General features: G+C 45.5%; 52 protein-coding genes (2 of these 52 cut by a window edge). 20 read left to right on the top strand and 32 right to left on the bottom strand.

What is annotated here, in order from left to right; translation table 11 throughout:
* The 5 genes from BQ5809_RS08660 to BQ5809_RS08640 all read right to left on the bottom strand — a co-directional run.
* Positions 1-275 carry the 5' portion of an iron chelate uptake ABC transporter family permease subunit gene (locus BQ5809_RS08660; RefSeq protein ID WP_003786007.1) on the bottom strand. Its footprint begins 676 nt before the window's first position, so 275 of the gene's 951 nt are visible here — the first part of the coding sequence; it begins with the start codon at positions 273-275; its stop codon lies off the left edge, out of view.
* Between the two features lie 61 nt (positions 276-336).
* Complete coding sequence (locus BQ5809_RS08655) at positions 337-705, bottom strand: hypothetical protein (protein ID WP_003786009.1); 369 nt, start codon at positions 703-705, stop codon at positions 337-339.
* Positions 706-750: 45 nt separating this feature from the next.
* Positions 751-1,713 carry an ABC transporter permease gene (locus BQ5809_RS08650; RefSeq protein ID WP_003786011.1) on the bottom strand — a complete coding sequence of 321 codons (963 nt, stop codon included), beginning with the start codon at positions 1,711-1,713 and terminating at the stop codon, positions 751-753.
* A gap of 173 nt (positions 1,714-1,886) precedes the next feature.
* Positions 1,887-2,906, bottom strand: a complete 1,020-nt coding sequence (locus BQ5809_RS08645; RefSeq protein ID WP_003786012.1) for a siderophore ABC transporter substrate-binding protein — start codon at positions 2,904-2,906, stop codon at positions 1,887-1,889.
* Positions 2,907-3,017: 111 nt separating this feature from the next.
* Complete coding sequence (locus BQ5809_RS08640) at positions 3,018-5,057, bottom strand: TonB-dependent receptor domain-containing protein (RefSeq protein ID WP_003786014.1); 2,040 nt, start codon at positions 5,055-5,057, stop codon at positions 3,018-3,020.
* A gap of 210 nt (positions 5,058-5,267) precedes the next feature.
* Between BQ5809_RS08640 and BQ5809_RS08635 the strand changes: the two genes are divergently transcribed.
* Positions 5,268-6,677 carry a leucyl aminopeptidase gene (locus BQ5809_RS08635; protein ID WP_003786017.1) on the top strand — a complete coding sequence of 470 codons (1,410 nt, stop codon included), beginning with the start codon at positions 5,268-5,270 and terminating at the stop codon, positions 6,675-6,677.
* 169 nt (positions 6,678-6,846) lie between these two features.
* Here the strand turns inward: BQ5809_RS08635 and rfbD are convergent, their stop codons facing one another.
* Together rfbD and rfbA are read right to left on the bottom strand one after the other, a co-directional pair.
* Complete coding sequence (rfbD, locus tag BQ5809_RS08630) at positions 6,847-7,773, bottom strand: dTDP-4-dehydrorhamnose reductase (protein ID WP_003786019.1); 927 nt, start codon at positions 7,771-7,773, stop codon at positions 6,847-6,849.
* Positions 7,774-7,848: 75 nt separating this feature from the next.
* Positions 7,849-8,724 carry a glucose-1-phosphate thymidylyltransferase RfbA gene (gene rfbA, locus BQ5809_RS08625; RefSeq protein ID WP_003786021.1) on the bottom strand — a complete coding sequence of 292 codons (876 nt, stop codon included), beginning with the start codon at positions 8,722-8,724 and terminating at the stop codon, positions 7,849-7,851.
* Positions 8,725-8,807: 83 nt separating this feature from the next.
* On the opposite strand from rfbA, the gene rfbC reads away from it, so the two are divergent.
* From rfbC to BQ5809_RS08600, 5 genes are all read left to right on the top strand, one after another.
* Positions 8,808-9,350, top strand: a complete 543-nt coding sequence (gene rfbC / locus BQ5809_RS08620; RefSeq protein WP_032827635.1) for a dTDP-4-dehydrorhamnose 3,5-epimerase — start codon at positions 8,808-8,810, stop codon at positions 9,348-9,350.
* 75 nt (positions 9,351-9,425) lie between these two features.
* On the top strand, positions 9,426-9,980 hold the full coding sequence (locus tag BQ5809_RS08615; RefSeq protein WP_032827636.1) for a pseudouridine synthase: 555 nt from the start codon (positions 9,426-9,428) through the stop codon (positions 9,978-9,980).
* A 158-nt stretch (positions 9,981-10,138) separates the two neighbouring features.
* Positions 10,139-10,825: an acyltransferase family protein gene (locus BQ5809_RS08610; protein ID WP_003786027.1), complete on the top strand. Its 687-nt coding sequence runs from the start codon at positions 10,139-10,141 to the stop codon at positions 10,823-10,825.
* A 404-nt stretch (positions 10,826-11,229) separates the two neighbouring features.
* Complete coding sequence (argS, locus tag BQ5809_RS08605; RefSeq protein WP_003786028.1) at positions 11,230-12,936, top strand: arginine--tRNA ligase; 1,707 nt, start codon at positions 11,230-11,232, stop codon at positions 12,934-12,936.
* A gap of 330 nt (positions 12,937-13,266) precedes the next feature.
* Positions 13,267-14,112 (top strand): transporter substrate-binding domain-containing protein, encoded by an 846-nt coding sequence (locus BQ5809_RS08600; RefSeq protein ID WP_223877564.1) that lies wholly within the window; start codon positions 13,267-13,269, stop codon positions 14,110-14,112.
* 177 nt (positions 14,113-14,289) lie between these two features.
* Here BQ5809_RS08600 and BQ5809_RS08595 read toward each other — a convergent pair whose 3' ends face one another.
* The 3 genes from BQ5809_RS08595 to BQ5809_RS08585 all read right to left on the bottom strand — a co-directional run bounded on the left by BQ5809_RS08595 (position 14,290) and on the right by BQ5809_RS08585 (position 16,384).
* Complete coding sequence (locus BQ5809_RS08595) at positions 14,290-14,736, bottom strand: ExbD/TolR family protein (RefSeq protein WP_003786034.1); 447 nt, start codon at positions 14,734-14,736, stop codon at positions 14,290-14,292.
* A gap of 3 nt (positions 14,737-14,739) precedes the next feature.
* Complete coding sequence (locus tag BQ5809_RS08590) at positions 14,740-15,399, bottom strand: MotA/TolQ/ExbB proton channel family protein (RefSeq protein WP_032827637.1); 660 nt, start codon at positions 15,397-15,399, stop codon at positions 14,740-14,742.
* Positions 15,400-15,460: 61 nt separating this feature from the next.
* Positions 15,461-16,384, bottom strand: coding sequence for an energy transducer TonB (locus tag BQ5809_RS08585; protein ID WP_003786038.1), 924 nt, complete (start codon positions 16,382-16,384; stop codon positions 15,461-15,463).
* Positions 16,385-16,696: 312 nt separating this feature from the next.
* Here BQ5809_RS08585 and BQ5809_RS08580 point away from each other — a divergent pair, with 312 nt between their 5' ends.
* The 9 genes from BQ5809_RS08580 (at position 16,697) to aroC (ending at position 25,343) form a co-directional block, all read left to right on the top strand.
* Entirely contained in the window at positions 16,697-17,227 is a 531-nt protein-coding gene (locus tag BQ5809_RS08580; protein ID WP_003786039.1) for an inorganic diphosphatase, read from the top strand.
* Positions 17,228-17,356: 129 nt separating this feature from the next.
* Positions 17,357-18,766, top strand: a complete 1,410-nt coding sequence (gene dnaB, locus BQ5809_RS08575) for a replicative DNA helicase (RefSeq protein ID WP_003786040.1) — start codon at positions 17,357-17,359, stop codon at positions 18,764-18,766.
* Positions 18,767-18,799: 33 nt separating this feature from the next.
* A complete protein-coding gene (locus tag BQ5809_RS11460; RefSeq protein WP_003786041.1) occupies positions 18,800-19,303 on the top strand; it encodes a pilus assembly FimT family protein in 504 nt (167 codons plus the stop codon).
* Between the two features lie 241 nt (positions 19,304-19,544).
* Positions 19,545-20,159: a type IV pilus modification protein PilV gene (gene pilV / locus BQ5809_RS08565; protein WP_003786042.1), complete on the top strand. Its 615-nt coding sequence runs from the start codon at positions 19,545-19,547 to the stop codon at positions 20,157-20,159.
* A gap of 20 nt (positions 20,160-20,179) precedes the next feature.
* Positions 20,180-21,244, top strand: coding sequence for a PilW family protein (locus tag BQ5809_RS08560; RefSeq protein ID WP_003786043.1), 1,065 nt, complete (start codon positions 20,180-20,182; stop codon positions 21,242-21,244).
* Positions 21,245-21,277: 33 nt separating this feature from the next.
* Positions 21,278-21,886: a pilus assembly PilX family protein gene (locus BQ5809_RS08555; protein ID WP_003786044.1), complete on the top strand. Its 609-nt coding sequence runs from the start codon at positions 21,278-21,280 to the stop codon at positions 21,884-21,886.
* A 6-nt stretch (positions 21,887-21,892) separates the two neighbouring features.
* Positions 21,893-22,378: a type IV pilin protein gene (locus BQ5809_RS08550; protein WP_003786045.1), complete on the top strand. Its 486-nt coding sequence runs from the start codon at positions 21,893-21,895 to the stop codon at positions 22,376-22,378.
* Positions 22,379-22,501: 123 nt separating this feature from the next.
* Positions 22,502-24,166: an AMP-binding protein gene (locus tag BQ5809_RS08545; RefSeq protein WP_003786047.1), complete on the top strand. Its 1,665-nt coding sequence runs from the start codon at positions 22,502-22,504 to the stop codon at positions 24,164-24,166.
* 79 nt (positions 24,167-24,245) lie between these two features.
* Positions 24,246-25,343 carry a chorismate synthase gene (aroC, locus tag BQ5809_RS08540; protein WP_003786049.1) on the top strand — a complete coding sequence of 366 codons (1,098 nt, stop codon included), beginning with the start codon at positions 24,246-24,248 and terminating at the stop codon, positions 25,341-25,343.
* 174 nt (positions 25,344-25,517) lie between these two features.
* Here the strand turns inward: aroC and tyrS are convergent, their stop codons facing one another.
* Both tyrS and yihA read right to left on the bottom strand, forming a co-directional pair.
* Positions 25,518-26,816 (bottom strand): tyrosine--tRNA ligase, encoded by a 1,299-nt coding sequence (gene tyrS, locus BQ5809_RS08535; RefSeq protein WP_003786050.1) that lies wholly within the window; start codon positions 26,814-26,816, stop codon positions 25,518-25,520.
* Between the two features lie 71 nt (positions 26,817-26,887).
* The gene (gene yihA, locus BQ5809_RS08530; protein WP_003786053.1) at positions 26,888-27,517 is read right to left on the bottom strand and encodes a ribosome biogenesis GTP-binding protein YihA/YsxC; all 630 of its coding nucleotides are present in this window, start codon (positions 27,515-27,517) and stop codon (positions 26,888-26,890) included.
* A gap of 142 nt (positions 27,518-27,659) precedes the next feature.
* Here yihA and BQ5809_RS08525 point away from each other — a divergent pair, with 142 nt between their 5' ends.
* Together BQ5809_RS08525 and BQ5809_RS08520 are read left to right on the top strand one after the other, a co-directional pair.
* Positions 27,660-28,289 (top strand): c-type cytochrome, encoded by a 630-nt coding sequence (locus tag BQ5809_RS08525; protein WP_003786055.1) that lies wholly within the window; start codon positions 27,660-27,662, stop codon positions 28,287-28,289.
* A 74-nt stretch (positions 28,290-28,363) separates the two neighbouring features.
* The gene (locus BQ5809_RS08520) at positions 28,364-28,675 is read left to right on the top strand and encodes a hypothetical protein (protein ID WP_003786058.1); all 312 of its coding nucleotides are present in this window, start codon (positions 28,364-28,366) and stop codon (positions 28,673-28,675) included.
* Between the two features lie 66 nt (positions 28,676-28,741).
* Here BQ5809_RS08520 and BQ5809_RS08515 read toward each other — a convergent pair whose 3' ends face one another.
* A complete protein-coding gene (locus BQ5809_RS08515) occupies positions 28,742-30,127 on the bottom strand; it encodes a DEAD/DEAH box helicase (RefSeq protein ID WP_032827638.1) in 1,386 nt (461 codons plus the stop codon).
* A gap of 391 nt (positions 30,128-30,518) precedes the next feature.
* On the opposite strand from BQ5809_RS08515, the gene BQ5809_RS08510 reads away from it, so the two are divergent.
* On the top strand, positions 30,519-31,370 hold the full coding sequence (locus tag BQ5809_RS08510) for a transporter substrate-binding domain-containing protein (RefSeq protein WP_003786062.1): 852 nt from the start codon (positions 30,519-30,521) through the stop codon (positions 31,368-31,370).
* A 62-nt stretch (positions 31,371-31,432) separates the two neighbouring features.
* Here the strand turns inward: BQ5809_RS08510 and BQ5809_RS08505 are convergent, their stop codons facing one another.
* The 11 genes from BQ5809_RS08505 to BQ5809_RS08455 form a co-directional block, all read right to left on the bottom strand.
* Positions 31,433-31,918: a PaaI family thioesterase gene (locus BQ5809_RS08505; RefSeq protein WP_003786063.1), complete on the bottom strand. Its 486-nt coding sequence runs from the start codon at positions 31,916-31,918 to the stop codon at positions 31,433-31,435.
* A gap of 75 nt (positions 31,919-31,993) precedes the next feature.
* Entirely contained in the window at positions 31,994-32,842 is an 849-nt protein-coding gene (gene ygfZ / locus BQ5809_RS08500; RefSeq protein ID WP_003786065.1) for a CAF17-like 4Fe-4S cluster assembly/insertion protein YgfZ, read from the bottom strand.
* 81 nt (positions 32,843-32,923) lie between these two features.
* A complete protein-coding gene (locus tag BQ5809_RS11160) occupies positions 32,924-33,130 on the bottom strand; it encodes a hypothetical protein (protein WP_003786066.1) in 207 nt (68 codons plus the stop codon).
* Between the two features lie 175 nt (positions 33,131-33,305).
* A complete protein-coding gene (gene mfd / locus BQ5809_RS08490) occupies positions 33,306-36,686 on the bottom strand; it encodes a transcription-repair coupling factor (RefSeq protein ID WP_003786069.1) in 3,381 nt (1,126 codons plus the stop codon).
* Positions 36,687-36,780: 94 nt separating this feature from the next.
* Positions 36,781-37,458: a DedA family protein gene (locus tag BQ5809_RS08485; protein ID WP_003786071.1), complete on the bottom strand. Its 678-nt coding sequence runs from the start codon at positions 37,456-37,458 to the stop codon at positions 36,781-36,783.
* An 81-nt stretch (positions 37,459-37,539) separates the two neighbouring features.
* Positions 37,540-38,871: a phosphoglucosamine mutase gene (glmM, locus tag BQ5809_RS08480; protein WP_003786074.1), complete on the bottom strand. Its 1,332-nt coding sequence runs from the start codon at positions 38,869-38,871 to the stop codon at positions 37,540-37,542.
* Positions 38,872-39,006: 135 nt separating this feature from the next.
* Entirely contained in the window at positions 39,007-40,332 is a 1,326-nt protein-coding gene (deoA, locus tag BQ5809_RS08475) for a thymidine phosphorylase (protein WP_003786076.1), read from the bottom strand.
* Positions 40,333-40,427: 95 nt separating this feature from the next.
* Positions 40,428-40,829: a hypothetical protein gene (locus tag BQ5809_RS08470; RefSeq protein ID WP_032827639.1), complete on the bottom strand. Its 402-nt coding sequence runs from the start codon at positions 40,827-40,829 to the stop codon at positions 40,428-40,430.
* Position 40,830: 1 nt separating this feature from the next.
* Positions 40,831-41,367 carry a DUF456 domain-containing protein gene (locus BQ5809_RS08465; RefSeq protein WP_003786081.1) on the bottom strand — a complete coding sequence of 179 codons (537 nt, stop codon included), beginning with the start codon at positions 41,365-41,367 and terminating at the stop codon, positions 40,831-40,833.
* 164 nt (positions 41,368-41,531) lie between these two features.
* Entirely contained in the window at positions 41,532-42,698 is a 1,167-nt protein-coding gene (locus BQ5809_RS08460) for an NnrS family protein (RefSeq protein WP_003786083.1), read from the bottom strand.
* A gap of 97 nt (positions 42,699-42,795) precedes the next feature.
* Positions 42,796-44,262: a DegQ family serine endoprotease gene (locus BQ5809_RS08455; protein ID WP_003786085.1), complete on the bottom strand. Its 1,467-nt coding sequence runs from the start codon at positions 44,260-44,262 to the stop codon at positions 42,796-42,798.
* A gap of 105 nt (positions 44,263-44,367) precedes the next feature.
* Here BQ5809_RS08455 and BQ5809_RS08450 point away from each other — a divergent pair, with 105 nt between their 5' ends.
* On the top strand, positions 44,368-44,751 hold the full coding sequence (locus tag BQ5809_RS08450) for an MFS transporter (RefSeq protein ID WP_003786086.1): 384 nt from the start codon (positions 44,368-44,370) through the stop codon (positions 44,749-44,751).
* A 164-nt stretch (positions 44,752-44,915) separates the two neighbouring features.
* On the opposite strand, the gene BQ5809_RS08445 is transcribed toward BQ5809_RS08450, so the two are convergent.
* From BQ5809_RS08445 to BQ5809_RS08420, 6 genes are all read right to left on the bottom strand, one after another.
* A complete protein-coding gene (locus tag BQ5809_RS08445) occupies positions 44,916-46,490 on the bottom strand; it encodes an AlwI family type II restriction endonuclease (protein WP_003786087.1) in 1,575 nt (524 codons plus the stop codon).
* Entirely contained in the window at positions 46,483-47,391 is a 909-nt protein-coding gene (locus BQ5809_RS08440) for a DNA adenine methylase (RefSeq protein ID WP_003786088.1), read from the bottom strand. The genes BQ5809_RS08445 and BQ5809_RS08440 overlap by 8 nt, the downstream gene beginning before the upstream one ends.
* Complete coding sequence (locus tag BQ5809_RS08435; RefSeq protein ID WP_003786089.1) at positions 47,392-48,393, bottom strand: DNA adenine methylase; 1,002 nt, start codon at positions 48,391-48,393, stop codon at positions 47,392-47,394.
* Complete coding sequence (locus BQ5809_RS08430; protein WP_003786090.1) at positions 48,393-50,306, bottom strand: ATP-binding cassette domain-containing protein; 1,914 nt, start codon at positions 50,304-50,306, stop codon at positions 48,393-48,395. Before BQ5809_RS08430 ends, BQ5809_RS08435 begins: the two co-directional genes overlap by 1 nt.
* A 113-nt stretch (positions 50,307-50,419) precedes the next feature.
* Positions 50,420-53,071 carry an aminopeptidase N gene (gene pepN, locus BQ5809_RS08425; protein ID WP_003786091.1) on the bottom strand — a complete coding sequence of 884 codons (2,652 nt, stop codon included), beginning with the start codon at positions 53,069-53,071 and terminating at the stop codon, positions 50,420-50,422.
* A 48-nt stretch (positions 53,072-53,119) separates the two neighbouring features.
* Positions 53,120-53,785 carry a sulfite exporter TauE/SafE family protein gene (locus BQ5809_RS08420; RefSeq protein WP_003786092.1) on the bottom strand — a complete coding sequence of 222 codons (666 nt, stop codon included), beginning with the start codon at positions 53,783-53,785 and terminating at the stop codon, positions 53,120-53,122.
* Positions 53,786-54,005: 220 nt separating this feature from the next.
* Between BQ5809_RS08420 and BQ5809_RS08415 the strand changes: the two genes are divergently transcribed.
* Positions 54,006-55,346, top strand: coding sequence for an NCS2 family permease (locus tag BQ5809_RS08415; RefSeq protein WP_003786095.1), 1,341 nt, complete (start codon positions 54,006-54,008; stop codon positions 55,344-55,346).
* 97 nt (positions 55,347-55,443) lie between these two features.
* On the opposite strand, the gene BQ5809_RS08410 is transcribed toward BQ5809_RS08415, so the two are convergent.
* The gene (locus BQ5809_RS08410) at positions 55,444-56,295 is read right to left on the bottom strand and encodes a DUF4198 domain-containing protein (RefSeq protein WP_003786096.1); all 852 of its coding nucleotides are present in this window, start codon (positions 56,293-56,295) and stop codon (positions 55,444-55,446) included.
* A gap of 404 nt (positions 56,296-56,699) precedes the next feature.
* On the bottom strand, positions 56,700-57,671 hold the 3' portion of the coding sequence (gene glnE / locus BQ5809_RS08405; protein ID WP_003786098.1) for a bifunctional [glutamate--ammonia ligase]-adenylyl-L-tyrosine phosphorylase/[glutamate--ammonia-ligase] adenylyltransferase. 1,722 nt of this gene lie beyond the right edge of the window; 972 of the gene's 2,694 nt are visible here — the last part of the coding sequence; the start codon falls outside the window, past its right edge; it ends in the stop codon at positions 56,700-56,702.

Genomic DNA, 57,671 nt, shown 5'->3' with positions numbered 1-57,671 from the left:
CCGCCGAGCGCAAACACCAGCAGCGTTTGCAGAAAAATATACAGCGTATCAAAGCCCAACACAGATGGCGTGAGAATTGGATTATTCGTAATTGTCTGAAACAACATAGTGGACACGCCCACCGCATATGCAATCAGTAGCAACGCGCCCAATTTTTTCGCCCGAAGCGGCAGAATAAAATCCCACGCCCCCTGTGCGTTCCACGTCAAAAACAGCCCACACGACAGCAGCAACACCGCCGATAAAATCCAAATTAGTTTTAAATCTTTTGACATAATCCAATCCGTAGGTCGGATTCTTGAATCCGACAAATTCAAAGTTTCAGGCAGCCTGAAATTATTTTTGTTTCTTGTGTTGTTGTTCCGTTTGAAGTTGTACTTGGAGTTGTAATTGTGCTGTCAAAACTGCTGCAAACGTCATCGCACACATTACAGGGGCAAAAAACCAATACCCCCAGCCTATTGGGTTAAAATACCAAAACACGGCACAGGCAGAAATCAACATTATTGTAAAGATAATGGTAAATTGGCGTTTAGCAGTCCAATGCGATGGCAAGTAATATAAATTAAAAAAAATAGTCATGAAGATAATTGCCGCATATTCACGCAATACAGGGGTACGATTATTGCGTAACCATTCATTTAACAAACCGATTGCAATACCAAAAGCAGTAATGCTAACGTGTCGGATAATGATTTTAAACATACCATTATTTCCTTTCAGGCTGCCTGAAAATCTAAAACCCCAATTCTACCGTGCAGGCTGCCTGAAAAGTAGCCCCAAAAACAACACCGTCCCCAACACCCCAAACACCGTTGCCACAGGAATTTCAAACGGAAACACAATCACACGCCCCACAATATCACACAGCAACACCAACACCGCCCCCAACAACGCCACAGCAGGCAAACTCGCACGCAGCTTATCGCCTAACAAACGGCTCACAATATTCGGCACAACCAGCCCAATAAACGGAATATTTCCTACCGTAACCACCACCAACGACGTAATCAACGCCACAATCACCAGCCCAGCCCACAAAATCACATTGCGGTTAATCCCCAAATTCACCGCCACCGACTCGCCCAAACCCACAATCGTCAGTTGGTCAGCAATCAAATACGCCACCACAGCCAACGCCCCCGTCAGCCACAGCAATTCATACCGCCCCAACAACACGCCCGAAAAATCGCCACTCTGCCACACGCTAATCAGTTGCAACATATCCGTTTCATACGCAATAAACGTGTAAACCGATTCAATCACGCCACCAAAAATAATTCCCACCAACGGCACAAGCAGTTGCGCGGTGGGCGGTAATTTCCGAATCATCGCCATAAACAACAACATACCCAACAACGCTGCCACCGCCGCCACCGACATTTTCGTCAATAAAGCCGCGCTCGGCAGCAGCAACGACATCAGCAACAGCCCCAAAATCGCACTCTGACTCGCTCCCACCATAGACGGCTCAACAAAGCGATTTTTCAGCAAAATCTGCATAATCATGCCCGCCACGCCCATAGACGCACCTGTCAGCAAAATCGCAAACGTACGTGGCAAACGGCTGATTAACATCACTTGCGTGGAATCGTTCAGGCTGCCTGAAAACACATTCGCCCAAGAAAAATTCGCCACACCAATGGATAAACTAGCGAAAAATAAAATAATCGTGAACAAAATGGATAGGGTGTAAAGGGATTTTGTGGACATAGGGTATTCCGTGAAATAGTAGGCTGAGTCGCGAACCAGCCTAGATTTTGTCGTGTACTTTCAGGCTGCCTGAAATATTGATTCCATTTGAAGAATAGTGCGCGTAGCATACCCTACGCAACGCTTTCAGGCAGCCTGAAACCTATCAGGCTGCCTGAAAATTTATCGCAAAACTACTTAGCCGCTTTAAATGCATCGGCTGCCTGTTTCGCCGCGATTTGCAACTGACGCGCACCGCCAGCCGCCAAATAGGTACCGCTATCCAAATACACCACTTGACCTTTTTTCCAAGCAGTCGTTTCGGCAATTAACGGATTATTCAACACATCTTTCGCCGCTTGACCTTCTTCGCCAATCGCCGCGCCACGGTCTAACACAAACAACCAATCAGGATTTTTCTCTTTCACATACTCAAACGATACAGGCATACCATGCGAACCTTCTTTCATGTCCGCGTCAACCGCAGGAATGCCAATATCTTGGTGCAACCAACCGCCCAAGCGAGAATTCGGACTTTGTGCAGACAATTTACCGCCGTTCACAATCAACACTAAACCTTTGCCTTTGCCTTGCGCTGCCGCTTTTGCGTCTGCAAATGCTGCGTCAATGTCCGCTTTCAATTTATCCGCTTCCGCTTGTTTACCGAAAATTTGCGCGAATGCGTCAATACGTTCTTTGCTGCTTGCCAACAGATTTTTTGTATCTGCTGTCATTTCAATCGTAGGCGCGATTTTATTCAGCTCATGAATCGCCTTATTCGCGCGGCTGCCTGTAATAATCAACTGCGGCTGAAACGCGTTCAATGCTTCATAATTCGGCTCGAACAACGTGCCAACGTGCGCCGCTTTTTCCACCACAGGTTTCAAATATTCAATGTTTGATTTGTCGATTGTCGCGCCCACATTCACGCCCAACGCAGTCAAAGTATCCAACATACCGTAATCATAAACCGCGACATTGGTTGGATTTTTGGGTACTGGGAAATCGCCACGCGCCGTTTTCACGGTAATCACTTCGCCTTTGATGTCGGTGTGGGGTTCAAGCGGTTTGTCGGCTGGTTTGCCATCTTGTTGTGGCGCAGATGCCGATGCCGATGCCGCAGGTGCGCTGCTGGCTGTATTTTGAGTTTGCTGACCACCGCACGCGCTCAACGCTGCTGCAACCAATAATGCAAGAATAGTTTTATGTGTCATGTTGATTTTGAATCCTATAAAAAAATCAAAAAATAGATGAATAAGCTGTATTCATTACGTTGGAAAGTGCAGGCTGCTTTTTATAACAACAAAAAGCAGCCTGCAACTTTTTTAGAATGTGTAGTTTACACCGACACGGAATTCACGACCAGCGCCAGGTAATGTGCTTATGTCGCGTTGTGAGTGTGGTTTGTAATTTTTGTTACCAATATTATTGACTGCAAAATTCACATTCATTTTGTCATTGTTGAATGGTTTCCAGTTTGCCGTAATATCGGTTACACCGTAGCCAGCTTTACCAGTCGTTGCCGGTTTTACTGTATTGTTTACCAAGAAGTAATTGTCTGATGCTTTTACTTTTTCAACTTGGCGGTGTTGAATACCGATTTCTACATTTGGATTAGCAAAACGGTATGATAAACCTGCTGTCCAAGTGCGACCGATTACAGAGGCATATTCAGGCTTGCCGGCTAAATTTTCGCCATAAAATTTAGGTTTGCTATGTGCCACACCTAAACGTGCTGTTAAATTATTCCAACGATAATAGCCTGATAATTCATAACCTTTGTTTTTAACTTTACCTGCATTGATGATTTCTTGGTCTTTATCGCTATGATTATTACGGGCAGTGGTTGTACCCAAAGCATCTTTAATGTTTTGCCAGAAGTATGCGCCTTCAAAACCATAATTTTGCGCACGATACGCAAAACCAATTTCCGTATTTTGAGCGCGTTCCGCTTTGGTATTATTTGCAATCGTTATCGTACCACGCGCACCGTGTGACAACAACGCATCGTGCATGCGTGGGCTGCGTGTTGCGTAATTGTGCAAGACATTGAAACTCAATTCGGGCGTAACTTGATAAATCGCGCTGATACTTGGGTTGATTGCACCATCATTGAGTTTTCTACCGCTCATGTCTTTAAAGCTAAAATGGTCGTAACGCAAACCAGTGGTCAAAGTCAATTTATCTGTTACATCGGTAATTGCCTCGGCATACACACCCACATCTTGTTTTTGTTGGTGAACCAAGCCAGCTATAAAGATTTGATTAGGTTTGATTTTTTGATTGCGATAATTCAAACCATATTTCAACAATACTTTGTCAGTAATTTGCGAGTCAAAATTCACATTTGCACCAATAGTTTCTGCTTTGGTTTTGGTTGAGCCAACATTGCGATTACCGCCAGCATAACCATTACCAGAGTCATTTGCTGACCAGCGACCATGTTCCAAACGATAAATATTAGCAGTGGCAGATTGTGCAAAGCCTAAATCTTTTGCAGTCCATTCAAAATTGGTTAAATCCACGCTCATTTTGCGTTCAGCAGGAGCCTGACGAGCCAAAGTCAAACCACTTGGGTTGAATGTAAATTCTTCACGTACCAAACGAGTGCCTTTGTGTTGCTCGTGCATGTGGCTTAATACAAAACGATGATTGTCAACAGTTGCGCCAATTTTCGCTAAATAACTGCCTTTATCCAATGCGCTGTATGGTACTTTATTTGAGCCATTAAGCGGACTTACATAACCTTTACCGCCTTTGTAGGCATTTTCTTTCACAATATTGCCAGCCAACAAATAATCAAACATACCGCTTTGACCAAACAATGCCAAGCCGTAGTTATGACCATCATTGCTGCTGTAACCTGCGTTAATTTTCGCGCCAAAATTTGGATTGCTGCTGTTTTTCAATAAATCGGCTGCATCCAACGTTTTCGCTACAATAGCACCATTGGTTTGACCAATACCAGCAGATGCACTACCTGCACCTTTTTGTACTGCCACAATTTTTACCAAAGCAGGGTCAAGCATATGGCGACCTTGGTGGTAGTGAATTTGGCTATCGCTATACGCATTGTTTACTTTTACATCAACCGAATTTTGACCCATGCCACGAATAAATAGATATTGTGAAGTGCCAGCACCTGCACCCATGCTTACAGACGCTTCATTTTTCAACACATCGCGCAATTGCGTGTCGGTGGTTTCGTTCATATTTTTCACGGTAATGCGGCGCGTAGAAGGCTCACCTTTTACTCGAATAGTTTGCAATTCTTGTGCAGGCTGCGCGGTTTCATCGGCAGCGTATGCCATACCGCCAAATAATGCCAAAGAAATTAAAGATAATTTAAAAATAGGCTGTTGCATCGTTTTCCAATCTAAAAAAGTAAATAAAAATAGTGATAAGAATTATCGTTTCTAATATTAAATTATTTTAACAATACTTGTCTAGACTTAAATACAAGTTATTTTCAATTAATTTGATTTAACGATTTCTTTTTTTGTGATACACAATATGGCTTGTCAGCAAAAGGGCGTATAATTCGCGTTTTCACGTTTTAACATTGGGAGAATACAATGCAATTTAGTGTGGTAAATCAGCCAAAAAATGGCGCGGCAACTTTGTTTGTTTGTACCGAAGCCAATCAATTAAACAATGAAAACGCCAAAATCGTGTTTCAAAGTTTGGGCGAAAAAGACAGTTTCGCCAGCGCAAACTTAATCGTTGCAGGCAGCCTGCACAATATTGCCGTGTTGCGTTTTGCCGATTTGAAAACCGAAACGCTGCAAAAAGGCGCGAAAGAAGTCGCTGCATGGTTGGTTAAACAAGAAAATGTGTCGGTAGATTTAAACCCATTCTGCGAAGTGGATAGCTCGCGCGCTACGGAAGCGTTGGTTGCGGCGATTGGCGAAGCCGCTTATCGTTTTGATTATTATAAAAAAGAAGTCAATCCTGCTAAATTGAAAAATGTGGAATTGGTTCACGCGAAACATGAAAAACAAGTGCAGGCTGCTTTGGCGCAAGCGCAAGCCTTGTTGTATGGTGTGAATTTGTGCAAGGATTTGGGCAACACAGGTTCTAATATTTGCACGCCGACTTATTTGGCAGAAACGGCGGCAAAAGAAGCGCAAGCCTTGGGCGCAGAAGCGAAAATTTTGGATAAAGATTATATTCAAGCCAATATGCCGTCATTTTGGGGCGTGGCAAAAGGCAGCGCACAAGAGCCAAAATTGTTGGAATTGCGCTATTTTGGCGCAGCGGATAAATCCATTGACCCGATTGTGTTGGTCGGCAAAGGTTTGACATTTGATAGCGGCGGCATTTCGTTGAAACCTGGTGAAGGCATGGACGAAATGAAGTACGATATGTGCGGTGCGGCAACCGTGATTGGCACGTTTATCGCGGCGGTTAAGGCGAAATTGCCGATTAACTTGGCGGTGGTTGTGGCAACTTGCGAAAATATGCCCGACGCTGGCGCATCAAAACCTGGCGACGTGGTCAAAGCAATGAACGGCACAACGATTGAGAATTTGAACACGGACGCGGAAGGTCGTTTGGTGTTGTGCGATGCGCTGACTTATGTGGAACAAAATTTCAAAGCCAAAGCCGTGATTGATGTGGCGACTTTAACAGGTGCGTGTATTATCGCGTTGGGGCATGTGGCAAGCGGTTTGATGTCCAACAATCAAGACTTGGCTGATGAACTGTTAGCGGCTTCGCGTGATTGCAATGATAAAGCGTGGCAGTTACCGTTGTTCACCGAATACAAAGAGCAACTGAAATCTAATTTTGCGGATATGCAAAACATTGGCGGTCGTCCTGCTGGCACGATTACCGCGGCGACATTCTTGGCGCATTTTGCGGAAAATTTGAATTGGGCGCATTTGGATATTGCTGGCACGGCTTGGAAATCAGGCGCGGCAAAAGGTGCGACAGGTCGCCCAATTCCGTTGTTGTTCCAATATTTGACGAATCAAGCGAAGTAAATTGGTAGCATAAAAAAGCAGCCTGCAATTTGTGTAAACATAAAGTGCAGGCTGCTTTTCTATATCATACAGTGAATTAAATTTAGATTAGTACAGCGTTGCCAACTCCCTTATGTACTAGCTGTACACGGCGGTCGTTGTCGCCTTGTCCTAATCTAAATTTAATCCACTATAAAACATAACGGTTTAAATTCAACAATGCCTTACGCCAATCGCTAGGCGCAATCCCAAAAGCAGCCTGCACTTTGCCGCAATCCAAACGCGAATTGGCAGGTCGTACCGCAGGGGTCGGGTAATCTGCAGTTGTGATGGCGTTGAGCGTGGGCGATTTGGCTAACACACCTTGCGCCACTGCTTGCACGAAAATCTCGCTGGCGAAACCGTGCCACGACACATAAGGGCTGCCTGAAAAATGGTACACGCCAAACAGTTCGTTATCTTTTTGATTCACAATCTGTTCTGCCATAACAATCAACGCCGCCGCGATGTCGCCAGCATAAGTCGGGCTGCCGAATTGGTCGGCAACCACGCCCAACGTGTCGCGGCTTGCACCCAAGCGCAGCATGGTTTTCACAAAATTGTTGCCGTGTTCGCCAAACACCCACGCGGTTCGCAAGATGATGTGGCGCGTGCAGGCTGCCTGAACGGCTTGTTCGCCAGCCAATTTGCTTTTGCCGTAAGTGCTTTGCGGTGCGACTGGGTCGGTTTCTCGGTAGGCGGTTTCGCCTTTGCCGTCAAATACATAGTCTGTGGAAATGTGCAAGACGATTGCGCCGACTTCTTGCGCGGCAAGGGCGAGATTTTCCGCGCCTGTGCAGTTAATCGCGTGAGCTAAATCGGGTTCGCTTTCGGCTTTGTCTACAGCCGTGTGGGCGGCGGCGTTGATGATGATGTCGGGGCGGAATGTTCGCGCTGCCTGAAAAACGGTTTCGCGGTTGGTAATGTCTAGTGTGGCGCGGTCGGCGGCGAAGATTTCGGCTTTGCCTTGTAATTGCGCGACTAATTGGCTGCCGACTTGTCCATTTGCACCTGTGATTAAATATTTCATTTTTTTGGATTTATATTGTGCAGGCTGCTTTGAAATAGAAAAACGCATTATAAACTGGTTGAATAGCAAAAGCAGCCTGCACTTTTCGTAAACCCGAAAAAAGTGCAGGCTGCTTTGTTTGAATTAAATTTCATTTTGAACCAAGCGCAACAAATACTGCCCATATTCATTTTTCTTCATCGGCTCGGCTAATGCGCGGATTTTGTCAGACGATAACCAACCATTGCGCCACGCAATCTCTTCCAAACACGCCACTTGCAGATTTTGCACATTCTGAATCGTGCGAACAAACGCCGCCGCATCGTGCAAACTTTCATGCGTGCCTGTGTCCAACCACGCAAAACCGCGCCCCAAAACCTGCACATTCAGGCTGCCGTCTTGCAAATACATCTCGTTGAGCGTGGTAATTTCCAATTCGCTACGCGCTGACGGTTTGACCTGCTTTGCCATTTCTACAACACGATTATCATAAAAATACAAGCCAGTAACGGCGTAATCCGATTTCGGTTTAGACGGCTTTTCTTCAATAGACAAAGCGCGTTGGTTTTCGTCAAATTCCACTACGCCAAAGCGTTCAGGGTCTTTCACTTGGTAGGCGAAAACCGTTGCGCCATGTTCGCGTTCTGCCGCTTCTTTCAGCATTTGGCTGAAATGTTGTCCGTAAAAAATATTGTCGCCCAACACCAAACACACGCTGTCATCGCCAATAAATTCTTCGCCAATCAAAAACGCTTGCGCTAAACCGTCAGGGCGAGGCTGAATCGCGTATTCAATATTCACGCCAAAATCGCTGCCATTGCCCAATAATCGTCGAAAACTGGCATTGTCTTCGGGCGTAGTAATCACAAGCATATCGCGGATTCCTGCGAGCATCAGTGTGGAAATTGGATAATAAATCATTGGTTTATCGTAAACAGGCAAAAGCTGTTTAGACGTGCCAAGCGTGGTGGGATACAGCCGCGAGCCTGTGCCGCCTGCTAATACAATGCCTTTGGTCATGGTTGGTTTACCTTGTTTAACAGAATACAGAATGACGCAGTTTATCAATATAATGCGGTTTTTTGTACAACAGCACCGCAATCATGAACATTTTGCCGACTTCTATCCTCGATATTAAATTGCTAGAACCCCAAATTTGGCGCGATGAACGTGGCTTTTTTATGGAAACGTTCCGTGATGATTGGTTTCGCCAACACGTTGCCGATTGCGCGTTCGTGCAGGAAAACCACAGCCAATCGAGCAAAAACGTGTTGCGCGGATTGCATTATCAAACCGAAAACGCGCAAGGCAAATTGGTACGCGCTGTTGCAGGCTGCATTTTTGACGTGGCGGTGGATTTACGTCGCAGTTCGCCCACGTTTGGGCAATGGGTTGCGGAAATTTTATCAGGTGACAACGCACGACAAATGTGGATTCCAGGAGGCTTCGCGCACGGATTTTATGTGTTGAGCGATGGCGCGGCGGTGGCATACAAATGCACGGATTACTACAACCCCAGCGCGGAACACACCTTGCTGTGGAACGACCCAGCAGTCAGCATAGATTGGCGATTGAATGGCAAGCCTGTGTTGTCGCCCAAAGACCAAGCAGGCAAACGGTTGGCAGATTTGGTTTTGTTTGCATGATAAAAGTGCAGGCGGCTTTTGGGTTGCGCTGCTATAATCGCGTTTTTTTATATCTATACAAAAAAGCAGCCTGCAATGTTAATCGCACTCAACAAACCCTATGGCATTATTTGTCAATTTTCGCCACACGAAAAACACCGCACACTCAAAGACTTGGTCAATGTGCCAAACGTCTATCCAGCAGGGCGGCTAGACACCGACAGCGAAGGCTTGCTGTTGCTAACCGATGACGGTAAACAGCAAGCGCGAATCGCCGACCCACGCAATAAAATAACCAAAACCTATTGGGCGCAATTGGAGGGTTCGCCCGATGCGGACAAATTGGCGCGTTTGCAGCAGCCATTGGATTTGGGCGATTTTGTCGCGCAGCCAGCGCAAATTCGTTTGCTCAATGAAAACGAAATCGCGCAAATTTGGACACGCAATCCGCCGATTCGCGAACGCAAAACCGTTCCCGATTTTTGGTTGCAAATCCAAATCCGCGAAGGCAAAAATCGCCAAGTTCGCCGCATGACGGCAAAAGCAGGTTATCCGTGTTTACGCCTAATCCGCGTAGGAATAGGGCGCGTGAATCTGTTTGATTTGGGGCTGGAATTAGGGCAATGGCAGGAATGTAAAATATTGCCGTGAATTTTATATTATAATAGACTTCCTGCGAAACAATAATCCCAATTTTTTAAAACACACTGAATTACAGGATTTAGCAAAATTCTAAAACCTAGAAAAATTGCGGTTTTGCAGGAAGTCTATTTTTTGTTTTTGTGTAATTTGGAAAAGAAATTTGTATAATGAAAAGGAACATTAGTTTAGATTTTTTTCGTGGAATTATGTCAATTGCTGTGGCATTGGGTCATTTTTTTCATTGGAATGGGCAAACAAGTAAGATGCCATTGTCATTTATATTGGCGGTTGATTTCTTTTTAGTGTTAAGTGGATTTGTGATTTCTGCCTCTGTTTTTAATAAAGAAAATTTTAATACGTATAAATTTATTAAAAGTCGGTATTTTCGATTGATACCTGTTTATTTATTTTGTGTGATTATTACACTTATTCCGCAATATTTTTTTGCAGAGAATTTTGTTAAGCCCAATTCATTAGATGTCATCAGGATTTTATCTATTGGCGAGATGTTGCCAATGAATAATTTGCGATTTATATATTTTGAACCATTAGGTATTTCATACACTATTTCTGCAGAGTTTTGGGTAGGTATTTTATTATTTCCATTAATATTTGTAATAAGGAAATATGCTAGTCAATTGTTATTACCAGTTTTGATAATATTCAGCCTATTTGCTTTTTTAAAGATAGTAAATGATACATCAGATTTTCTAAATATTCACTATGCGCTTGCTTATCCATTTATTACTTATGGTGTAATTCGTTGTTTATTAGACTATTCACTAGGAGTTATAGCGTATACTATTTTTGAACAACGAACAACTGGGCAACCGTGTTTCAAATTATTGTATTAGTTCTATGTTTCTTATTGTATAGAAAAATTAGTTACAATCGTGTGAATGAATTTGTATTTCCATTTATTTGTATGGTATTTATTATTTCTCTGGCACATAGGAGAGGTGTTATTTTCCATTGGTTTAATAATGGAGTAGGTCAATTTTTTGGTGATATTTCCTATCCAATGTATTTAATACATCCATTTTTTATCAATATATTTCAATGGACACATCAGGAGTTCAATTATTTAAATAGTTTATTTTATATTTTACTATGTGTTGTATCTGCATTCTTTATCCATAAATTTATTGAAAAACCTTGTATAATTTATTTTTCTAAACAATTATAATATAGTAATTTTCAAACTATATTGAAATGAGTATTGCCTTAAAATCTAGTTTTAACTTAAATTAAAAGTATTATGAAATTACAACAAACTTTATCTAATCAAATTGAACAAGCATTCGCGGTGGCTGGCATTTCAGGCAGCCCGATTGTGTTGCAGCCAGCCAAAGACGCGAAACACGGCGATTTCCAAATTAACGGCGTAATGGGCGCAGCGAAAAAAGCAGGGCAAAATCCACGCGAATTGGCGCAAAAAGTGGCAGACGAATTGCACGGTAAAGGCGCAATCGCCAGCGCGGAAGTGGCAGGACCGGGGTTTATCAATTTGCGTTTAGCGGCTGATTTTTTGGCGGAAAATTTAAATTCAGGCAGCCTGAATATTGAAAAAACGCCTAATCCGCAAACGGTTGTGATTGATTATTCATCGCCGAATTTGGCGAAAGAAATGCACGTTGGGCATTTGCGCTCGTCCATTATTGGCGACAGTTTGGCGCGTGTGTTGGCGTTTTTGGGGCATAACGTGATTCGCCAAAATCATGTGGGCGATTGGGGAACGCAATTTGGTATGTTGGTGGCGTATCTTGTTGAACAACAACAGGATAATGCAGAATTTAAATTGGCGGATTTGGAGCAATTCTACCGTAATGCGAAAGTGCGTTTTGATGAAGACGCGGCTTTTGCGGATTTGGCGCGTGAATATGTTGTGAAATTGCAGGGCGGCGATGCGGCGGTGTTGGCGTTGTGGCAGCAGTTTGTGGAAATTTCCTTGCAACACGCGGAAGCAGTTTACGCGAAATTGGGTTTGAAATTGCAACGTGCTGATGTGGCTGGCGAAAGTTCGTATAACGATGATTTGCAAAACGTGATTGATGAATTGACCGCGAAAGGTTTGGCGGTGGAATCGGACGGCGCGAAAGTGGTGTTTTTGGACGAATTTAAAAATAAAGACGGCGAACCTGCGGCGTTTATCGTGCAAAAACAAGGCGGTGGCTTTTTGTATGCGACAACGGATTTTGCGTGTATGCGTTACCGCGTGGGGAAATTGGGCGCAAATCGTTTGATGTATGTGGTGGATACGCGCCAAGATTTGCATTTTAAACAATTATTTAGCGCGTCTCGCAAAGCTGGCTGGCTGCCTGAAAATGTGTCGGCTGAATTTATCGGCTTTGGCACGATGATGGGCAAGGACGGCAAACCGTTCAAAACGCGCTCGGGCGATACCGTGAAACTGGTTGATTTGCTTGATGAAGCGGTGGAACGCGCAACGGCTTTGGTGCGCGAGAAAAACGCGGATTTGAGCGCGGAAGAAGTGGCGCAAATCGGCGAAGTGGTCGGCATTGGCGCGGTGAAATACGCGGATTTGAGCAAAAACCGCACGAGCGATTATGTGTTTGATTGGGACAATATGTTGTCGTTTGAAGGCAATACCGCGCCGTATTTGCAATACGCTTACACGCGCGTGCAAAGTGTGTTCAAAAAGGCTGGTGAATGGAATGTGCAGGCTGCCTTAAAATTGGAACAGCCGTTAGAACAACAACTTGCGGTGGAATTGTTGAAATTTGAAGACGTGGTGGCGAGCGTGGCGGAAACGTCTTATCCGCATTATTTGGCGGCGTATTTGTATCAGTTGGCGACGTTGTTTAGCCGTTTTTACGAAGCGTGTCCGATTTTGAAAGCACAAGGCGATGTGCGCGATTCGCGTTTGAAATTGGCAAAATTAACCGCCGAAACGATGAAAACGGGCTTGGATTTGCTCGGGATTGATGTTTTGGAAGTGATGTAAACCATTTAAAAAGCAGCCTGCACTTTGTATCAAACAGAGTGCAGGCTGCTTTTTATTGAATCAAAAATAGATAGAATTGTGAAAATATGCAAAAAAACGCAAATAATTCACTATTTAAAACCAGTTCAATCTGCTAAAATTATTGTGGTTATTAGCTTTATAGTGGATTAAATTTAGATTAGGACAAGGCGACAACGACCGCCGTGTACACCTAGTACATAAGGGAGTTGGCAACGCTGTACTAATCTAAATTTAATTCACTATATTTTGAGTGCGGCATGCGGATAATCAATCCATCTAACTTAAATTTAATCACGAAAGTTACCTACCATGAAAATGAAATATATCAGTGTATTATTTGCGTCTATGTTGGCTTTAAGTGCGTGTCAAAATGAATCAACACAGCAAAATACAGTAGCACCAAGTAGTTCAGATTCTTCACCATCTGCTGCATCAACTAAACCAACATCGGGAGGGGTAGACTTTACGGTAACCAATCCAAGTTGGCAGACTTATCTTGTAGGTTCGGAATTTGGTTATATGCCATTTGAATTTTCGGGTGATAAAGGTCAGCCAAATGGTTTTGAAATGGAGTTGTTGCACGCGGTTGCCAAAGCAGGGGAGTTTAATGTGCAAGTTGTGAATGCGCCATTTAATACGGTGGAATCTACATTAAACAATGGTAAATTTCATATGTGGGCATCGGGCTTGGGTATTGTGCCGGAACGTGCCGATAAAATGTTGATGAGTGAGCCGTTTTTGGATTTTCAACCAGCCATTATGATTTTGGATACGCCCGAAAACCAAGCGATTCAAAAACCAGAAGATTTGGCGGGTAAAACCATTGCGGTAAACAAAGGTGGTTTGGACAATATCGCGATTATTGAAGGTTTAAAAGGCAAGGCGGTACTATCGGATTCGTTCTATTTGTCGCTCAAAGAGATGTATGTGGGTAACACGGTTGCGGTGGTGGGTAATTCGCGTATTTTCCAATATTACAAAAAAGAGCGTGCCGATATTGCTATGCGCATTATTCCTATCGGCGAAGAAAAACAATACTTTGGTTTTGCGGTTAAAAAAGGTAATACCGAGTTAATGGACAAAATCAACCGCGGTTTAGCCAAAGCAAAAGCAGACGGCACATTGGACGCATTGACAAAAAAATGGTTTGAGTAATTGCGAACACAAAAAAGCAGCCTGCACTTTTATATTTGAAAGTGCAGGCTGCTTTTTTATCTATAGTGAATTAAATTTAGATTGGTACAGCGTTGCCAACTCCCTTATGTACTAGGTGTACACAGCGGTCGTTGTCGCCTTGTCCTAATCTAAATTTAATCCACTATATTTTACTGATTATTTTGCAGCATTTTCCACTTTGCCACGAATACCTACTTTGCTCAAACCCGCTTCGCGAGAGGCTTCCAAAATTTTGTAAACGTGTTCGTATGCGACCGAAGAATCGGCATCAATCGCCACGATGGTATCGGGGTCTTGCTTGGCAATTTCTTGTAAACGAGTTTTGATTGCTTCAAGATTAACTTTTTGAGTGGAATCTGCGCCAATCGCATAATCACCAGCGGCATCAATCGCAATTTCAACAGGTTTGATATTGTCGGTTGGTGGCGGTGTTTGCTGTCTACTGTTTGCGGTAGGCAAATTCAACGGGATTGAATGCGTCATCACAGGCATGGTAATCATAAACACAATCAGCAAAACCAGCATCACATCAACCAATGGGGTTACGTTGATGTCGCTCATTGGCGCATCGTCACCATCGTCATTCATTGAACCGAAAGCCATTTGTTACTCCTTTTCGTTAATCAGTTGAACGTGCAAATCGTGTGCAAAATTATGCAGTTCACGTGATAGCTTTTTGTTGCCACGAGTAAAGCAGTTGTAAGCCAACACCGCAGGAATCGCTACAAATAAGCCCAATGCGGTGGCTACCAGTGCTTCGCCAATCGGGCCCGATACTTCGGCAATGCTCATTTGTCCTTTTTGGCTGATGTTAATCAGCGCGTGGTAAATACCCCAAACCGTTCCCAGCAAACCAATAAACGGTGCGGTTGAGCCAATGGTTGCCAATGCAGTCATACCGCCATCATAGCTGTTCATGATTTTGCTGATGCTGTGGCGTAATTCGCGTTCCAAATAAGCATTTTTGGGCAAGCTGGCAGATAGAAGCGTTTGCTGCGATTCAGAAAAGCGGCGATTGGCAACAAAAGCATGAGCAGCCAAGTCGCTAATGGGCGATGGATTTTGTTTGGCAGCGTGTTCGGCATTGTCCAACGTTTTGGACGACCAAATGGCATCTAGTGCTGCGCGATTGGCTTTTTTGGCAGCAAAATGGCGAATAGAGCGCAACACAATCACAACCCAAGTGCAAATGCTCATTGCCACTAAAAATAAGAATACGCCAATGAGTACTGGGTCGCCTTGTTGAAATACTAAACCTAAATTCATGGTAATACTTTCTTTAAAAATAAAATAAATAATCAAGGATGCAGGCAGCCTGCACTTTAAATTAGTCTAATTTAAACTCGTATGATGTGGTAAATCGTGTTCTGACTTTCACACCATCAACTTCTTTGGCACGATAGCCTGCCGAGCGTGCGGCACGTTTGGCGGCGTTGTCCAGTCGTGCATGACCTGTCGATTTAATTACGGTTACATCGGATACTGTGCCATTGGGCTCAACTGTAACTGCGAGTTTAATGCTGCCTTCTTCGTCTGCATCTAGGGAAGCGGGCGGATAGGAAACGCTAGGCAAGCGCGTATAACCGCCATCAACAATCCCACCTGCGCCACCACCAGAAGAGCCTTGACCACTACCGCGCGCGCCTGTGCCAGAACCTGTTGCCGAACCGCCTGCATTGTTTTTGGGGGCTTGGCTATTTGGGTTACTGCCACCGCCGCCTGTTCCGCCTTCTTGGCGATGGACGGCATTAGCAGGTGCGCCACCTGCTGTATTGCTTGGTTTAAGCGGTGTTTCGGTTGTAGGTGTGGCAGGTTTATTAACTGGTTCAGTTGGTGTTGGAGGTGCAGGCTGCTTGATGGGTATTTCTGGTTTAGGCGGCGTAACCACAGGTTTGATTGGCTCAGGTTTGGGTTTGGCTTCCACCACATCGGCAGGCTTATCGTTACGCACTACTGCTTTGACTGTTGGCTCTGCTTTAACAACAGGCTCAGGTTTGGGCGGAGTAGGGGCAACAGGAGGAGGTGTGGGTTTGCTAACAGGTTCGGCTGGCTTGCTTTCTAACGATGCAGGTGCGCCGTCCGCAGCAGGCTGGTCGTTGCCATCTAGCGAACCTAAATCCACAAAAGTAAGATTGTCCACCGAAACGGGTTCTGGCGGTTTTCTAGCCTCCCATGCCAAAGCGATAATGCCTGCATGCAATAGGCTGACTACCAAAACCACAGATGGATTGAGTAGGCGATTGTTCTTCATAGGGCGCGATATTAATGCAAATTATTCCTGTTTGTAAACTGATTTTTTATAACAAATTTACATTTCAATCACAAAAAAGCAGCGTAAACCCTGTGCGAAGTTCCAGATTTGAATGCAGTTCAAAGTGATAGCATCGCAGGACGCGCAGATAATATTGAAATATTTTCGAGCGTCCGAGAAGTGCATCACGCAGGAATGCACCAAAGATGGAATTTTGCACAGGGTTTACGCTGCATAACAAAACTATGCTTTACGAACACCTTTCGTTATAATGCACTGCTTAATCATTTTTAATCACACAAGGACAAAATCATGGCAGATTTTAATCAAATTTTAGACGCAGGCGATGTGGACAACGGCATCATCAACGTAGTAGTAGAAATTCCAGAAGGCAGCACGCACAAAATCGAGTGGGACAGAAAACACGCTGTGATGAAATTAGACCGCGTAGAGCCACAAATTTTTGCCAAGCCAACCAATTATGGCTTTATTCCGCAAACGTTGGACGAAGATGGCGACGAATTAGACGCATTGATTATTACCAAAAACCCATTGCCAACAGGCATTTATATGGAGGCGCGTGTGATTGGCATTATGAAATTTGTAGATGATGGCGAAGTCGATGACAAAGTAGTCGTTGTGCCAGCAGATGACCGCGATGCAGGCAATGAAATCAAAACATTGGCAGATTTGCCTGCACAATTAATTAAGCAAATTGAATTTCATTTCAACAACTACAAAGCCTTGAAAAAACCAGGTGCAACCAAAGTGGAACATTGGGGCGATGTAGAAGAGGCAAAACAAGTTATTCGCGAATGTCAAGCGCGTTGGCAAGCTAAATAACCGTTGTCATGCCAAATAAATAGTCAAATAAAGTGCAGGCTGCTTTGATAATGGTTTAGCAACGAAGCAGCCTGCACTTTGTTTAGCAAGTGCCGTAAAATGTTAGTTTTCTATTAAAAAGGTTAATTTATGGAAAATTTAGAAGCTACGCATTCTGATGAAGAAATTCGCAGTTTGCATGTTCCGCCCCATTCGGTTGAAGCCGAGCAATCGTTACTGGGCGGCTTGTTGCTGAATAATGAAGCATTAGATAGCGTAGCAGATGTTGTAGATGAAAATGATTTTTATCGATACGAACACAAATTGATTTTTACGGCTATTTCCGCGTTGGGTGCAGCAGGGCGACCTGCTGACGTGATTACCGTTCAAGAAATGCTGGAAAGAAATAACCAGCTAGACAGCGTTGGCGGATTCGATTATTTATTGACGCTCGCACAAATTGTTCCGTCGGCAGCTAATGCGCGTCGCTATGCCGAAATCGTGCGAGAGCGTTCCATTATGCGTCAGTTGGCAGAAGTTGGAACAGAAATTGCTAGAAAAGCCTATAATCCGAAAGGAAAAACAGCAGACGAGCTGCTTGATGAAGCGGAAAATCAGGTTTTTCAAATTGCAGAAAGCACCGAAAAATCCAAGCAAGGTTTCTTGGAAATGCCCGATTTGTTACGCCAAAATGTTGCCAGAATAGATGTGCTATATCGCCGAGACAATCCAAACGAAGTTACAGGAACGGCAACAGGATTCAAAGATTTAGATGAAAAAACGTCGGGTTTGCAGGCTGGCGATTTGATTATTGTGGCGGGTCGCCCATCAATGGGTAAGACGGCGTTCTCAATTAACATTGCAGAGCATGTGGCGATAAACGAAAAATTGCCCGTTGCGATTTTTTCGATGGAGATGGGCGCAGCACAGTTGGTTATGCGTATGTTGAGTTCGGTTGGACGTGTTGACCAAAGTGTGTTAAAAAATGGCTCATTGCAGCGTGAACACTGGGAGCGATTAAATGAAGCGGTGGCAGAATTGACTTTTGCTCCCATGTTTATTGATGAAACTTCCGCTTTAACGGTGCTAGAAATCAGAGCTAGGGCGCGAAGATTGGCAAAAAAATTCAATGGCAAGCTAGGATTGATTATTATCGATTATTTGCAGTTGATGTCAGGTTCGGGTAGAACCGATAACCGTGCAGCAGAATTGGGCGAAATTTCAAGGTCGTTGAAAGCATTGGCAAAAGAATTGCAAGTGCCTGTTATTGCCTTATCGCAGTTGTCGCGCACCGTGGAACATCGAACCGATAAACGCCCAATGATGTCCGATTTGCGAGAATCAGGTGCAATCGAGCAAGATGCTGATTTGATTATGTTTATGTATCGTGATGAGTACTATACAAAAGAAAAAAGCGAATTTAAAGGCTTGGCGGAGTGTATTATTGGTAAGCATCGTAATGGTCCGACTGGGCGAATTTATCTCACCTTTTTGGGGCAGTTTACCAAGTTTGAGAATGCGGCATATATTCCAGAAAGTACTGCATCGTTAGAAGATTAAGAAAAGTAAATTATTTGAAAGTGTAAAATAGCTATGAATCAATATCAAAAATCCAAAGGCTTTACTCTGATTGAGTTGATGGTAACGGTTGCTATTATGGGTATAATGGCAGCGATTGCATTCCCAAGCATGAGCAACTTTATCAGCAATACGCGATTGACCAATCGTTCTCAACAGGTTGCCAATATATTCCGTTTTGCGAAAAGTGAATCGGTGCGTATGGGTGTGCCTGTTGTCGTATGTGGTGTTACTATTCGTTCTGATGGGCGTCATACAGGCGTGTGTAGTGATAATGCTATCCATAGCGGTTTGATGGCGTTTGCTGATAATGATCGTGACGGGAATTACACGGCAAATACAGATGTGGTGTTGAGAACAGTTAGCATCAATGGTAACGAGTCTGATGCAGCTGTACGTAAAATGAAGGTGGTACTTAATATTTGTAATTTTGCAGGTTCTGACTGCAAAGGTGGTTCAGATAGCAAGAATCAATTTGTTTTATGCCAAATGGTGCATTTGGTTATCGTACTGCTCTAGATACAAACCGAGCCAATTTTTTATCTCATGTAACCATGTCGCAAGCTTACTTGCGCGTTGCGATTTCTGATACAAAAAATAAGAATATTCAAGCTCGCTATGTAGTGGTATCTCCTAGCGGTTCAACAACTGTATGCAAGGCAGGGGATACGAACTACAAAGCATTTGACAGTGATAAGGCAAGCAGCGCAAAGCGTATCTGTGCAGCTGCATAATTTGATAATAACAGTTAGGAAAATAAATGAAAAATATGACTTATTTTCATACTAAATATTCAATGAAAGGTGCAACACTACTGGAAGTGATGATTTCCGTGTTGTTGCTGACCTTTGGTATTTTGGCATTGATGGCGGCGCAGTTGCGTTCTGTTGCAAGCATTAGTGAAGCGGAAAATCGCAGTATTGTGTCGCAGGCTGCAGAAGCGTTAGCAGAAGGCATGCAAATGAATGCAGTTCTGACTAAAAATGGAACGACTTATCGTCGTCGTTATTCTAATTATGTGCCAAAGAGTAAGCCATTGTATCCAGGCAGCGCAGTCACAGCTCCTACTTCTTTGAACAGAACAAATATTACAAAAGCAGAGCTGGCAGCAAAACATTTAGATGAATTTGAATATGTTTTGAGTACTCAATTACCGAATGTATCTGTGCTTGCATATGCGATTTGTTTAGATAAACCAGATGCAACTCCTCCTGTTTTGGGTGATGGCGGGGCATTGACCGATAATTGTGCACCAAACAATAATGAGCGTGACACCAATATGATTAAGATTGCATGGCGCATGGGTAATGCCAATGGAACGGACAATAATCAACAATCTACTACTTATACCTATATGTTAGAAGTAGGCAACTAATAGATACGGGAAATACTATAATGAATAAGCGTTTTATTTCAAAACCAAAAGGTTTTACTTTAATCGAATTTTTGGTTGCCAGTTCGTTAGCTATTATTGTGATTTCTGCTGCTGGCGGAACTTATTTCATGACGCGCAAATTGAGTGATAACACGCAAAAAAGACTGGATATTCAACAAAATTTGCGTAATGCAGCTTCTTTGCTCACACGCGATGCACGTAATGCGGGGACATTTGGTTGTTTTAATACGGCAATCGCCTCTGGTTTTCCTAATCTTGCCAATGCAAGGGTAAATGTTGGTGCAGCAAATCCAACACTTGTTATGAGTTCGACAAGTAATGAAGGCTATGGCGTGCGTGTGATTCCACAGGCAGAAGTGGCATCTAAATTTCCAGTTTCAAATGCTGTGACTGCTCAAAGTGATTTGTTGTTGTTGGTATACGGAAAAGGTTCGACAGGTGTAACACAAACTGTCGATGGAGGCAATCCAATGTCAACACTAAACATCAATAAGGCTGATAATGATGCTGATTTGAATCAGGCTTTTGCAAGTGGAGGCAATATAATTGTAAGTAGTTGCAAAGAAGCCGCGCTTGGGACATTAAATGGTGTTCATAACGTTGATACCACCCAATTGCGATTTGACCCAGCTATTAATCTGGTTGATATGAAAGATGAATCAGAACAGGCTCGTGGTGAGTTGGCAGTTTCACGTTTGTATGCTTCTGCCTATATGCTGGGCAGTGTAAATGGTAGTCAACCAGCTTTATTACGATTTGATTTGAACGGAAGCGGGCAGTGGCAAGGCCCTCAATTAATGGCAGAGGGTGTAACAAAAATGCAATTGTCTTTTGGTTATGTTGATGGCTGTACTAATCAAACTGCAGTAAATGGAAGTGAATTGAATAAAGAAACTTTCAGCCTCTCTAATAATTTAAGTAAGCAAATGTTGCCAGCATTGATTCGTTTGCATTTAAAATATCGTACATCTATTGATGATAGCAACAATAGCGAAACCGATTACTTTATTAATGCAACGGTGCGTGGCGGTAATACCTGTTCAACAGTAACGCCAAGTATTTAAGTTAGTTCAGCAAACAAGTAAATAAGGAATAATATGAAAAATATAATCTCTCGAAATCAACAACAAGGCTTTTCTTTGTTTTTTGTGATGATTTTAATGTTGGTTATTGCCTTTTTGGTGATTGTAACCAGTCAGTCATCAGTAACAGAGATGCGTATGAGTACCAACGAAGCTGACAGAAAATACGCATTATCTTTGGCAGAAACAGGTCTGCGAGATGGTGAGTACTTTATTAAAAACGTAGTAGATAAACAAACAGAAACTATTTTTACCGCAGGTTGTAAAGATGGTTTATGTTTGCCAGTAAAAGGTAGCTATTCAGACGGTCATGCGAATGCTCCGTTTAAGTTTGATAAAAGTGCTTCTTCTGATTATCAAGCGTGGACTCGTTGTGCATCAGGTACCGCATCAACCAATCCTGATAGTTGCACGGGAAAAACTGTATTAGACGATGGCTGTGGGAATACCTGTAAAACGACTAATGATAAAAAAACGCATTATGTGATTGAATATTTGGGCGTTCGTACAGATTTGAATTCTTCTGGTACAGAATACGACCATTTTCGAATCACTTCTCGCGCACGTGGTCAAAATAAAGATACAGTGGTTACGCTGCAAAGTTATGTTGAATTATTACGGTAATACGATATGAAGATAAAAAACTCAGGATTCACATTGGTTGAAATGATGGTGGTGATTGCCATTATTGGTATTCTTGCTGCGATTGCATTGCCGTCATATCAATCTTCTGTTGAAAAGACGAATTTGGCTGATGCCAAACGCTATATGACTGAAATACGTCAGCAACTGGAAGCGCAAAAATTGAGCGATACCAATTACAGCCGAGGTAGTGCAGCAGGTTTGAAAAATAAATATGAGCTGTTTATAGATAATGCTATTGAAAAAAATATTCCAAGTTCAATGAAAGACAAATACACCTTTGGTCGTAATGCGGTAGTGGTTAATAATAAAGGTAATCAGGTGTCTATCTATATGCAGGCTAGACCTCGTGTATCTAGTTATAAATATGCTGCTTATATGACGGAAAAAGGTGATGTATTGCGTTGTCCAAAAGCGTCTATTTCTAGTGCAACACCAGCAGTTATGAAACCATCTGGGTGCGAAGTGTTTTAAATTAATGGATAAACCGAATTTTGTGATAGTGCAAAATTCGGTTTTTTTGTGGGAAAAGCAGCCTGCACTATTTTTTGTTATAATTGTCGTTTAATTTATAGCTTGTTTATACAAGGAAATAATATGGAAAAAATTTGGTTATCTAGCTACGAGCAAGATGTGCAAGCAGAAATTGATGTGCTGCATTATCGTTCTATTGTGGATGTAATCGATAGAAGTATTGAGCAATATAGCAATCAAATTGCGTTTTACAATATGGGCGCGGAGTTGAGTTATGCTGAAATTGGGCATTTATCTGACCAATTTGCATCGTATTTGCAAAATGTGCTCAAATTGCCACGTGGTGCGCGTGTAGCAGTGATGATGCCCAATATTTTGCAATATCCTATTGCGGTGTTTGGTATTTTGAAAGCGGGCATGGTGGTGGTAAACACCAATCCGCTCTATACGCCACGCGAGTTGGAACACCAATTAAATGACAGTGGTGCAAGTGCGATTGTGGTCTTGGAAAATTTTGCCAATACGCTGGAATTGGTGTTGCCACGCACACAAATCAAGCACGTTGTTATCGCCAATGTGGGCGAAATGCTCGGCACATTCAAAGGCATGTTGGTTAATTTTGTATTGCGTAAAATCAAAAAAGCCGTGCCGAATTATCAAATTGTGCAGGCTGCTTCGTTTAAGCAAGCTTTGTTGCAAGGCGCACAGCATGTTTTTGAAGTAGTTGATTTAACGCGAGATGATTTGGCATTTTTGCAATACACAGGCGGAACAACAGGTGTGGCAAAAGGTGCAATGCTCACGCACGGCAATATTTGCGCCAATATGCAACAAGGTGGCGAATGGATTAAGCACAAATTGGAAAGTGGCAAAGAAACTGTGATTGCCGCTTTGCCGCTGTACCATATTTTTGCGCTAACGGTTAATTTATTGCTGTTTTTTCAAGCAGGTGCAAAAAGCATTCTTATTACCAATCCAAGAGATTTAGATGCGTTTATCAAGGATTTGCAAAAACACCCTATCAGCGTGTTTATTGGTTTGAATACGCTGTTCCGTGGTCTGCTTAATAAACCAGAATTCAAGCAAGTGAATTTTGCAACATGGAAACTGGTTGTCGGCGGTGGCATGGCAACACAACAAGCAGTGGCGGAAGAATGGTTTAAAGTAGTGGGAATACACGTGGTTGATGCTTATGGCTTGACCGAAGCTAGTCCAGGTGTGTGTGTTAATCCTTTGAATTTAAACGATTATTCTGGCGGTATTGGCTTGCCATTGCCTAGCACCGATGTGCAGCTACGAGATGGACAGGGCGGCGAAGTAGCGATTGGCGAAGCAGGGGAGTTATGGATTCGCGGTCCACAAATCATGCGCGGTTATTGGAATCGTCCAGATGAAACGGCAAAAGTCATTGACCAAAATGGCTGGCTGGAAACAGGTGACATTGCGGTGATGGACGAAAAAGGCTGGCTCAAAATCGTGGATAGAAAGAAAGATTTGATTGTGGTATCGGGTTTTAATGTCTATCCAAATGAAATTGAAGACGTGGTGGCGCATCACCCCAAAGTGCAAGAAGTCGCTTGCGTGGGCGTGAAAAGCGAAAAAACAGGCGAGGCGTTAAAATTGTTCGTAGTCAAAAAAGATGCTTCATTGACCGAGCAAGAGCTGATTGAGTTTTGTCGCACGCAATTAACAGGCTACAAAGTGCCGCGCGATATTGAGTTCCGCGATGAATTACCCAAATCCAATGTCGGCAAAATTCTACGCCGAGAATTGCGCGACCAATCTTAATCATCAATTATTTAAGTGCAGGCTGCTTTGTAAACGGCAAGCAAAGCAGCCTGCACTTTTTTGTACAAGGAATTTCAATATGGCAGGCAACACATTTGGACAACTGTTTACCGTAACCACATTTGGCGAAAGCCACGGCGTGGGCTTGGGCTGCATTATTGACGGCTGCCCACCCAATTTATCATTGAGCGCAGACGACATTCAGCGTGACCTAGACCGCCGCAAACCTGGCACAAGTCGCCACGTTACTCAACGACGCGAAGCCGATGAAGTGGAAATTTTATCGGGCGTGTTTGAAGGCAAAACGACTGGTACGCCCATCGCGCTGCTGATTCGCAACACCGACCAACGCAGCAAAGACTACGGCAACATCGCCCAACAATTCCGCCCAGGTCATGCCGATTACACCTATTGGCATAAATTTGGTATTCGTGATTATCGCGGTGGCGGACGCAGTTCGGCGCGTGAAACCGCAGCGCGAGTGGCGGCTGGTGCAGTCGCCAAAAAATGGCTCAAAGAACAATTTGGCACAGAAATCATTTGCTGGGTAACGCAAGTAGGCGAAAAAGCAATAGCGTTTGAAAGCGAAGAGTTCATTTCGCAAAATCCATTTTTTGCTGCCAACCAATCGCAAATCGCGGATTTGGAAGCATATATGGACAGTGTTCGTAAATCGTTGGACAGCGTGGGCGCGAAGTTGCACATTGAAGCGCGAAACGTGCCAGTAGGCTTGGGCGAACCTGTTTTTGACCGTTTGGACGCAGAAATCGCCTACGCGCTAATGTCGATTAACGCGGTAAAAGGCGTGGAAATTGGCGACGGTTTTGATGTGGTAGCACAACGTGGTAGCGTGCATGGCGATGAATTGACACCGACTGGCTTTAAATCCAACCATTCAGGTGGCATTTTGGGCGGCATTTCCACAGGACAAACGATTACCGCCAATTTTGCGATTAAGCCGACTAGCTCCATCGCTACGCTACGTCAAAGCATTGATATTGACGGCAATGCGGTAGAAATCGCTACACACGGACGACATGACCCTTGTGTCGGTTTACGCGCTGCGCCGATTGCAGAAGCGATGCTGGCGTTGGTATTGATTGACCACGCATTGCGACATCGTGCACAAAATGCCGATGTGGTTGTGAGTACGCCTGATATCACACGTTTAGGCTAATTTTAAGATATAGTGAATTAAATTTAGATTAGTACAGCGTTACCAACTCCCTTATGTACTAGATGTACACGGCGGTCGTTGTCGCCTTGTCCTAATCTAAATTTAATCCACTATAACAAAGCAGCCTGCACTTTAATTGGTAAAAGTGCAGGCTGCTTTTGTATCATCTATTTGTTATCGCCAAACCAACAAAGCGTGATTGCGTTTGCCGCGTTTCACAATCGTGTACTTGCCAAAACGCTTGTGCTCATCGGTTAGCATAAATTTGTCATCGGGTTTTTCGGGTGCGTGGTTTGGATTGTTTTCCGCCACCGCCGTGCCGTTAATCAACACCGCGCCACTTTGCACAAAGCCACGCGCTTCTTTGTTGGATTGCGCCAAACCAGCCTGCACCAACGCTTCTACCACGTTCAAATTGCCCGATACTTCAAACGCTGGCAAACCGTCCAACGCCAACTGTGCGTAATCTTGTTCGGTCAAACCGCTTTCATCGCCCGAAAACAGGCTTTGCGTGATGCGTTGCGCCGCTTCCAACGCAGCTTCGCCGTGGATTAAACGAGTCATTTCTTTGGCTAAAATACGTTGTGCTTCGGGTTTTTTGCCGCTGGCTTTGTCGTTGGCTTCAATTTCATCAATCTGTTCAACGGTCAAGAATGTGAAATATTTTAGGAATTTATAAACGTCTGCGTCCGCCACTTTCAACCAAAATTGATAGAAGTTGTAAGGCGATGTTTTTTTTGCGTCCAACCAAACTGCGCCGCCTTCGGTTTTACCGAATTTTGTGCCGTCTGCTTTGGTTACCAAAGGCAAAGTCATGCCGTGAACCGATTTTTGATTCAAGCGGCGTGTCGTTTCTGTTCCCCAAGTGATGTTGCCCCATTGGTCAGAACCGCCAATTTGCAGTTGCACATTGTGGCGTTTATTCAATTCCGCAAAATCATAGCCTTGTAATAGGGCGTATGAAAATTCGGTAAACGAAATGCCTTGGTCTTCGCGTTCAATGCGTTGTTTTACCGATTCTTTTGCCAACATCGCGTTCACGGAAAAATGTTTGCCGATGTCGCGCAAAAAATCCAAACAGTTCATTGCACCGAACCAGTTGGCGTTGTTTTCCATAATCGCTGGGTTTGCACCGTCAAATTTCAAGAACGGTTTGAGCTGGTCGCGAATGCTGTTTACCCAACCTGCCACCGTTTCGGGCGTGTTCAAACTGCGTTCCACCGCTTTAAAACTTGGGTCGCCAATCATGCCAGTTGCGCCGCCAACCAATGCAACAGGCGTGTGTCCTGCGTTTTGGAAACGGCGCAACACCAGCACAGGCAATAAATGTCCGATGTGCAAACTATCGGCGGTTGGGTCAAAACCGCAATACAGCGCGATTTTTTCGCTGTCCAGCAATTTGGATAATTCGTTGATGTCGGTGGTTTGGGCGATTAAGCCGCGAGCTTGTAAATCTAAAATTAAGGCGTTCATATCAAAGTAATCACATAAAAAATAAAAAAGTGCAGGCTGCTTTTGCTGCAAAAATGCGCATTATACGCGATTTACGCTTGGTCTTCTGCTGTTTCGGGTGCAGGAAGTTGGCTAAACCACGCTTGCACCACTTGCTCCACTTCGTCTATGCCTTGTTTTTTGAGACTGGAAAACAGCTGCACCGAAACGGTTTGGCGTTCCATAAAAGGTTTTAAGGCTTTTTTGACCGATGACAAAGTTTTAATTTGTTCATTCTTGGATAATTTGTCCGATTTTGATAACAAAATATGCACGGGTCGCCCAGTTAAGGCAAAAAAATCCAGCATTTGAATATCCAGCGGTTTGAGCGGATGACGCGCGTCCATAATCAACACCAAACCGAGCAGCGATTGGCGCGTTTGCAAATAATCACCCAGCAGCTTAACCCAATGAGCGCGAACGGCTTCGGGAACTTGCGCGTAGCCATAGCCTGGTAAATCCACCATAAAATGTTGATTTGCCAATTTAAAAAAGTTGATGTGCTGCGTGCGGCCTGGGGTTTTGGACACATACGCCAAACGAACGTGGTTGCACAAGGTGTTAATCGCGCTGGATTTGCCTGCGTTGCTTCGTCCCACAAAAGCGATTTCGGCTTGCGTGTCGGGCAGGTCTTTTAAATGATTGACCGTAGTAAAAAATTGGGCGTTTTGAAATAAGTTCATAGTTTGAAATAGCTAGTAAAATAATGTGAATTTGGTATAGAATACCACGTTTATAGATTTCTCGGTTTATCCAGTTGCACAAACTGGCAAATATAACAATGAAAGGCAGCCAGTTCTGCCTTATTTATTAGGAGCATTTTCCATGAAACCTTCTATTTTCTTTGCTGCATTGGTTTTGACAGGCGTTGCAACGGCGGCTGCACCTGCGGACTTGGCAAAAGGCAAACAAGTGGCAGAACAAGTTTGCGCAGCATGTCATGGTGCGGACGGCAACAACAGCATTGCGATGTATCCACGCTTGTCTGGTCAGCACGCCGCTTATATTTTTAAACAAACGGTGGACATTAAAAAAGGCACACGCACCACAGGCGCAGCGGCGGCAATGGCTCCAATGGTACAAAATTTGAGCGATGACGATATTCGCAACGTGTCGGCTTATTATGCCACGCAACAAGGCAAATCAGGCGAAGCCAATCCCAAAGAAAATCCTGCATTAGGCGCGAAAATCTATCGTGGTGGCATTGCCAGCAAACACATTCCTGCTTGTATGTCTTGCCATGGTCCTGCTGGTGCGGGTACACCTGCTGGTGGCACAGACGTGCAAGCGTATCCACGTTTGGCAGGTCAGCATAGCCAATATGTTGCCGACCAACTTCGTGCGTATGCAGACGGTAAACGCACCAGTCCTGCGAATATGATGGAAGACATCGCCAAACGCATGAGCGATGAAGAAATGAAAGCCGTGGGCAACTTTATTCAAGGTTTGAAATAATTCGCACACTAATGTGCAGGCTGCTTTTGAACACAAAAAAGCAGCCTGCACTATTTTTATGAAAGGAATAGGCGATGACCATGCTGTATCAAAACGCACGGATTTTGGGTATTTCGCACGAACCCGAACAAAACACATTGCACTTTCGTTTTGCCGAACACGATGATTGGACGGTGCAATGCGTAGTCGATTTTTCGTTGAGCGGCTTTTATCCGCACAATATCTTGTTTCATGTGAGCGAATATTCTATTGCCAACTTGCCTGCGCGCATCGCTGCCGAATTTCCTGTGTTGTCGTATTATTTACACAGCGGCGAAGAATGGCAAATTTTCCACTTGTCGCCACAAGCTGGGGCAGGTGGGATTATTGTTTGCGCTACTTTGTAAACCGTTGCGCGATACAAAAAGCAGCCTGCACTTTGAATATTCAATAGTGCAGGCTGCTTTTAAAGTTTATTTTTTCGGTTTACCACGAAAGCCATCTTTTTTAAATCCGCCATCGCGTTTTGTACCGTCTTTGCGGAAACTACCGTCGCGTTTGTCGCCATCTTTACCGCGCTTCTCGCCAAACGATTTTTTCTCGCCCCAAGGTTTTTTGTCGCCATTGCCACGGCTGCTCCAGCGGTCGCCATCACGTTTGCCACCACCAAAACCGCCTTTGCCTTTGGGTTTGCGGTCGGCATTTTTATTGCGTTTGCGCGTTGGTTCAAGCCCTTCAATCACCACTTCGGGCAATTTGTGATTGATGTAACGCTCAATTTTATGCACCGCCATGTATTCGTTTACTTCGGCAAACGAAATCGCAATGCCAGAACGTCCTGCACGACCTGTGCGACCAATGCGATGCACATAATCTTCCGCTTGTTTGGGCAAATCGTAGTTAATCACGTGCGTAATCGTTGGTACGTCAATACCACGCGCAGCAACATCTGTCGCCACCAAAATTTTGCAGCGACCTTTACGCAAATCCATAAGCGTGCGATTGCGCCAACCTTGCGGCATATCGCCATGCAAACAATTTGCTGCAAAACCTTTTTCATACAACTCGTCTGCCAGCACTTCGGTCATGGCTTTGGTTGAAGTAAAAATCACGCATTGGTCAATATTCGCATCGCGCAAAATGTGGTCAAGCAAGCGATTTTTGTGATTTTTGTCATCGCAATACAAAAGCTGCTCTTCAATTTTGCCTTGTTTGTCTTCGCGTTCAATTTCAATCACTTCGGGATTTTTGGTCAATTTACGCGCCAATTTGCCGACTGCGCCGTCCCATGTTGCCGAAAACAGCAGCGTTTGGCGGTCTTCTGGTGTGGCGGCAACAATGGTTTCAATGTCGTCAATAAAGCCCATGTCCAACATACGGTCGGCTTCGTCCAGCACCAGCACTTCCAAGCGGTCAAAATCAATGCGACCGCTACGCATGTGGTCCATCAAGCGACCAGGTGTTGCCACAATCACATCAATCGGACGGCTCAACGCTTTGATTTGCTGACCAAAAGATGAACCGCCCACCAATGTTACCGAGCGCAACCATTTCATATTTTGCGAATAAATTTGCGCGTTTTTTTCTACTTGCGCTGCCAGTTCGCGTGTTGGGGTCAAAACCAAAACGCGTGGGCTTTTGCCTGATTTTTCGCTGCGTTGCGTCAATTTTTGCAAGCTGGGCAACAAAAATGCGGCGGTTTTGCCCGAACCTGTTTGCGCGGAAGCCATAATGTCGCGGTTATCCAAAGCGGCTGGAATGGCTTGCATTTGGATAGGCGTAGGGCTGTCGTAGCCTGCGGATTTGAGTGCCGACAAAATATTTTTATCCAAATTTAAGTCTGAAAATTTAATAGACATGATTTTCCTAATAGAAACAACAACATTCAGCCAATGCGCGTGCAGGCTGCCTAGAAGCATAAGAAAGAGTAAACCGATTTAAGATAGACCATTAAGACGCGCAGGCAGCCTGCACTTGGTTGTGAACTCAAAAATTTACGATAAGTTGTCGCTAGCACACAAGCTAGTGTTTCATCGGCGACAACCTGCAAATAAAGAAATCGCCCAACGAATACTGGCGATGAAATTTGGTCGAAGACGATGGCTTCAAAAGGGTGCCGATTATAGATTTTTTGATGCGATTTGGCAAGTTTAATTTACTTACAAGAAATATAGACAAAAGTTATTTGCATTTATTTTACATCTGTTTACAATAACACCTTTCTTAAACACACACTAGAAAGGTGATTTTATGTTGAAAAAAACGCTGTGGTGCGCGGCAATGGTTTGGACTTTGGCGGCTTGTGGTCAGCAAGGTTCGTCTAGCTCGGCTGGTTCTGCGGCATCAACGCCAGCGGCTGCACCTGCTTCTGCGCCAGCTCAACAAGGTGGCTTGTTGGAAAAATTAAACAACAAAGGTACGATTTTGATTGGCACAATGGGTACATACGCGCCTTTCACTTATCACGATGAATCGGGCAAATTGACTGGTTATGATGTGGAAGTAACCCGCGCGGTGGCGGCTAAATTGGGCGTGCAAGTAGAGTTTAAAGAAACGCCTTGGGACGCGATGATGAGCGGTTTGAAATCGGGTCGCTTTGACGTGGTGGCAAACCAAGTGGCTTTGACTTCGCCTGAACGCCAAGCAATGTTTGACAAAGCCGAGCCATATAGTTGGAGCGGCAAAATGATTGTGGCACGCGCCGACCATGCACCGATTGCGAAATTGGAAGACATCAAAGGCGTGAAAACCGCGGTGATGTTGGCTTCTAACTACGACGAAGTGGCGAAACAAATGGGTGCAGATTTGGTGCATACCGACACCATGGCGCAAGGCTTGTTGAACGTACAACAAAAACGCGCCGACATCACATTGAACGATGAATTGTCGCTATTGGATTACTTGAAGAAAAATCCTGATTCTGGTTTGAAAGAAGTATGGCGTACACCAAGTGCCGAAAAATTGGGCGCAGGTTTGGTCATCAACAAAGGCAACGATGAAGCGTTGGCAAAAATCAGCGCAGCCATGAACGAATTGAAAGCCGATGGCACATTGAAACGCTTGGGCGAACAGTTCTTTGGCGAAGATGTGAGCAAACACTAATTTAAACGCATAACAAAGCAGCCTGCACTTTTGATTATTCAAAGTGCAGGCTGCTTGTTTAGTTATTGCGGACGAAATTCTTTTTTAAGACGAATATACAAAGTGCGTTTGGCAATTGCAATCGTCTCGTTGTTGGCATCAAACACGCGCACGGTAAATTCGGGCAGATGCTTTTCGCCGTCTGCGGTGGCGGTGATAATCGCGTCAATTTCTTCGCGGCTGATTTGGCAATCTAAATATACCTCGCCTACGCCTGCTTTAATAAATTCAATATGTGCAGATTTGTCCCATACATAATATTTCTTTCCAAACAAACAATTACACATCATGGCGTAAATCGGGTCGGTCATCGCAAACAAGCTGCCGCCAAATTGCGTGCCGTGCGAATTTTTGGTATTGCGCCAATTTTTGAGCGTGGCGCGGCAATGCGTGTAATCGTCCGATAAATGGGTGATCTTAATCCCTGTAAAAAACAGGGGCGACCACAGATTCAAACGGCGGCGCAACTTATCGGCAGTTTTCGGGAATTTTTTGGGTAATGGCAGCATTTTTTTCTTTCTTGATATGATTAAAGTGCAGGCTGCTTTTAAATTACAAAGCAGCCTGCACATTAGTTTTACTTATTATTCAGCATCGCCTGATTGAGTTTCAAAAAACAAATGTTCCAGCGTAAACACATTGCCAGCCGCATCGCGCAATTCGCCAGCCACCGAGCCATGTTTGACCACCAACAAATGCAGGCTGCCTGCGCTGTTGATGACGATGCCTGCTTCCGCGCCAGCCGCGTCTTGCACTTCTGCGCCTGCATTTTGGCTGACTGCGTTTCGCGCCACTGCCAAACCACGCTTCACTTGTCCACGATATTGGGCGCGTGCGATGATTTCCTGTCCTGGGTAGCAGCCTTTGCGGAAATGCACACCGCCAATTTTATGTTGATTGAGCATTTGCGCCACACACGTTTCGCTGGTTACCGCGCTAATCCACGGATAGCCGCAGGCGATTTCATGCGCATTCCACACTTGTTCGATTGCCACATCGTGTGCAGGCAAAGACGCTTTGGGCGCAATGCGCAGGCTGCCTGCGTGTGGCAACTGGATTTCGCCTGCTTCGTTTGCGGCAAATTGCAACCGCGGTTCTTTCGGCAACACAGTTGGCGCATTGTCGGGCAAAGTCGCGGCAACACCCCAATCGGGCAACAGTTCTAGCTGCACTTTGGCGCGTAATACAAACATTTTTAAGCGTTTAACGACTTTTTCGGCGACATCGGCGGCTAAAATCAGCAAAATATCATCACCTGTGTTGAACGCAATCAAGTTGGCAATCACTCGACCTTTGGGCGTGTTATACGTTGCATAGCAAGCGTAATTTTTTTCCAAATGATTGATGTCGTTGGAGAATTGATTGTGCAAAAAATCGTGGCGGTCATCGCCCGATACTTTGATTATGGCAAAAAAGGGAAGTTGAGTGTGCATGGTCTATCCTTGCGTAAGATGAATATAGAATGGGCATTTTAGCATTTTCAAGCAGCCTGCAACAATCGCACGAAATACGATTTATAGATAATCTTGTAAACTCTGTTGCAATAACTCAATCAATTCTGCGTCCATGTAGTGATAGTTGTCGGGAATGTCTAACACGATAAGAGATTTGTATTGTAGAGCGCGTGGAAATGCAGCTTTTAGGCGCAATTTGTGTTTTTCTTCCATCACAAAAATGTGGTCTGCCCATGCAATATCGGTAGCGGAAACGGTGCGCCGCACGTTTGGGCTTGTGCCAGCAGAACGCGCGGTGTGATGTGGGTGTCGGCGGAAAAGCTGCTCGGCGGTTGGGCTGCGTTATTGGTTGCGGGAACATATGAAGAGTAGGTTCATGTGGGGGAATCGATTTCAGGCTGCCTGAAATCATACAACAAACATTTTCAGGCTGCCTGAAAACTCATTCCCCCAACAATCTAAAAATCCGCGAAACCGCATCAACTCTCTGCTCCACCGTCTCGCCGTCAATTTCCACGCGCAACTTATCCGCCCCAGCCATGCGCCAGCCCTTTTCGCGCTGCATCAAGCCGATAATATGCGCTGGCTCAACCGTCATATATTTGCCAAACGTCAAAGTCGCCGCCGCCGCATTCGCATCAACCGACACCACACCCAACGCTTTCGCCGCCAAACGCAGCCGATGACTGTCCACCAAAGTCTTCACAGGCGTTTCAGGCAGCCCGAACCTATCCACCAATTCTTCAAAAATTGCATTGATTTCATTCATATTTTCGCAAGCCGCTAAACGCTTATACAACACCAAACGCTCGTGAATATCAGGGCAATAACTTTCAGGCAGCAATGCAGGCGCGTGCAATTTAATCTCCGTACTCACGCCAAGCGGCGCGTCCAAATCAGGCACACGCCCTTTTTTCAAATCGCGCACCGCCTGTTTGAGCATCTCCGTGTACAACGTCAAACCAACTTGCATCATCTCGCCCGATTGCCCCTCGCCTAAGATTTCGCCCGCGCCACGAATTTCCAAATCCTGCATGGCAAGCGCAAAACCCGCGCCCAATTCGTCCGCCGCCGCAATCGCGTCCAAGCGTTTTTCCGCGTCTTTCGTGATAAATTCGGGCGTGAGCAAATACGCATACGCCTGATGATGACTGCGCCCCACGCGCCCACGCAGTTGGTGCAATTGCGCCAAGCCAAATTTATCGGCGCGATTGATGATAATCGTGTTCGCGTTCGGAATGTCAATCCCCGTTTCAATGATTGTGGAACACAGTAACACATTGAATTTTTGATTTAAAAAATCACGCATCACTTGTTCCAACTCACGTTCACGCAACTGACCATGCGCCACGCCAATTCGCGCTTCAGGCAGCAAGTTTTCCAATTTGTCGCGCATATTTTCAATTGTATCCACTTCATTATGCAGGAAAAAAACTTGTCCGCCGCGTTTCAATTCACGCAAAACGGCTTCCTGAATACTGCCCTCGCTAAACGGTTTCACAAATGTTTTGACGGCAAGGCGGCGGCTCGGTGCAGTCGTAATCAGCGAAAAATCACGCAAGCCCTCCAACGCCATACTCAACGTACGCGGAATCGGCGTGGCGGTCAAAGTTAGTAAATCCACATTGGCGCGAAGTCGTTTCAGTTGCTCTTTTTGGCGCACGCCGAAACGGTGTTCTTCGTCAATAATCACTAAACCCAAGTTTTTAAACACAATATCATCTTGCACCAATTTATGCGTGCCAATCACAATATCCACCGTGCCATTTGCCATGCCGTCAAGTGTCGCTTTCGTCTCTTTACTGCTGTTAAAACGCGACAACGCCGCCGTTTTCACAGGAAAATCGGCGAAACGGTCAGCAAAATTTTTCGCGTGTTGTTCAACCAGCAACGTGGTAGGCGCAAGCACCGCCACCTGTTTGCCGCCCATAACCGCCACAAACGCGGCGCGTAACGCCACTTCCGTTTTGCCGAAACCGACATCGCCGCAAATCAGCCTATCCATTGGTTTGGCTTGGGTCAAGTCTTTCATCACGGCTAAAATGGCGGCGGCTTGGTCTTCGGTTTCTTCGTAGCCAAATCCGTCCGCGAATGCTTGATAATCCAATTCATTGATTTCAAATTTAAAACCAGTTTGTGCGGCGCGTTGAGCGTATAAATTGAGCAATTCGGCGGCGGTGTCGCGTGCTTTTTCGGCGGCTTTGTGTTTGGCTTTGCTCCAAGCGTTTGTGCCGAGTTTGTGCAGCGCGATTTTTTCGCTGGCGTTGCCTGCGTAGCGGCTGATTAAATGTAATTGTGCAACAGGAACATAGAGTTGCGCTTCGTTGGCGTATTCCAGCAACATCATTTCATTTGCGCCATCGCCGAAATCCAACACGGTCAAGCCCATGTATCGCGCAATGCCGTGTTCTTGGTGGACGACTGGGTCGCCGATGTTGATTTCTGCCAAATCGCGTAACGTGGTGTCGGACACGCTGGCGTGTTTGCGGCGGCGCGTGCGTGGTTTGCTAACATATTGATATAAATCGTTTTCAGTAATAACTGCCATATTTTCAGGCAGCCTGAAACCTTGCGACAAAGGCGCGACACACGCCCCAAGTTGCAGGCTGCTTGTTGAAATAAATTCACGCCAATTTTCAACGTGTTGCAATTCCAAACCATGCTGCCTGAAAAACGCTGACATCGTTTCGCGCCGCCCCAAACTTTCCGCGCAAACTAAAATTTTGCCGTCAAATCCATTCACAAAATTCGCCAAATCGCGTAAAGGCTCGTCCGATTGACGATTAACCGCCACATTCGGCAAATCGTGAACGGCAGACGGCTGCGTCCAAATTTGCGGAAATTTTTTCAGGCAGCCTGCAAATTGGTCGGGCGATAAAAACAAATGCTGCGGTTCAAGCGGCGGATAATGCGAATCACCCTGCGCCATTTGGTAGCGCGATTTCACATCGCCCCAAAAACGGTTGGCGTAGGCGTGAACATCGTCCGTGCAAACCACAATCGCATCATCAATATAATCAAATAGTTGAACACAGCCATTTTCAAAAAAGAGCGGCAAATAATATTCCACGCCTGCGCCAAATTGTCCGTTGCCAACTGATTTGTAAACAATCGCGCTGGCAAAATCGCCGTCAATTTCTTCGCGGAAACGGCTGCGGAAAATCTTTTGTGTGTCGCTGTCGGTGGGAAATTCGTGCGCTGGCAATAGGCGGATTTCATCAATGGATTGGATTGTTCGTTGCGTTTCGGGGTCAAACGTTTTAATCGTATCAATCTCTTTATCAAATAAATCAATGCGATACGGAAACTCACTTCCCATCGGAAACAAATCCACAATCCCACCGCGCACCGCAAATTCGCCAGCCGCCACCACGTTGGAAACCGCGCTGTAACCTGCGTCCACGAGATTTTCGCGCAAAGTGTCAATATTCACATTCTGCCCAACTTTTAGCCAAAATGTGCGCCCCAAAATAAACGAAGTCGGCGCAACTTTTTGCATTGCCGTGGCGACTGGCAAAAATAGTGCGTTGATTTGTTTATTTTTTAATTGCCACAAAACCGACAAGCGTTCCGACACCAAATCTTGATGCGGCGAAAAATGCTCGTACGGCAGCGTTTCCCAATCGGGGAGAAATGACCCGTTGTCGTGTGGGCGGAAAAATTGCCATGCTTCGTGTAGGCGTTGAGCGGATTCGCTGTCTTTGGTTAAGACGATGACTAATTGATTTTTCGGTAAATTTTGTGTGAGAAGATACGGCAAGCTGCCTGAAGACAAATCTGTCCAAAAAGTTTTTTGCGTGGGTTTGGGAATGAGGAAATTCATTTTTCAAGCTGCCTGAATGATTTTAAAAGGCGGTATTTTAGCAAAAAAAGCAGCCTGCACTTTTGTGTTTATTCAAAATGCAGGCTACTTGGTGTTATGCAGCATTGTCTTTCTTTTGTTGTCGTGCCAGTTTGCGTTGGCGGCGGCGTTCTAGCAGGGCGTTTTTGCGGTCGATGAGTTTTTGGCGTTTTTTCCACCAAAACTGTATGATTAATATCGCGCCAATGCCTAGCACCACAAATAAGCCGTGCTGGAAGCGGTGGACTTGTTGCATTAGCCAATCTTTGTTTTCCGCGCCATAGTTGCCCAAATAAATCCAAATGGGTACAGAAATCAACGCGGCGACTCCGTCCATGATAAGCCATTGCCAAAACGAGATTTTGCCTGTCATGCCTGCGGTCAGGAAAATGGGGCTGCGTAGTCCAGGTAAAAATCGAGCAACAAATAAAACACGGTTGCCATAGCGGTCGAATTTTTGTTGTACTTGGGCGTAGCGTTTGGGTGGCATCAGCTTGGCGACGGGTTTGAAGCGCAAAATGCGTTCGCCATAATATCGTCCCAGCAAAAAGATGATGCCGTCGCCTACCAATACGCCCGCCATGCCCACGGCAAACATGATGTGTACGTTGGCATAGCCCAAGCCAGAAATCACGCCACCTGCAACCAGCGTAACGTCTTCGGGAATGGGAATGCCAAAGCCACACAGCACCAGCACCAAAAACACGGCTGCGTAGCCAAATTGAACGAAAAAGGTTTCTAAAAGAGCAAGCATAAGCGATTTTCTATACGAAATTGAATGATTGCAGGCTGCTTTGTTGCAATAAGCAGCCTGCACAAAGCAGCGATTATGCCATTAAACCGCGGCAATGGCATCGGCAATGCGTTTTGCGCCTTGTTCTGCCAGTGGTGCGGAATCGGCTTCTACCATGACACGGACAACGGGTTCTGTCCCCGATGCGCGAAGTACGACACGACCGCGTTCGCCTAATTCGGCTTCTACTTCTGCCAAAGCAGCCTGCGACGCGCTTTCCCAGTCTTGGTCTTTTGGAATGCGGACGTTAATCATGGTTTGCGGATAAGGCTGCCAATCAATTGCGCTGGCTAAATCTTGTTCCAATACTTTGAGTGCTGCCAACACTTGCAAGGCAGAAATCGTGCCGTCGCCCGTGTTGTGTTTGTCCATGCACAAAATATGCCCCGATGCTTCACCACCAATCAACCAATCGCGCTGTTTGAGTTGTTCTAACACATAGCGGTCGCCTACTTTGGCGCGGGCAAATTCAATGCCGCGTGCGTTTAAGGCTTTTTCCATTGCCAGATTGCTCATCACCGTGCCAACCACGCCACCAAACGGCAAACCTTGTTGCGCTCGGGCTTTAGCGATAACGTAAATCAGTTTGTCGCCGTCATACACCACGCCATTTTTGTCCACCATCATTAAGCGGTCGCCGTCGCCGTCTAGCGCGATACCATAATTCGCATCATGTTGTAACACAGCAGCCTGCAAAGTTTTGGGATAGGTCGCGCCAATTTTGTCGTTGATGTTGTAGCCATTAGGCTCTGCACCAATGCTAATCACTTCTGCACCCAGTTCGTGAAACACTTTGGGCGCGGTGTGGTAGCCAGCACCGTTTGCCATGTCCACCACCAAACGCAAACCGCGCAAATTCATGGTATTGGGGAACGTGGATTTGCAAAATTCAATATAGCGGTCATCTGCGCCACTGATTCGGCGTGCGCGTCCCAGTTCGATAGAGGGCAAAGTGTGCATTTCTTTGTCCAACTCGGCTTCAATCGCCAATTCCATTTCATCGCTCAATTTAACGCCACCCTCGGCAAAAAATTTGATGCCGTTGTCGGAAAACTCGTTGTGTGAAGCGGAAATCATCACGCCACCGTCCAAACGCAGGGCGCGAGTTAGATAGGCAATGCCTGGTGTAGGCAATGGTCCAGTTTGTACCACGTTTACGCCAGCCGCCGTAAAACCAGCTACCAACGCCGTTTCCAACATATAGCCCGAAATGCGCGTGTCTTTGCCGATGATAACGGTTGGGCGATGTTCTTGTTCTTTGCGAACCAAAGCGCGTCCAAAAGCGCAACCCAGTTTCATGACAAAATCGGGGGTAATCGGAAATTGTCCCACTTCGCCGCGAATGCCGTCTGTGCCAAAATATTTTCTTGCCATTTTATTGCGCTCCCTTTTGCGTTTTGTTAACGTTTTTGTTGATTGAATAAGGTGTTTGTTATTAAAGTTGAATAAAAGTGCAGGCTGCTTTTCGATGCAAACAAAGCAGCCTGCACTTTATTTATGGATACCAAATTAAGCGGTCAAAATTTCATAAACCATTGGACGCTCGGCTGGTGCAGTTTCGCCAATTTCCAACGCATTCAAATAGGCTTGCGCTGCCGCATTCCAATCGTTTTCATTTTTCGCGTGAATCGTAACCAGCGGCGTTTGGCTATCTACTTTTGCGCCAATCGGCAATACATTGTCAAAACCAACGCTGTGGTCAATCGTGTCGCTTGCCACACGACGACCGCCGCCCAAGTTAATCACCGCCACACCAATATCGCGCGTATTCATACCACAAATGACACCTTCTTTTGGCGCAAACAATGGTTTCACAACAGGCGCAGTCGGCAAGATTTGCTCAAATTTATCGCAAATATCGGCTGCACCGCCTTGCGCCACCACCATGCGGTTGAAATATTCCGCCGCTTTACCATTATCCAAAACCGCTTGCAATTTTGCGCGAGCTTCATCGCGGTTCACCGCTAATTTGCCATTAACCAGCAATTCTGCCGATAACGCCATTGTTGCTTCATGCAAACGCGGATTGCGGTAATCGCCGCGCAAATAGCGAATGGCTTCGCGCACTTCTACCGCGTTGCCTGCGCTGCTTGCCAACACTTCGTTCATGTCGGTTAGCATGGCTGTGGTTGGGCAGCCTGCGGCGGTTGCCACTTGCGCGATAGATTGCGCCAAAGCGCGTGATAATTCGTAAGTTGGCATAAACGCGCCATTACCCACTTTCACGTCCATGACCAAGCTGTCCAAGCCTTCCGCCAATTTTTTAGACAAAATAGACGCGGTAATCAAATCAATGCTTTCTACCGTTGCGGTTACATCGCGTGTGGCGTAGATTTTGCGGTCGGCTGGGGCTAAATTGCCTGTTTGTCCCACAATCACGCAGCCAATTTCTTTGACCATTTTTTGCATTTTGTCGGGCGTTGGGAAAATATCAAAGCCAGCGATACTTTCCAATTTATCCAACGTGCCGCCTGTGTGTCCCAAACCGCGACCTGCAATCATCGGCACATAGCCGCCGCACGCCGCCAACATGGGCGCAAGCATCAACGACACCACATCGCCCACGCCGCCTGTTGAGTGTTTGTCCAGCAATGGCGCGTCCAAATCCATGTGCTGCCATTTCAACGTGTCGCCACTGTCGCGCATTGCCAAAGTCAAAGCGGCGCGTTCGTCAATCGTCATTTTGTTGAAAAAGACTGCCATGCAAAATGCGGCAATTTGTCCTTCGCTTACGCTGCCATCGGTTACGCCTTTGATGTAGAAGTTGATTTCTTCTGGGGTAACAATTTGGTTATCGCGTTTTTTGCGGATAATTTCTTGCATTAAAAAAGCCATTTTCTTTCTCCTATATTCTGACTGTTCAGTAGAATTCCATTGTAACAAAATTTATCGCGCAAAGAGTGCGGGCTGCTTGAAAAAATACCGAATATTTAATCCATGACAACTAACGTGTTATCTTCTTCTAGCGAGCATTCAATTTCTTGTTCACTGTCTAAATCGGGCGCAACGGCAAAATCGCAAAATACTTGCTCGCTGTCTTCCACCCAAAAAGCAGCGTAGGCAATGTATGCCGTGTCTGGATTGGTTTGGGTTGCCTGCGTGATGTCGCTTTGGTGTTCGTTTAACCAAGCCAGTTTTGCCGATACCGTTTGCAGCGCATCGGCAAGATTGTGGCAATCGCACCTATTGTCGGCAAATTCAATCACAACCGTAGCGTTGTCGTTGTTCCACAGCGCACATTCGCCTTCTATTAGCTCGTCTGTATCGCATTCCAAATAATGAATTTGCGGAATATGTTGTTTGACCAAATCGTGTAAATCTTTTTGTTTCATATTATGTTGTCCAATAAATGACATAGTTTGCAAGGCAAATCAGCAACACCGTTAAAGCCGCGCCAATTTTGGCGACCGTGCCGATAATAAATCCGACAAACGTGCCAATACCGACTTTGCCTGCCAATAAAATATCGCGCCGCGCCACAAATTCGCCAATTGCCGCGCCCAAAAGTGGCCCGATGATGATGCCGACAATGCCCAGCACCAAGCCAGATAGTCCGCCAATGAATGCGCCCCACAAAGCGGTTTGACTCGCGCCTGTATATTTCGCGCCTAACACGCCTGCGACAAAATCCATTGCCATGCCCAACGCGCACAACACGGCAATCAACCACAGCACGGTGGAGCTAATCACTTCGTATTGTTGAGCAAACGCCAGCAGCCACGCGCCTGCCAGCATAAATGGCAAACTGGGCAAAACTGGGTAGATTGTGCCTGCTGCGCCCGCTAACAAAAGGGCAATCGCCAAGATAATCCAGATAGGGGTCATCGCTTGTCCTTTTAAATGTGCAGGCTGCTTTTGATGCACGAGCATGGCGTATCGTCGCCATACCCACTCTTATAGTGAAGTGAAATCGCAATGGTACGGTGTTGATAACGCTCTTATGTGCTATTTGCACACGGCGAGCGTTATCGCCTTGTCCCATTTTTATTTCACTTCACTATAAAAAGCAGCCTGCACGTTCTATTTGTTGTTTATCAACCAGCCTTGCCGTCCAAACGCGGTTGCGTCAGCCAAGGCAAGTAGCGGTAAAAATACAGCAGCAGCGACACGGCAAACAACACCGCTGACAAACGAATGCTGTGTGTGTATGCCGTTGGATTGACATACAACATAATCGCCGCCAAAGCACGCACGCCAGCCGCTGCCACCATCAACCAAAACGCAGTATTCATTGGCGCAGGCGCAGGGTAGAGCGGACGCGCGGTGTGTCCAAGTGCGGTGCGTACCATCATGCTCACGGTTAGCAAGCCAATGCCGCCCACCGCCAACAGGTGTACCCCCAAACTTTGCAGTTGTGGCGCAGCAGCGGCAATCGCCAGCACCACCAGTCCCAAAGACGAAAAAGCGTAGCCTGCGTGCAATGTCCACAACAAGGGTTCACGCAAAATCGCGCGATTGAACCAACGGTAGCTTTGGGTGCAGCCAATGCAGCCTGCAATCAAAATAAACCAAGAACCTAGCGCAACGGCGGTTTGCGTCATCATCAATGCGGTGGCGAGCATCGGCAACACCAGCGCGGCAAGCATCGCCCACATTGGCGTTTGCACTTGCACGGTGTTCAGGCGACGCGCGGTAAAAAACGGAATAATGCGGTTGCCAATCAAGCCGATGAAGCCTGCAATCATCACGATGCCTGCTATCAAGCCATTACGCAGTGCATCGGTTTGACCCAAGTAGGCGTAGTAATGAAAAATTAAATGGCTTAATCCCAACAACACCAAGGCGACTACGGCGATGTAGTTGCGCGAATTGCGGCTCACCCATACCGAATGACCCATGCCGTATGCGCCCAACCAAAAGAATGCTGTGCCCAATAAACCTGTTGGCACGCCCCACGGCAAAAAGGCGGTGATGCGAGCGGCAAGCCATAGCCCGACAATCCACATCAACAATTTGCCACGCACGGGCGGTTGTTGTGTCCACGTTGCGCCAGCGGTCAGCAAAAAGGCGATGACCACTGCGCCTGCGTAGCCCCACACCATTTCGTGTGCGTGCCACAAAAACGAAGGTAGGGCGCGTGTGCCCGTGTAGCCAAAGCCCCACAATAAAACGGATAGTGCGCCATACAATGCACTCAATAAATAGAGTGGACGAAATGCCATTGCCCAAACGGGGTGTTGGCTGGATAGGAGTTTGTTCATGGTTTGAGTTCCTTTTGTTTTATTTAAGATGACTATTTTAACGCATCAAAGCAGCCTGCACTTTGTTTTAACAATCAATGCAGGCTGCTTTGTTTATTTATTCCACATTCAACACAGTAAAAAACGCATCGCCTGAACGGTTAATCAACAAAGGAATTTGATTACCTGCTTGGCGCACGGCAGCATCAAATTCTTCTTGGCTGCGTACCGCTTGTTCACCCACGCGCACAATCACATCGCCACGACGCAAACCCAGTTTGGCAGCGATGCCTTGTACACGCGAAATCACAAGTTCAGGCTCGTCGCTATTGTTGGTGCGAACGCTAATTGTCAAACCAGCCGCAGGGAAAGTAAATGCCGTTACGCGGTCGCTGCGATAACTTTCTTCTGGTTCAATTTGGGCGGATTGCTGTTCGCTTTGGCTAACCAATTTCGCCGTAATTTCCAGCGTTTCGCCTTTGCGACAAATGCCCAATTTCACTTCGTCGCCAGGACGAATTGTGCTAATCGTCATCGGCAAATCGCTGGACGAACGCACCGCTTCGCCGTTTACGCTGCGGATAATATCGCCCACTTCCAAGCCTGCTTTTTCCGCAGGGCTATTGGGCGACACTTTGGCAACCAACGCACCTGCTGGCTTGTCCAAACCAAACGATTTTGCCAAGTCGTAGCTCAATTCTTGGATTACTACGCCCAGTTGTCCGCGTTCTACCTTGCCTGTTGATTTAAGCTGCTCGACAACATTCATCGCCACATCAATCGGAATAGCAAACGAAATGCCCATAAAGCCACCGCTGCGGCTATAAATTTGCGAGTTGATGCCCACCACTTGTCCTTTTAAATTGAACAATGGCCCGCCCGAGTTACCTGGGTTAATCGCTACATCGGTTTGAATAAACGGCATATAGTTTTCGTTGGGCAAGGTGCGATTTTTTGCCGACACAATGCCTGCGGTTACGCTGTTGTCAAAACCAAATGGTGCGCCAATCGCTGCCACCCATTCGCCCGATTTCAATTCGCTGGGGCTGCCGATTTTGGCAACAGGCAAATCGCTGGCTGCAATTTTGAGCAGCGCGATGTCGGATTTTTCGTCCGAGCCGATGAGTTTGGCTGGGTATTCGCGTTTGTCGTTGAGTGCGACTTTGATTTCGGTCATGCCTTTAATCACATGCGCGTTGGTAATAACGTAGCCGTCTGCGCTAATAATCACGCCCGAGCCGAAGTTGCCATTGTTGTTGCTGGATTCGTCATCTGGGTTGTTGAAGCGTTTGAAAAATTCTGAAAACGGGTCACTTTCTGCCGACAATTCGGATTCTTTGGCATCGTTTACCGCTTGAATATTGACTACCGAACTGCCTTCTCGCGCCACCAGTTGTGTGAAATCGGGCAACAGCATACCGACTGTGCCGTCTGGTTTCGGGGCTTGGGTTTCGCGGACAAATTCTTGTGATGCGGCGGCTTGTGAATTCACCGATTTGCGTGCGCTATCGTTATTTTTTTGACACGCCGACAAAGCCAAAACTACCGACAAAGTCAGCAAAGTAGAAAAGCGAAAAGTATGCATGATGTGTTCCTAGTGATAAAAAGCAAAATAGGTTGTAAACATACAGGCTGCATAGGCAAAATTCAAGTCATTTTGTGGAAAAAAGCAGCCTGCACGTTGTGATAAATGAGTGCAGGCTGCTTTGATTATGTGTTGATGGCATTTACACTTTTATCAACCGTAGCCATTTGCGTGTTTGTGCCAGCCACCGCCATTTTGTCTGTGGCATTGATTTTGGCGATTTTATTGGGCGCGTTGATTAACGGTTGCATTGCAGGTTTGTACACCATCAACCCCACTTTATACCGCACCGAATTCCGCAGCACAGGCGTGAGCATGGCGATTGGCGTGGGCAGATTGGGCTCGATTATTTCGCCTTGGTTGGTCGGCACATTGTTGGACGAAGGCTGGCAAAAAAATCAACTGTATTTTGGCGCAGCGATTGTTTTGCTGTTTGCCGTAGTGGGTATTTCGTTGCTTAAACCGCAGAATAGCGACAATCAGGTATAAATATAATCACAATAAAGTGCAGGCTGCTTTTTGACGGTGTTTTCCGATGAAAAGCAGCCTGCACATTTGGGATAATGACTTAAAAACGACTTTTTGTTTCTAAATCTTTATTTTTATTAGAACTGGCTTACACGTCACATTTATTTTTAGGCAGCCTGAAACAATCAACAAAACACTTTCTTAATCTGCTGCACCAAATCCTGCGTATGTTCACGCATATCCTGCAAATTTTCTCCTGCCAGCGTAACACCAACAAATTCATCAATCGCATACGATTTCAAATAAATATTGGCTTGAGCGGAATTGAGTTTACTCAACAAAATCTGCACCCGATAAAATTCGCGTGTATCCGCATGAACCAATGGCGCAACAAACGACAAATAATGCGCCTGATAATCCGCCAACGCTTCATTGAAATGGCGAATAACCGAAGTTGTTTCCGCGTTCATTTGCTGTGTTTTATTTTTAATCAGCGTGGCTTCAATCAACCAATAAATATCATTGGAAAACAATTCAATATCGCCTTTTCGCGCAGGGGCGTGAGAAATTGGCAAGCCATTGTGGTCAGCGACAAAATTCGGTTGAATACAAAATTGATTTTGATATTTCAACACCAGCAGCAAACTTAATAAAAATTCCAACAACAAAGGTTCAGCAACATAATGCAAACTAGGCAAAGTACTTTTACTTCTATTTTTACCTTGTGCCAAGCGGTTGAGTTCTTGGATAATTTGCGTTTCTGTCAAATTTAATTCCATATTTTCAAGCAGCTTTTGTGCTTTTTGATTAAATTCCGTAACCCGATTAGGTGTATCGGCTGCGATTTTCAATAATTCATCGGTTAATTGTTCCAATTTTTGAAAATGCAACTGCGGATTTTCTTTCTCTTCTTCGCTCAACTCTATTTTGACATTTAGCAAATTATCTATCATTTGGCGGTTATCTTGATTCAATTCAATCATCGTTACGCCTTGATAAGTAACCGACACAAAACCCGTCAAAATCAACACGCGCAACACCACATCAGGATAATCGTGCGTAATCGTTTGCTCTTTCAAAGTTGAACCAAATTTATCGTGCACAAATTCCGCCACATTATCCAAAGTCAGCGAATGTTTATCAATTAATTGACAAAATGCTGCCACATCGCCATTACGACTAAACAGCGACATAATAAATTGCGGATACGATAAATGAGATTTCTCTTTCAATACATTGATAATAAAACGGAAAAAGTTGAAATCATTTTTTACATTGCGATAAGGCGAACGGCGATTGTATTTCATCGCTTGCACCGCAAACGCCACGTGCTCGCTGATTTCATCAGCAACCAATTTATTGGCAATCGCAGAAAATTGAAACGGCTGCCCATATTGCGCCAACACAAAACCCAATTCAGACAGCGTTCGCATATACGTCCAAAAACGCGCTGCGTAACCTTTCGGAAAACCACCATCGCTGTTTCGGCTTGCGTTGGCTCGTTTCACTTGGTCTTTAATGCTGTCAATCGTGCTGTTTTCATCAATCGGCACTTTATTACTTTTTACAATTCCCTGTAAATACAATGAACTAACAATATTCAACAAAACATCATCATTCAACACTTGATTTTTAAACGGCGCAACCGCTTGCAAAATGCTTTTGTAGCGTTCGGGATTGCGAATGGCGGTTTCAAATGCCATTTGTTTGTATTCGGCTTCGCGTTTGGCGCGTGGCGTTTTTTGTGTAGATTTAGTCATAATTGCACACCAAAATTTCAGTAAATTCTTTGTTGCTGTTGTCGTGATAGCTGATGTAATTGCTGTTAATGCGGTGCGTGTGGTATTGCTGCGCCCATGTTTCAAACAGCGTATTCACGCGCCCTTTGTAATGCGTTACGTTGGAAATTGCAAAACGAATATTCTGACGGTTCAAATCATCAAGCAAATTCAACAAACGTCGTTCATCATCTAATTGCCATAACTTATTGTATTCACTGAATGTAATCAAATAAGGAGGGTCTAAATAAATAAAATCGCGTGAATTAGGCTGCACCGTTTCAATAAATTGCTCGTAATCTTGATTGTGCCACGCAATCTGATTTTTCAGGCTGTCTGAAAACAGAAAATAATTCTGCAAGGCTTGCACCACGTTTTTATTCCAATCCACATTTCCCACAGGCAAATTGTAATTGCCCGACTGATTAAACCGTATCATGCGATTAAATCCGTAAATCAGCAAAACATAAAACCGCAACAAATCCGTTTGGTCACGATTGAAATCATCGCGCAATTTTTCAAACGCAATTTTGTTGTAACGCGCAATATAGGTTTTTTTGTGCAGCCGTTTCAATTCATCGGGAATATCGTTTTTCAAATAAGTACACGATAAACCATATTGTTGAATTAAATCAAAGGCTTCTTGAAAAAAAGCTTCGCTGTTTTCGCTTTGCTGACACAAAAATTGATGCAGTTGAATAACCCAAGAATTGATGTCATTCAAGCAATACGATTGCGCCTGAACATTCAAAAAAACCGAACCGCCCCCAACAAACGGCTCAATCCAACGCTGAATATTTTGCGGAAATTTTGGGGCGATTTCATTTAATAATTTGTATTTGTCGCCCACATAAAATAAGGGCGAGCGTTTAAATTGACTCATTTAATCAGTAACTTTGGTAATAAATAGCAATTCTTGATGATTGTTAAATTCCGTTTTGCCTGTATTGAATGCGCGATGTTCTTGGGTAAATGTTTGCGTTTGACCACGACAATTAAGCGTATCCGCGATTTGTTGCAATTCAATTTTATTGCGTGAAGAATTGCTTTTGGAAAAATAAGTATTGTTATACGAAACAACAATATATTTTGCCTGAATATGGGCAACCAAATCGGCAAACACGGTTGGCGCGTTGCTGCGACAATAATCGCTCATGTTTTCGGGAGGGGGTTTCATCGCCACACCCGACAACGTGGGCTTGTCCCATTTAACCAATGTTTCGTAAACATGATAAAAACGGCTGTATTGGCGCGAATTGTATGGGGGGTCTAAATACACCACATCGGCGGATTGTTGGCGCACGAGTTGATTAGCATCTTGCTGAAAAATTTCAAATTTTTCCTGAATTGACCAATTAACCAAATCAAATGGCAACGGCTTGGGTGCAATCTCTTTTTTGATGTACGCATCAAAATGTCCGACTGTATTGGCAATTTTGTCCGCGCTGTAAATCAGCGAAGCCAGTAAAATGCTGTGTTCTTTTGACGTTAAATTCAGGCTGCCCAAATATTCACGCGCAAAACCAATTTGTTTGGCAACAGGTTCGCTGAAAAATTTACCGCCAAAATTATCCGAAAAATAATTATTTGGTAAATCATTGGGTTGCCATGATTGAATGGTTTTCGCGATGTGTTGAATTTTGGCTTCATCAACATCGCCCACGCCCCAAAACGCCTGATAAATCACGCGATTGGCGTGTAACACATCATTCACTAACACGCGCTGAAAATGACTAGACAGCGCATTGGCTACGCTGCCTGTTCCTGCGAATACATCAAAAAATGTGCCGTTGCTGTGCGTGTGCAATAAAATCAGTTGCTTAATCCATTGCGTGAGCTTGGTTTTATTGCCGATGTAGCGGCGGTTTTCTAGCAAATACGGCATTATAAATTAGCCCCACTCTGCTTCGCTTCCAAAATCTCCCATCTTTCCAATTTTTCCAGCAAAAGCATCTCAATCTCTTCCGCCCGACTTTGCAGGCTGCCTGCTTTTTCATAATCCTTGAAAATTTCAGGGTCAGATAATTGCGCGTTCAAATCCGCCTGCTCCGCTTCCAAAGCCGCGATTTCATCAGGCAGCGCGTCCAATTCTCGCTGCTCTTTGTACGACAATTTAACCGTGCGATTGGCTTTCGGTTTCTCTTTTGCAGGTTCTTCGGGCGTAGCGGTTTTCGGCGCGTTGGCTGCCTGAAACTTCTCTTCGCGTGATTTCGCGTCCAAATAATCTTGATAACCGCCAATATATTCTTTCAGGCTGCCATTACCTTCAAAAACAATACTTTGCGTAATCACATTATCCAAAAACATACGGTCATGCGACACCAAAAACACCGTGCCAGCATAATCGCGCAACAATTCTTCCAACAATTCCTGCGTGTCAATATCCAAATCATTGGTCGGCTCATCCAACACCAAAATATTGGCAGGGCGCGTAAATAATTTCGCTAATAACAAACGGTTACGCTCTCCGCCCGACAACGAAGAAACAGGCGATTGCGCTCGCGCTGGGTGAAACAGGAAATCTTCCAAATACGACATCACGTGTTTTTTCTTGCCGTCGACTTCCACGAAATCATTGCCTTGCCCCAACGTGTAAAAAACCGTGTCGTTTTCGTTCAACTGGCTGCGGAATTGGTCAAAATACGCTACTTCCTGCTTGCTGCCCAAACGGATTTTGCCGTAAGTCGGTTGCAATTCACCCAAAATCAGCTTTAAAAACGTGGTCTTACCAATACCATTCGCGCCAATCAAACCGATTTTGTCGCCGCGCTGAATAATCGTGGAAAATTTATCCATAATCACGTGGTCGCCATAGGCAAAACTCGCGTGTTCCAATTCCGCAATGATTTTGCCGCTTTTTTCGCCAGTATCCAGTTTGAAATTGACTTGCCCCTGCTGTTCGCGGCGAGTGGCGCGTTGGCGGCGCAACTCTTCCAAACGGCGCACACGCCCCTCGTTGCGCGTTCTTCGCGCCTCAATGCCTTTGCGAATCCACACTTCTTCCTGCGCGTGAAATTTGTCAAACAGGCGATTGTGTTCCGCCTCAACCGCCAATTCCTGCGCCTTTTTCTCGCTGTATTTGCTGAAACTGCCCTCGTACGAACGCAACACGCCCCTATCCAATTCCACAATCCGATTGGCGATGTTGTCCAAAAAACGGCGGTCGTGCGTAATCACCACCATGCTGCCTGAAAACGCTTGCAACAAATTTTCCAGCCAAATAATCGCGTTAATATCCAAATGGTTAGTCGGTTCGTCCAGCAACAAAATATCGGGTTTTTGCACCCACGCTTGAGCCAACGCAACCCGTTTTTTCTGACCACCCGACAAGTTGCCAATCAATTCATTTTCAGGCAGCCCCAATTCGCTAATCGTTTGGCGGATTGCCGCGTCAAACTGCCAGCCGTCTTGCGATTCAATTTCATTTTGTAACTCATTGAGTTGGCGAATTAAATCATCAGAATGCTGCGTTTCTAGCGCGTGGCTAACCTGATGATAACGGCGCAACACATCGCGCAAATCGCCCAAACCTTGCGACACGACATCAAACACGCTCGCTTGGTCGTCAAACACGCTTTCTTGCGGCACATAGACAATTTTCATGCCGTTTTGCACGATGATTTGACCGTCATCTAATTTCTGCACACCAGCCAAAATTTTCAAAAACGAAGATTTCCCTGCGCCGTTTCGCCCGATTAAGCCGATTTTTTCGCCTTGATTGAGTTGGAAACTGGTTTTGTCTAAAAGCGGAACGTGTCCGACTGCGAATGATGCGTTTTCTACGGCAAGAATGGTCATGTTGTGTTACTCGTGGATAATTCAAAAATGGCGGTATTTTAGCACGTTCGCTACGCAAAGCAGCCTGCACTTTTGCTTGATTTAAAGTGCAGGCTGCTTTGTTATTTAACAGATTACGCCAAGATTTTCTCTACAATCTCACGCACATCTTTGGATAAAGTATCCAATGCCGCCAATTTTTCCAATTCCCCACGCATCAAGGCTTGGCGTTGTGGTTCAATGCGTTTCATCAGATTAAACGTCCGTGCCAAACCAGCCGCCACTTGCGGATTAAACGCATTGATTTCACAGATTTTTTCTGCCACAAACGCATAACCAGAACCGTCTGCTGCGTGAAAATGCGGCACGTTTCTAGCAAACACGCCAATCAGCGAGCGAACCTTATTCGGATTGGTCAGCGAAAATTGTGGGTGCGACAAAGCAGCCTGCACTTGCGCCAACGTGTCCGCACGGCGACTGCTGGCAATCAGCATAAAATATTTATCCATAACAAGGGCTTGGTCGGCAAATTTCGCCGCAAAACGATTGAGCAATTCATCGCGTTTCGGGCTGTTGTTGTGGTTAATCGCGGATAACACGCCCCATTCATGCGTCATGTTTTTACGCGCCATTTCGTCATAATGTTCAAAGACTTGCTCAATCGTGCCGTTTTCGTCAAAGCGATGAATCAAGGCGAAACACGCGTATTGCAGCGAACGCAATCCCGCGTCTTTCGGATTGTATTCATAAACCGCGATTTCCTTGCCGCGTTTATCGGCGTTTTCCAATTCACGCGCATTCAACGCATTAGCCAACAATTCGCCATGCAAGGCGTGGGCGATGTTGTCCAACAAGGCTTCACGCGACATCGCGATTAACACAGGGTTGATGTTTTCGCGGTCGCCCCATAACTCGGCTTCAGTCGGGATTTTCAGCAGCAATGCTTTGAATGCAGGGTCAATTTCCGCGTTCAACACGTTTCGCAATGCATCAATCAATTTGCCGTGTTCGGGCATGTTGTCGCCATTTGCCAAGGCGTGTTCATTCGCCAAAATCGCTCGGCGGTACAGCGTTTGCCCTGCTTCCCAACGCGCAAATGGGTCGTCATCATTCGCCAACAGCAGCGCAAGTTGTTCATCTGTATAATCAAAATTCAAATGCACAGGCGCGGAAAAACCACGCAATAAAGACGGCGTAACCGAATTGGCTGACATCAAAAATTTAAATGATTGCTCGGCTTGGTTAATCGTCAAAACGGTTTCGGTTTGCATTTCCACATTTTCAGGCTGCCTGAAAGCGATTTTCTCGCCTTTTTCATTCAAAAACGCGATAGACAAAGGCATCATCATCGGCTGTTTTTCCGCCATATCGGGCGTGGCTGGAATGCTTTGTTTCACGTTCAAAACGTATTCGCCATTTTTCAGGCTGCCTGAAATATTCAAAGTCGGCGTACCTGCTTGCGAATACCACAAGGCAAATTGGCTGAAATCCACGCCATTCGCGTCCGCCATGGCGTTGCGGAAATCATCGCAAGTTACAGCTTGCCCATCGTGGCGTTCAAAATACAATTTCATGCCCTTTTGGAAGCCGTCTTCGCCTAAGAATGTGTGGTACATTCGCACGACTTCCGCGCCTTTTTCGTACACGGTTACGGTGTAAAAATTGTTCATTTCCACATAGCTGGCAGGGCGAACGGGGTGTGCCATGGGGCTGGCATCTTCGGCGAATTGATGTGTGCGTAACATGTTTACATTTTCAATTCTTCGTACTGCTCGGCTGGCTCGGTCGCCTGAAAATTCTTGGTCGCGGAACACGGTCAAGCCTTCTTTGAGCGACAACTGAAACCAGTCGCGGCAGGTTACGCGGTTGCCTGTCCAGTTGTGGAAATATTCGTGTCCAATCACGCCTTCCACGCCTTCAAAATCCGCGTCTGTGGCGGTGTGGCTGTCGGCAAGTACATATTTTGTATTGAAAATATTTAAGCCTTTGTTTTCCATTGCACCCATGTTGAAATCGCCCACCGCGACAACCATGTAAATATCCAAATCGTATTCCAAGCCGAAACGCTCTTCGTCCCATTTCATTGAATTTTTTAATGATTCTACGGCAAACGCGACTTTATCCGCATCTTCTTGGCGTGTGTAAAATTCAATCGCCACATCGCGTCCGCTTCGGGTCGTGAACGTGTCGCGTGTGCAAGCCAAATCACCAGCCACCAACGCGAATAAATAGCTCGGTTTGGCAAATGGGTCGTGCCACACGGCGAAATGTCTGCCGTCTTTCAGGCTGCCTGAATTCACTTTGTTGCCGTTGGACAGCAGTACGGGGAATTGTTTTTCATTGGCGCGGATTTCGGTGGTAAATTCGCCCATTACGTCGGGGCGGTCGGGGTGGTAGGTAATGGTGCGGAAGCCTTCGGGTTCGCATTGGGTGTAGAGATTGCCGCCGCTCGCGTACAGTCCGTTGAATGATTTGTTTTCGGCTGGATTGAGTTCCGTTTCAATCGTCAAAATAAATGGCTCGGCTGGCATTTCAGGCAGCGTTAAAGTTTCACTTTCTTTGTCGTAACTATACGCGCTTTCAGGCAGCGTATTGCCGTTTAAGGCGATAGAAATTAACTTCGCTTTGCCTTTTAAAATAAAAGTGTTGATTTCATTTTGTGGCTCAACATGTAGTTGCGCGGTAATGTGCGCGTGGGTTTCGCTCACGTCAAATAATAGATGAATTTTCGGTACGAGATGATTGGGTGAGGTGTAATCGTTGAGATATTTCACGGTTTGAGACATGATTTTTCCTTGTTGAAGTGATGATAAAAAGTGCAGGCTGCTTTTGTCTTATTTAAAAACCAACAGCGCGATTTGATAAACCGCCCACGCGCTAATCAATAAACCTGTGATTAGGCGTATCGTTTTGTTTTGCAAAATACTTTGTAATTGAATCGCAAAAAAGCCCATTGCCAGCAAATTGGGCAGCGTGCCAAGTCCAAATGCCAACAAATACAGCGCACCTTGCGAAGCCGAGCCGCTGGATAGAGCATACAGCGCGGCGTTGTAAACCAAACCACACGGCAGCCAACCCCACAATGCGCCCACGCCTAAACACGCGCTCATGCTGCGAATCGGCAATAATCGGTTGAGTGCAGGCTGCATTTTGCGCCAAATCCAACGCCCTAAAAATTCGGTTTTGCTGGCAAGCGTGGAAATGCCTGCCAAATACAATCCCATCAGCAACAATAATACATTGGCGCACACAAACAAGCCGATTTGCAGGCTGCTGGTTTGCGCCAACACGCTGCCTGCGCCCGACAACGCGCCCATGAGTGCACCAATGGTAACGTAGCTGGCAATGCGCCCGATATTCAGCAACAAAATCAGCCAAATACGCTTGATGTGTGGCGGCAGTTGCAAGGCAAACGCGCTGCTCAATCCGCCGCACATGCCCACGCAATGTGTGCCGCCAAAAAAGCCGAGTAGGAATAATGTTAATAAAGTGGTGGACATGGTTGCGATGTTTGGCGAAAAAAGTGCGATTTTACACGTTTTTTATAGTGAATTAGATTCAAATTAGAACAAGGCGACAACGCTCGCCGTGTACGCGCGTGGTACATAAGAGCGGTGGCAACGTAGTACCAGTTTGAAGATAATTCACTAGAAAGCAGCCTGCACTTTGTAAATCGCGTATAATCGCGCCGTTTTTTAACCAAACTTCACTTTTCTTATCATGACGACACAAAATTCATTCTTGGAACGCTGGTTCAAACTCAAAGAAAACGGCACAACGGTTCGCACCGAAATTTTGGCTGGTTTCACCACTTTTTTAACGATGTGTTACATCATCATCGTCAATCCTGCCATTTTGTCTATCACAGGCATGGACTTTGGTGCGGTGTTTGTGGCGACTTGTATTTCTGCTGCGATTGGCTGTTTCATCATGGGTGCGTTTGCCAATTATCCGATTGCGCTCGCCCCAGGTATGGGCTTGAACGCTTATTTTACGTTTAGCGTGGTGCAGGGTATGGGTGTGAACTGGCAAATCGCGCTGGCTGCGGTGTTTATGTCGGGCATAATCTTTTTTGTGTTCAGCTTTTTCAAAATACGCGAAATGCTGGTCAATGCCTTGCCCATGAGCCTGAAAATGGCGATTGCGGCAGGCATTGGCTTATTTTTGGCGTTGATTGCGCTCAAAGGCTCGGGCATTGTCGTGGGCAGCGAAGCCACTTTGCTCAAAATGAACAATTTGTATGAAATCAAAGACGGAGTTAAAACGCCGAATTTGCCTGTGTTATTGGCATTGGGCGGCTTCTTTTTGACCATTGCGCTGGATTATTTCCGCGTGCGTGGCGCAATCATCATCAGCATTTTTACGATTACAGGTTTAGCAGTCGTGTTTGGTTTAACCAAAATTGAAGGTATTGTGTCTGCCGTGCCATCGCTCGCGCCCACGTTCATGCAAATGGATTTCAACGGATTGTTCAATGGTGGCATGATTGCCGTAATTTTCGTATTTTTCTTGGTGGACTTGTTTGACAGCACAGGCACATTGGTCGGCGTATCGCACCGCGCAGGTTTGTTGGACAGCAACGGACATTTACCGCGACTCAAACGCGCCTTGTTTGCCGACAGCAGCGCGATTGTGGCAGGTTCAATGCTCGGTACATCATCAACTACGCCCTATATTGAAAGCGCGTCAGGCGTGGCAGCAGGCGGCAGAACAGGTTTAACCGCCGTTACGGTGGGCGTGTTGTTGCTGGCGTGTTTGTGGTTTTCGCCACTTGCCAAAGCCGTGCCAGCCTTCGCGACTGCGCCTGCTTTGTTGTACATTGGCGTACAAATGATGCGCTCTGCCACTGAAATTGATTGGGGCGACATCACCGAAGCCGCGCCTGCCTTTATGACGATTGCGTTTATGCCGTTTACCTATTCCATTGCAGACGGCATCGCGCTGGGTTTTATCAGCTACGCAATCATTAAATTGTGCTGCAAACGTGCCCAAGAAGTGCCAATTATGGTGTGGATTGTGGCGGTTTGTTGGTTGGGTAAATTTTGGTTTTTGGGGTCGTAAAGTATAAAAAGCAGCCTGCACTTTAAATCAATCCAATAAAGTGCAGGCTGCTTTTTTCAGTTTAACGTAGGTTAGGTGCGACCCACGCACTGTTTATTTAATGATGATGGTGATGATGCTTGTGTGCATCGTCCGATACACGCTCATCGCCCACGGGAACAGTCAAAGTTGCGTACAAAATAGAATGCTGACACACTTTTTGGTCGGCATAAGGCGTTTTGTGTACCACTTTCACTTTCCATTGTCCCTCAATTAACGGCAAGAAATTCGCTCTGCCGTTTTTATCGGTTACGACCGAGAAACCATTGATTTCACGATGCGCGTTCATCGCTTCCAAATCTTTGCGGATAACCGTGTCTGCCGTAGCCGTAATGGTTGCACCAGCAAGCGGTTTGCCATTGTGCAACACTTGCAATGGTAGCAGATGCCCTGCTTCTACTGTATTCGGATTAGCTAACGGCACAATTTCCAATGCCTGCCCCACAGGACGGCTAATTGTTGCTAAATCCAATTCGCCCTTGCCAACGTGCAATACGCTCTTGCCAAACATTTGCGTTTCTTCACAATGTTGTGCATCTGGTACGGCAGTCAAATTATTTTGCGACCACTTGCCTTGTGCATCTTTTACCCAAAATGTCGGTTTATAAGTCGCCACCACACGATAAGTGCTAGCAGTCAAAGGCTTTTTGCTGGCGTATTCATAATTTTCGCCACGCACCACCAAAGGCGTTACTTGACCGTTTGCCGATACCACTTCCATCGGTTTGAAAATATGCAAGCGGTTTGCAGCGATTTTTTCGGGGAATGGATAATTGTGGCTATATCCCAAATCGGCTTGCAATGTTTGGTTTGCGTCCAAATGTGTGGGGCTGATAACCCAAACATCGTGCGCGTTCGCCATTGCTGACAAAATCGCCAAAGTGCAGGCTGCATAAATATGTTGTTTCATACTATTACTCTTATTGTTGCAGATTAAATGTGCATTATATTTACTATATATGCGCTATATCTTGACGTATGTCAAAATTTGTTATGTGAGATTGGTATGACCCAATAAGCCATTTAGCCGTTTAAATACGCAAGTTTATGTTGGGGCGCGACTTAATCTATGTTATAGTGAATTAAATTTAGATTAGTACAGCGTTGCCAACTCCCTTATGTACTAGCTGTACATGGCGGTCATTGTCGCCTTGTCCTAATCTAAATTTAATCCACTATAAAAGCAGCCTGCGCTTTGGGTAAACAAAAAGTGCAGGCTGCTTTTTTCGGTTTAACGTAGGTCGCGAGTCTTACCCCGACATCAGAATATTCGCACAAGTCGAGGTCAAGACCGACGACCTACGCAAAAGCCATTTACCCCATTTTCACTGCTTCGCCAAACACCTGCGCCCACAGCGTTTTAACGTGTTCATAATGCACCAACAATTCGCTATCCACCGCTGCACGTTGCCAGTCGCGCAGGTTTTTATTGTGCTGTTGCTGGCGATAATGGCGATAGGCGGCGCGGCATTGTTCCGCTAAATTTGCGTCAATCAAACCGCGTTGGGCTGCCATGTTCAGCAGCGCGATGTTGCCATAGTTTTCCAGCAATTCGGGGGCGGCGTTGCTTTGCGATAACACCAAATATTGCACGATAAATTCCACGTCCACTACGCCACCACGCGCATACTTCACGTTGTCATCAACAGGCGGATGGGTGGCGAACATTTTTTCGCGCATTTCTATGATGTCGCGTTTTAGCTGCACCGTGTCGCGTGGCTGGGTCAAAATGGCGCGGCGAATTTGCTCAAACTTGCGCCCGACTTCGGTATCGCCACAAATAAATCGTCCGCGTGTGAGCGATTGATGTTCCCACGTCCACGCTTGTTCGTGCTGATATTTGTCAAACGCTGCCAAACTGTGCGCCAAAAAGCCTGCATCGCCATTGGGTCGCAAGCGCAAGTCTATGTCATACAATGTGCCTGCGCCTGTGCTGCCCGATAGCCAAGTGCTTAATCGGCGCGATAATTTGGTGTACAACTCAATCGCGTTGGCGTCATCGTCTTCATACAAATACACCAAATCCAAGTCGCTGGCATAGCCTAGCTCTTTGCCGCCCAATTTGCCGTAGCCAATAATGGCGAATTTGGGTGATTCGCAATGCGTTTTGGGCATATCTTGCCAAACGTGTTGCAGCGTTTGCGCCAATACCAAATCCGCCAAATGCGACAATTCATCGCTCAATGCCTCCACCGTCCACAAGCCAGCCAAATCTTGCACCGTTAAACGGAATGTTTGCGCGTGTTGAAAATGGCGCAACACGTCCATTTTGGCTTCGGTGTCATC

Origin of the sequence: Kingella kingae ATCC 23330 (assembly GCF_900111845.1) — a bacterium.
Classification (GTDB): Bacteria; Pseudomonadota; Gammaproteobacteria; order Burkholderiales; family Neisseriaceae; genus Kingella; species Kingella kingae.
This window is presented reverse-complemented; position numbering and strand designations above follow the sequence as displayed.

What these genes read in the sequence shown, in the direction of transcription:
- BQ5809_RS08655 (WP_003786009.1), bottom strand. Translation starts at nt 705, where the DNA reads ATGTTTAAAATCATTATCCGACACGTTAGCATTACTGCTTTTGGTATT.
- BQ5809_RS08650 (WP_003786011.1), bottom strand. Translation starts at nt 1,713, where the DNA reads ATGTCCACAAAATCCCTTTACACCCTATCCATTTTGTTCACGATTATT.
- BQ5809_RS08645 (WP_003786012.1), bottom strand. Translation starts at nt 2,906, where the DNA reads ATGACACATAAAACTATTCTTGCATTATTGGTTGCAGCAGCGTTGAGC.
- BQ5809_RS08640 (WP_003786014.1), bottom strand. Translation starts at nt 5,057, where the DNA reads ATGCAACAGCCTATTTTTAAATTATCTTTAATTTCTTTGGCATTATTT.
- BQ5809_RS08635 (WP_003786017.1), top strand. Translation starts at nt 5,268, where the DNA reads ATGCAATTTAGTGTGGTAAATCAGCCAAAAAATGGCGCGGCAACTTTG.
- rfbD (WP_003786019.1), bottom strand. Translation starts at nt 7,773, where the DNA reads ATGCGTTTTTCTATTTCAAAGCAGCCTGCACAATATAAATCCAAAAAA.
- rfbA (WP_003786021.1), bottom strand. Translation starts at nt 8,724, where the DNA reads ATGACCAAAGGCATTGTATTAGCAGGCGGCACAGGCTCGCGGCTGTAT.
- rfbC (WP_032827635.1), top strand. Translation starts at nt 8,808, where the DNA reads ATGAACATTTTGCCGACTTCTATCCTCGATATTAAATTGCTAGAACCC.
- BQ5809_RS08615 (WP_032827636.1), top strand. Translation starts at nt 9,426, where the DNA reads ATGTTAATCGCACTCAACAAACCCTATGGCATTATTTGTCAATTTTCG.
- BQ5809_RS08610 (WP_003786027.1), top strand. Translation starts at nt 10,139, where the DNA reads ATGAAAAGGAACATTAGTTTAGATTTTTTTCGTGGAATTATGTCAATT.
- argS (WP_003786028.1), top strand. Translation starts at nt 11,230, where the DNA reads ATGAAATTACAACAAACTTTATCTAATCAAATTGAACAAGCATTCGCG.
- BQ5809_RS08600 (WP_223877564.1), top strand. Translation starts at nt 13,267, where the DNA reads ATGAAAATGAAATATATCAGTGTATTATTTGCGTCTATGTTGGCTTTA.
- BQ5809_RS08595 (WP_003786034.1), bottom strand. Translation starts at nt 14,736, where the DNA reads ATGGCTTTCGGTTCAATGAATGACGATGGTGACGATGCGCCAATGAGC.
- BQ5809_RS08590 (WP_032827637.1), bottom strand. Translation starts at nt 15,399, where the DNA reads ATGAATTTAGGTTTAGTATTTCAACAAGGCGACCCAGTACTCATTGGC.
- BQ5809_RS08585 (WP_003786038.1), bottom strand. Translation starts at nt 16,384, where the DNA reads ATGAAGAACAATCGCCTACTCAATCCATCTGTGGTTTTGGTAGTCAGC.
- BQ5809_RS08580 (WP_003786039.1), top strand. Translation starts at nt 16,697, where the DNA reads ATGGCAGATTTTAATCAAATTTTAGACGCAGGCGATGTGGACAACGGC.
- dnaB (WP_003786040.1), top strand. Translation starts at nt 17,357, where the DNA reads ATGGAAAATTTAGAAGCTACGCATTCTGATGAAGAAATTCGCAGTTTG.
- BQ5809_RS11460 (WP_003786041.1), top strand. Translation starts at nt 18,800, where the DNA reads ATGAATCAATATCAAAAATCCAAAGGCTTTACTCTGATTGAGTTGATG.
- pilV (WP_003786042.1), top strand. Translation starts at nt 19,545, where the DNA reads ATGAAAAATATGACTTATTTTCATACTAAATATTCAATGAAAGGTGCA.
- BQ5809_RS08560 (WP_003786043.1), top strand. Translation starts at nt 20,180, where the DNA reads ATGAATAAGCGTTTTATTTCAAAACCAAAAGGTTTTACTTTAATCGAA.
- BQ5809_RS08555 (WP_003786044.1), top strand. Translation starts at nt 21,278, where the DNA reads ATGAAAAATATAATCTCTCGAAATCAACAACAAGGCTTTTCTTTGTTT.
- BQ5809_RS08550 (WP_003786045.1), top strand. Translation starts at nt 21,893, where the DNA reads ATGAAGATAAAAAACTCAGGATTCACATTGGTTGAAATGATGGTGGTG.
- BQ5809_RS08545 (WP_003786047.1), top strand. Translation starts at nt 22,502, where the DNA reads ATGGAAAAAATTTGGTTATCTAGCTACGAGCAAGATGTGCAAGCAGAA.
- aroC (WP_003786049.1), top strand. Translation starts at nt 24,246, where the DNA reads ATGGCAGGCAACACATTTGGACAACTGTTTACCGTAACCACATTTGGC.
- tyrS (WP_003786050.1), bottom strand. Translation starts at nt 26,816, where the DNA reads ATGAACGCCTTAATTTTAGATTTACAAGCTCGCGGCTTAATCGCCCAA.
- yihA (WP_003786053.1), bottom strand. Translation starts at nt 27,517, where the DNA reads ATGAACTTATTTCAAAACGCCCAATTTTTTACTACGGTCAATCATTTA.
- BQ5809_RS08525 (WP_003786055.1), top strand. Translation starts at nt 27,660, where the DNA reads ATGAAACCTTCTATTTTCTTTGCTGCATTGGTTTTGACAGGCGTTGCA.
- BQ5809_RS08520 (WP_003786058.1), top strand. Translation starts at nt 28,364, where the DNA reads ATGACCATGCTGTATCAAAACGCACGGATTTTGGGTATTTCGCACGAA.
- BQ5809_RS08515 (WP_032827638.1), bottom strand. Translation starts at nt 30,127, where the DNA reads ATGTCTATTAAATTTTCAGACTTAAATTTGGATAAAAATATTTTGTCG.
- BQ5809_RS08510 (WP_003786062.1), top strand. Translation starts at nt 30,519, where the DNA reads ATGTTGAAAAAAACGCTGTGGTGCGCGGCAATGGTTTGGACTTTGGCG.
- BQ5809_RS08505 (WP_003786063.1), bottom strand. Translation starts at nt 31,918, where the DNA reads ATGCTGCCATTACCCAAAAAATTCCCGAAAACTGCCGATAAGTTGCGC.
- ygfZ (WP_003786065.1), bottom strand. Translation starts at nt 32,842, where the DNA reads ATGCACACTCAACTTCCCTTTTTTGCCATAATCAAAGTATCGGGCGAT.
- mfd (WP_003786069.1), bottom strand. Translation starts at nt 36,686, where the DNA reads ATGAATTTCCTCATTCCCAAACCCACGCAAAAAACTTTTTGGACAGAT.
- BQ5809_RS08485 (WP_003786071.1), bottom strand. Translation starts at nt 37,458, where the DNA reads ATGCTTGCTCTTTTAGAAACCTTTTTCGTTCAATTTGGCTACGCAGCC.
- glmM (WP_003786074.1), bottom strand. Translation starts at nt 38,871, where the DNA reads ATGGCAAGAAAATATTTTGGCACAGACGGCATTCGCGGCGAAGTGGGA.
- deoA (WP_003786076.1), bottom strand. Translation starts at nt 40,332, where the DNA reads ATGGCTTTTTTAATGCAAGAAATTATCCGCAAAAAACGCGATAACCAA.
- BQ5809_RS08470 (WP_032827639.1), bottom strand. Translation starts at nt 40,829, where the DNA reads ATGAAACAAAAAGATTTACACGATTTGGTCAAACAACATATTCCGCAA.
- BQ5809_RS08465 (WP_003786081.1), bottom strand. Translation starts at nt 41,367, where the DNA reads ATGCTCGTGCATCAAAAGCAGCCTGCACATTTAAAAGGACAAGCGATG.
- BQ5809_RS08460 (WP_003786083.1), bottom strand. Translation starts at nt 42,698, where the DNA reads ATGAACAAACTCCTATCCAGCCAACACCCCGTTTGGGCAATGGCATTT.
- BQ5809_RS08455 (WP_003786085.1), bottom strand. Translation starts at nt 44,262, where the DNA reads ATGCATACTTTTCGCTTTTCTACTTTGCTGACTTTGTCGGTAGTTTTG.
- BQ5809_RS08450 (WP_003786086.1), top strand. Translation starts at nt 44,368, where the DNA reads ATGAGTGCAGGCTGCTTTGATTATGTGTTGATGGCATTTACACTTTTA.
- BQ5809_RS08445 (WP_003786087.1), bottom strand. Translation starts at nt 46,490, where the DNA reads ATGACTAAATCTACACAAAAAACGCCACGCGCCAAACGCGAAGCCGAA.
- BQ5809_RS08440 (WP_003786088.1), bottom strand. Translation starts at nt 47,391, where the DNA reads ATGAGTCAATTTAAACGCTCGCCCTTATTTTATGTGGGCGACAAATAC.
- BQ5809_RS08435 (WP_003786089.1), bottom strand. Translation starts at nt 48,393, where the DNA reads ATGCCGTATTTGCTAGAAAACCGCCGCTACATCGGCAATAAAACCAAG.
- BQ5809_RS08430 (WP_003786090.1), bottom strand. Translation starts at nt 50,306, where the DNA reads ATGACCATTCTTGCCGTAGAAAACGCATCATTCGCAGTCGGACACGTT.
- pepN (WP_003786091.1), bottom strand. Translation starts at nt 53,071, where the DNA reads ATGTCTCAAACCGTGAAATATCTCAACGATTACACCTCACCCAATCAT.
- BQ5809_RS08420 (WP_003786092.1), bottom strand. Translation starts at nt 53,785, where the DNA reads ATGTCCACCACTTTATTAACATTATTCCTACTCGGCTTTTTTGGCGGC.
- BQ5809_RS08415 (WP_003786095.1), top strand. Translation starts at nt 54,006, where the DNA reads ATGACGACACAAAATTCATTCTTGGAACGCTGGTTCAAACTCAAAGAA.
- BQ5809_RS08410 (WP_003786096.1), bottom strand. Translation starts at nt 56,295, where the DNA reads ATGAAACAACATATTTATGCAGCCTGCACTTTGGCGATTTTGTCAGCA.